Annotated in this window: 70 protein-coding genes and 1 other annotated feature (2 of these 71 only partly in view); of the genes, 9 read left to right on the plus strand and 61 right to left on the minus strand. The window is 40.0% G+C overall.

The genetic code is table 11. The features are described 5' to 3' along the window. On the minus strand, positions 1-800 hold the start of the coding sequence (locus NST02_RS01125; RefSeq protein WP_340947733.1) for a serine hydrolase. It extends 886 nt beyond the left edge of the window; the window shows 800 of its 1,686 coding nt (coding positions 1-800); it begins with the start codon at positions 798-800; its stop codon lies beyond the left edge, outside the window. A gap of 641 nt (positions 801-1,441) precedes the next feature. On the opposite strand from NST02_RS01125, the gene NST02_RS01130 reads away from it, so the two are divergent. The 8 genes from NST02_RS01130 to NST02_RS01165 all read left to right on the plus strand — a co-directional run bounded on the left by NST02_RS01130 (position 1,442) and on the right by NST02_RS01165 (position 11,705). Then, positions 1,442-1,639 (plus strand): heterocycloanthracin/sonorensin family bacteriocin, encoded by a 198-nt coding sequence (locus NST02_RS01130; RefSeq protein ID WP_373315157.1) that lies wholly within the window; start codon positions 1,442-1,444, stop codon positions 1,637-1,639. Positions 1,640-1,785: 146 nt separating this feature from the next. After that, the gene (locus tag NST02_RS01135) at positions 1,786-3,741 is read left to right on the plus strand and encodes a putative thiazole-containing bacteriocin maturation protein (protein ID WP_340947736.1); all 1,956 of its coding nucleotides are present in this window, start codon (positions 1,786-1,788) and stop codon (positions 3,739-3,741) included. Next, complete coding sequence (locus NST02_RS01140; RefSeq protein ID WP_340947737.1) at positions 3,741-5,681, plus strand: TOMM precursor leader peptide-binding protein; 1,941 nt, start codon at positions 3,741-3,743, stop codon at positions 5,679-5,681. Before NST02_RS01135 ends, NST02_RS01140 begins: the two co-directional genes overlap by 1 nt. Before the next feature lie 24 nt (positions 5,682-5,705). Beyond that, on the plus strand, positions 5,706-7,283 hold the full coding sequence (locus NST02_RS01145; RefSeq protein ID WP_340947739.1) for a SagB family peptide dehydrogenase: 1,578 nt from the start codon (positions 5,706-5,708) through the stop codon (positions 7,281-7,283). Between the two features lie 564 nt (positions 7,284-7,847). Next, positions 7,848-9,302, plus strand: a complete 1,455-nt coding sequence (gene hpaB, locus NST02_RS01150) for a 4-hydroxyphenylacetate 3-monooxygenase, oxygenase component (protein WP_095313791.1) — start codon at positions 7,848-7,850, stop codon at positions 9,300-9,302. 136 nt (positions 9,303-9,438) lie between these two features. Next, the gene (map, locus tag NST02_RS01155) at positions 9,439-10,179 is read left to right on the plus strand and encodes a type I methionyl aminopeptidase (RefSeq protein WP_095313789.1); all 741 of its coding nucleotides are present in this window, start codon (positions 9,439-9,441) and stop codon (positions 10,177-10,179) included. A 515-nt stretch (positions 10,180-10,694) separates the two neighbouring features. After that, entirely contained in the window at positions 10,695-11,153 is a 459-nt protein-coding gene (locus tag NST02_RS01160; RefSeq protein WP_235879537.1) for a DinB family protein, read from the plus strand. Between the two features lie 225 nt (positions 11,154-11,378). Then, positions 11,379-11,705, plus strand: coding sequence for an SH3 domain-containing protein (locus NST02_RS01165; protein ID WP_268951603.1), 327 nt, complete (start codon positions 11,379-11,381; stop codon positions 11,703-11,705). Positions 11,706-12,053: 348 nt separating this feature from the next. Here NST02_RS01165 and rpsI read toward each other — a convergent pair whose 3' ends face one another. The 38 genes from rpsI to NST02_RS01355 all read right to left on the minus strand — a co-directional run bounded on the left by rpsI (position 12,054) and on the right by NST02_RS01355 (position 33,510). Further along, positions 12,054-12,446 carry a 30S ribosomal protein S9 gene (gene rpsI, locus NST02_RS01170; RefSeq protein ID WP_019157118.1) on the minus strand — a complete coding sequence of 131 codons (393 nt, stop codon included), beginning with the start codon at positions 12,444-12,446 and terminating at the stop codon, positions 12,054-12,056. A gap of 18 nt (positions 12,447-12,464) precedes the next feature. Further along, entirely contained in the window at positions 12,465-12,902 is a 438-nt protein-coding gene (rplM, locus tag NST02_RS01175; RefSeq protein WP_137744323.1) for a 50S ribosomal protein L13, read from the minus strand. A 143-nt stretch (positions 12,903-13,045) separates the two neighbouring features. After that, positions 13,046-13,816: a tRNA pseudouridine(38-40) synthase TruA gene (gene truA / locus NST02_RS01180; RefSeq protein WP_340947744.1), complete on the minus strand. Its 771-nt coding sequence runs from the start codon at positions 13,814-13,816 to the stop codon at positions 13,046-13,048. 15 nt (positions 13,817-13,831) lie between these two features. Beyond that, positions 13,832-14,629, minus strand: a complete 798-nt coding sequence (locus NST02_RS01185; RefSeq protein ID WP_095313772.1) for an energy-coupling factor transporter transmembrane component T family protein — start codon at positions 14,627-14,629, stop codon at positions 13,832-13,834. Further along, positions 14,626-15,495 carry an energy-coupling factor ABC transporter ATP-binding protein gene (locus tag NST02_RS01190; RefSeq protein WP_137744324.1) on the minus strand — a complete coding sequence of 290 codons (870 nt, stop codon included), beginning with the start codon at positions 15,493-15,495 and terminating at the stop codon, positions 14,626-14,628. Before NST02_RS01190 ends, NST02_RS01185 begins: the two co-directional genes overlap by 4 nt. Beyond that, positions 15,471-16,310, minus strand: a complete 840-nt coding sequence (locus NST02_RS01195) for an energy-coupling factor ABC transporter ATP-binding protein (RefSeq protein ID WP_137744325.1) — start codon at positions 16,308-16,310, stop codon at positions 15,471-15,473. Before NST02_RS01195 ends, NST02_RS01190 begins: the two co-directional genes overlap by 25 nt. A gap of 826 nt (positions 16,311-17,136) precedes the next feature. Further along, positions 17,137-17,499: a 50S ribosomal protein L17 gene (gene rplQ / locus NST02_RS01200; RefSeq protein WP_019157112.1), complete on the minus strand. Its 363-nt coding sequence runs from the start codon at positions 17,497-17,499 to the stop codon at positions 17,137-17,139. A gap of 62 nt (positions 17,500-17,561) precedes the next feature. Beyond that, complete coding sequence (locus NST02_RS01205; protein ID WP_095313764.1) at positions 17,562-18,506, minus strand: DNA-directed RNA polymerase subunit alpha; 945 nt, start codon at positions 18,504-18,506, stop codon at positions 17,562-17,564. 205 nt (positions 18,507-18,711) lie between these two features. Next, entirely contained in the window at positions 18,712-19,101 is a 390-nt protein-coding gene (rpsK, locus tag NST02_RS01210; protein ID WP_019157110.1) for a 30S ribosomal protein S11, read from the minus strand. 21 nt (positions 19,102-19,122) lie between these two features. Further along, positions 19,123-19,488, minus strand: coding sequence for a 30S ribosomal protein S13 (rpsM, locus tag NST02_RS01215; protein WP_095313762.1), 366 nt, complete (start codon positions 19,486-19,488; stop codon positions 19,123-19,125). A 21-nt stretch (positions 19,489-19,509) separates the two neighbouring features. Then, positions 19,510-19,623 carry a 50S ribosomal protein L36 gene (rpmJ, locus tag NST02_RS01220; RefSeq protein WP_000868344.1) on the minus strand — a complete coding sequence of 38 codons (114 nt, stop codon included), beginning with the start codon at positions 19,621-19,623 and terminating at the stop codon, positions 19,510-19,512. 232 nt (positions 19,624-19,855) lie between these two features. Then, positions 19,856-20,074, minus strand: a complete 219-nt coding sequence (gene infA, locus NST02_RS01225; RefSeq protein WP_019157108.1) for a translation initiation factor IF-1 — start codon at positions 20,072-20,074, stop codon at positions 19,856-19,858. Positions 20,075-20,146: 72 nt separating this feature from the next. Beyond that, positions 20,147-20,431, minus strand: a complete 285-nt coding sequence (locus NST02_RS01230) for a KOW domain-containing RNA-binding protein (RefSeq protein WP_095313760.1) — start codon at positions 20,429-20,431, stop codon at positions 20,147-20,149. A 15-nt stretch (positions 20,432-20,446) separates the two neighbouring features. Further along, a complete protein-coding gene (gene map, locus NST02_RS01235; RefSeq protein ID WP_095313758.1) occupies positions 20,447-21,193 on the minus strand; it encodes a type I methionyl aminopeptidase in 747 nt (248 codons plus the stop codon). Then, a complete protein-coding gene (locus NST02_RS01240) occupies positions 21,190-21,843 on the minus strand; it encodes an adenylate kinase (RefSeq protein WP_095313756.1) in 654 nt (217 codons plus the stop codon). The genes map (NST02_RS01235) and NST02_RS01240 overlap by 4 nt, the downstream gene beginning before the upstream one ends. A 55-nt stretch (positions 21,844-21,898) precedes the next feature. Continuing rightward, positions 21,899-23,191 carry a preprotein translocase subunit SecY gene (gene secY, locus NST02_RS01245; protein WP_095313754.1) on the minus strand — a complete coding sequence of 431 codons (1,293 nt, stop codon included), beginning with the start codon at positions 23,189-23,191 and terminating at the stop codon, positions 21,899-21,901. Next, a complete protein-coding gene (gene rplO, locus NST02_RS01250; protein ID WP_095313752.1) occupies positions 23,191-23,631 on the minus strand; it encodes a 50S ribosomal protein L15 in 441 nt (146 codons plus the stop codon). The genes secY and rplO overlap by 1 nt, the downstream gene beginning before the upstream one ends. Before the next feature lie 32 nt (positions 23,632-23,663). Beyond that, the gene (rpmD, locus tag NST02_RS01255) at positions 23,664-23,846 is read right to left on the minus strand and encodes a 50S ribosomal protein L30 (protein ID WP_095313750.1); all 183 of its coding nucleotides are present in this window, start codon (positions 23,844-23,846) and stop codon (positions 23,664-23,666) included. 13 nt (positions 23,847-23,859) lie between these two features. Continuing rightward, positions 23,860-24,360 (minus strand): 30S ribosomal protein S5, encoded by a 501-nt coding sequence (rpsE, locus tag NST02_RS01260; RefSeq protein ID WP_095313748.1) that lies wholly within the window; start codon positions 24,358-24,360, stop codon positions 23,860-23,862. A gap of 23 nt (positions 24,361-24,383) precedes the next feature. Continuing rightward, positions 24,384-24,746, minus strand: coding sequence for a 50S ribosomal protein L18 (rplR, locus tag NST02_RS01265; RefSeq protein WP_095313746.1), 363 nt, complete (start codon positions 24,744-24,746; stop codon positions 24,384-24,386). Positions 24,747-24,778: 32 nt separating this feature from the next. Then, positions 24,779-25,315 carry a 50S ribosomal protein L6 gene (gene rplF, locus NST02_RS01270; protein WP_095313742.1) on the minus strand — a complete coding sequence of 179 codons (537 nt, stop codon included), beginning with the start codon at positions 25,313-25,315 and terminating at the stop codon, positions 24,779-24,781. Positions 25,316-25,346: 31 nt separating this feature from the next. Beyond that, positions 25,347-25,745: a 30S ribosomal protein S8 gene (rpsH, locus tag NST02_RS01275; RefSeq protein WP_095313741.1), complete on the minus strand. Its 399-nt coding sequence runs from the start codon at positions 25,743-25,745 to the stop codon at positions 25,347-25,349. Positions 25,746-25,775: 30 nt separating this feature from the next. Then, entirely contained in the window at positions 25,776-25,961 is a 186-nt protein-coding gene (rpsN, locus tag NST02_RS01280) for a 30S ribosomal protein S14 (RefSeq protein ID WP_001085700.1), read from the minus strand. 25 nt (positions 25,962-25,986) lie between these two features. Next, positions 25,987-26,526, minus strand: a complete 540-nt coding sequence (gene rplE, locus NST02_RS01285; protein WP_095313737.1) for a 50S ribosomal protein L5 — start codon at positions 26,524-26,526, stop codon at positions 25,987-25,989. A 27-nt stretch (positions 26,527-26,553) separates the two neighbouring features. Continuing rightward, positions 26,554-26,865: a 50S ribosomal protein L24 gene (gene rplX / locus NST02_RS01290; RefSeq protein WP_019157095.1), complete on the minus strand. Its 312-nt coding sequence runs from the start codon at positions 26,863-26,865 to the stop codon at positions 26,554-26,556. A 36-nt stretch (positions 26,866-26,901) separates the two neighbouring features. After that, entirely contained in the window at positions 26,902-27,270 is a 369-nt protein-coding gene (rplN, locus tag NST02_RS01295) for a 50S ribosomal protein L14 (protein WP_019157094.1), read from the minus strand. Between the two features lie 40 nt (positions 27,271-27,310). Continuing rightward, positions 27,311-27,574: a 30S ribosomal protein S17 gene (gene rpsQ / locus NST02_RS01300; RefSeq protein ID WP_019157093.1), complete on the minus strand. Its 264-nt coding sequence runs from the start codon at positions 27,572-27,574 to the stop codon at positions 27,311-27,313. A 22-nt stretch (positions 27,575-27,596) separates the two neighbouring features. Next, positions 27,597-27,800, minus strand: coding sequence for a 50S ribosomal protein L29 (gene rpmC / locus NST02_RS01305; RefSeq protein WP_003351417.1), 204 nt, complete (start codon positions 27,798-27,800; stop codon positions 27,597-27,599). Then, on the minus strand, positions 27,790-28,224 hold the full coding sequence (gene rplP, locus NST02_RS01310; protein ID WP_095313734.1) for a 50S ribosomal protein L16: 435 nt from the start codon (positions 28,222-28,224) through the stop codon (positions 27,790-27,792). Before rplP ends, rpmC begins: the two co-directional genes overlap by 11 nt. Before the next feature lies 1 nt (position 28,225). Further along, positions 28,226-28,882, minus strand: a complete 657-nt coding sequence (gene rpsC / locus NST02_RS01315; RefSeq protein ID WP_019157091.1) for a 30S ribosomal protein S3 — start codon at positions 28,880-28,882, stop codon at positions 28,226-28,228. 3 nt (positions 28,883-28,885) lie between these two features. Further along, a complete protein-coding gene (gene rplV / locus NST02_RS01320) occupies positions 28,886-29,227 on the minus strand; it encodes a 50S ribosomal protein L22 (RefSeq protein ID WP_095313732.1) in 342 nt (113 codons plus the stop codon). A gap of 17 nt (positions 29,228-29,244) precedes the next feature. Next, the gene (rpsS, locus tag NST02_RS01325) at positions 29,245-29,523 is read right to left on the minus strand and encodes a 30S ribosomal protein S19 (RefSeq protein ID WP_095313729.1); all 279 of its coding nucleotides are present in this window, start codon (positions 29,521-29,523) and stop codon (positions 29,245-29,247) included. Positions 29,524-29,583: 60 nt separating this feature from the next. After that, the gene (gene rplB, locus NST02_RS01330; protein ID WP_095313727.1) at positions 29,584-30,414 is read right to left on the minus strand and encodes a 50S ribosomal protein L2; all 831 of its coding nucleotides are present in this window, start codon (positions 30,412-30,414) and stop codon (positions 29,584-29,586) included. Between the two features lie 31 nt (positions 30,415-30,445). Then, on the minus strand, positions 30,446-30,730 hold the full coding sequence (gene rplW / locus NST02_RS01335) for a 50S ribosomal protein L23 (protein WP_095313724.1): 285 nt from the start codon (positions 30,728-30,730) through the stop codon (positions 30,446-30,448). Then, positions 30,730-31,353, minus strand: a complete 624-nt coding sequence (rplD, locus tag NST02_RS01340) for a 50S ribosomal protein L4 (RefSeq protein ID WP_095313723.1) — start codon at positions 31,351-31,353, stop codon at positions 30,730-30,732. Before rplD ends, rplW begins: the two co-directional genes overlap by 1 nt. Positions 31,354-31,381: 28 nt before the next feature. Then, on the minus strand, positions 31,382-32,008 hold the full coding sequence (gene rplC / locus NST02_RS01345) for a 50S ribosomal protein L3 (RefSeq protein ID WP_095313721.1): 627 nt from the start codon (positions 32,006-32,008) through the stop codon (positions 31,382-31,384). Positions 32,009-32,087: 79 nt separating this feature from the next. Further along, a complete protein-coding gene (gene rpsJ / locus NST02_RS01350) occupies positions 32,088-32,396 on the minus strand; it encodes a 30S ribosomal protein S10 (protein ID WP_003354783.1) in 309 nt (102 codons plus the stop codon). 496 nt (positions 32,397-32,892) lie between these two features. Further along, the gene (locus NST02_RS01355; RefSeq protein ID WP_095313719.1) at positions 32,893-33,510 is read right to left on the minus strand and encodes a nitroreductase family protein; all 618 of its coding nucleotides are present in this window, start codon (positions 33,508-33,510) and stop codon (positions 32,893-32,895) included. Between the two features lie 121 nt (positions 33,511-33,631). Here NST02_RS01355 and NST02_RS01360 point away from each other — a divergent pair, with 121 nt between their 5' ends. Beyond that, a complete protein-coding gene (locus tag NST02_RS01360) occupies positions 33,632-34,000 on the plus strand; it encodes a winged helix-turn-helix transcriptional regulator (RefSeq protein ID WP_095313717.1) in 369 nt (122 codons plus the stop codon). Between the two features lie 98 nt (positions 34,001-34,098). Here NST02_RS01360 and tuf read toward each other — a convergent pair whose 3' ends face one another. From tuf to gltX, 22 genes are all read right to left on the minus strand, one after another. Next, complete coding sequence (gene tuf / locus NST02_RS01365) at positions 34,099-35,286, minus strand: elongation factor Tu (RefSeq protein WP_095313715.1); 1,188 nt, start codon at positions 35,284-35,286, stop codon at positions 34,099-34,101. Positions 35,287-35,406: 120 nt separating this feature from the next. After that, positions 35,407-37,485 (minus strand): elongation factor G, encoded by a 2,079-nt coding sequence (gene fusA, locus NST02_RS01370; protein WP_095313712.1) that lies wholly within the window; start codon positions 37,483-37,485, stop codon positions 35,407-35,409. Positions 37,486-37,531: 46 nt separating this feature from the next. After that, positions 37,532-38,002: a 30S ribosomal protein S7 gene (gene rpsG, locus NST02_RS01375; protein ID WP_019157082.1), complete on the minus strand. Its 471-nt coding sequence runs from the start codon at positions 38,000-38,002 to the stop codon at positions 37,532-37,534. A 38-nt stretch (positions 38,003-38,040) separates the two neighbouring features. After that, positions 38,041-38,463, minus strand: coding sequence for a 30S ribosomal protein S12 (gene rpsL / locus NST02_RS01380; RefSeq protein WP_095313710.1), 423 nt, complete (start codon positions 38,461-38,463; stop codon positions 38,041-38,043). A 102-nt stretch (positions 38,464-38,565) separates the two neighbouring features. After that, the gene (locus NST02_RS01385; RefSeq protein WP_095313708.1) at positions 38,566-38,814 is read right to left on the minus strand and encodes a 50S ribosomal protein L7ae-like protein; all 249 of its coding nucleotides are present in this window, start codon (positions 38,812-38,814) and stop codon (positions 38,566-38,568) included. 220 nt (positions 38,815-39,034) lie between these two features. Further along, on the minus strand, positions 39,035-42,634 hold the full coding sequence (gene rpoC, locus NST02_RS01390; RefSeq protein ID WP_095313706.1) for a DNA-directed RNA polymerase subunit beta': 3,600 nt from the start codon (positions 42,632-42,634) through the stop codon (positions 39,035-39,037). Between the two features lie 129 nt (positions 42,635-42,763). After that, positions 42,764-46,321: a DNA-directed RNA polymerase subunit beta gene (gene rpoB / locus NST02_RS01395; protein WP_095313704.1), complete on the minus strand. Its 3,558-nt coding sequence runs from the start codon at positions 46,319-46,321 to the stop codon at positions 42,764-42,766. 273 nt (positions 46,322-46,594) lie between these two features. After that, positions 46,595-47,200 carry a class I SAM-dependent methyltransferase gene (locus tag NST02_RS01400; RefSeq protein WP_095313702.1) on the minus strand — a complete coding sequence of 202 codons (606 nt, stop codon included), beginning with the start codon at positions 47,198-47,200 and terminating at the stop codon, positions 46,595-46,597. Between the two features lie 93 nt (positions 47,201-47,293). Then, positions 47,294-47,659, minus strand: a complete 366-nt coding sequence (rplL, locus tag NST02_RS01405) for a 50S ribosomal protein L7/L12 (protein ID WP_095313699.1) — start codon at positions 47,657-47,659, stop codon at positions 47,294-47,296. Positions 47,660-47,720: 61 nt separating this feature from the next. Then, the gene (rplJ, locus tag NST02_RS01410) at positions 47,721-48,221 is read right to left on the minus strand and encodes a 50S ribosomal protein L10 (RefSeq protein ID WP_095313695.1); all 501 of its coding nucleotides are present in this window, start codon (positions 48,219-48,221) and stop codon (positions 47,721-47,723) included. A 126-nt stretch (positions 48,222-48,347) separates the two neighbouring features. Continuing rightward, positions 48,348-48,498, minus strand: a sequence feature (ribosomal protein L10 leader region). A 56-nt stretch (positions 48,499-48,554) separates the two neighbouring features. Next, on the minus strand, positions 48,555-49,295 hold the full coding sequence (gene rplA / locus NST02_RS01415) for a 50S ribosomal protein L1 (RefSeq protein WP_444544519.1): 741 nt from the start codon (positions 49,293-49,295) through the stop codon (positions 48,555-48,557). A gap of 375 nt (positions 49,296-49,670) precedes the next feature. Next, on the minus strand, positions 49,671-50,096 hold the full coding sequence (gene rplK / locus NST02_RS01420; protein ID WP_019157072.1) for a 50S ribosomal protein L11: 426 nt from the start codon (positions 50,094-50,096) through the stop codon (positions 49,671-49,673). A gap of 308 nt (positions 50,097-50,404) precedes the next feature. Continuing rightward, positions 50,405-50,938, minus strand: coding sequence for a transcription termination/antitermination protein NusG (nusG, locus tag NST02_RS01425; RefSeq protein WP_095313688.1), 534 nt, complete (start codon positions 50,936-50,938; stop codon positions 50,405-50,407). Between the two features lie 257 nt (positions 50,939-51,195). After that, entirely contained in the window at positions 51,196-51,375 is a 180-nt protein-coding gene (secE, locus tag NST02_RS01430; protein WP_095313686.1) for a preprotein translocase subunit SecE, read from the minus strand. Positions 51,376-51,487: 112 nt separating this feature from the next. After that, on the minus strand, positions 51,488-51,631 hold the full coding sequence (gene rpmG / locus NST02_RS01435) for a 50S ribosomal protein L33 (RefSeq protein WP_095313683.1): 144 nt from the start codon (positions 51,629-51,631) through the stop codon (positions 51,488-51,490). Between the two features lie 99 nt (positions 51,632-51,730). Further along, positions 51,731-52,390, minus strand: coding sequence for an RNA polymerase sporulation sigma factor SigH (gene sigH, locus NST02_RS01440; RefSeq protein ID WP_095313679.1), 660 nt, complete (start codon positions 52,388-52,390; stop codon positions 51,731-51,733). Between the two features lie 69 nt (positions 52,391-52,459). Beyond that, on the minus strand, positions 52,460-52,969 hold the full coding sequence (locus tag NST02_RS01445) for an NYN domain-containing protein (RefSeq protein WP_095313675.1): 510 nt from the start codon (positions 52,967-52,969) through the stop codon (positions 52,460-52,462). A gap of 5 nt (positions 52,970-52,974) precedes the next feature. Then, complete coding sequence (gene rlmB / locus NST02_RS01450; RefSeq protein ID WP_095313671.1) at positions 52,975-53,715, minus strand: 23S rRNA (guanosine(2251)-2'-O)-methyltransferase RlmB; 741 nt, start codon at positions 53,713-53,715, stop codon at positions 52,975-52,977. Continuing rightward, positions 53,716-54,135 carry a Mini-ribonuclease 3 gene (locus NST02_RS01455; RefSeq protein WP_095313668.1) on the minus strand — a complete coding sequence of 140 codons (420 nt, stop codon included), beginning with the start codon at positions 54,133-54,135 and terminating at the stop codon, positions 53,716-53,718. Between the two features lie 3 nt (positions 54,136-54,138). Beyond that, positions 54,139-55,536, minus strand: a complete 1,398-nt coding sequence (gene cysS, locus NST02_RS01460; protein WP_137744333.1) for a cysteine--tRNA ligase — start codon at positions 55,534-55,536, stop codon at positions 54,139-54,141. 1 nt (position 55,537) lies between these two features. Next, positions 55,538-56,185, minus strand: a complete 648-nt coding sequence (gene cysE / locus NST02_RS01465) for a serine O-acetyltransferase (RefSeq protein WP_095313663.1) — start codon at positions 56,183-56,185, stop codon at positions 55,538-55,540. Between the two features lie 498 nt (positions 56,186-56,683). Beyond that, on the minus strand, positions 56,684-57,125 hold the 3' end of the coding sequence (gene gltX / locus NST02_RS01470) for a glutamate--tRNA ligase (RefSeq protein WP_340947764.1). Its footprint extends 1,016 nt past the window's final position; the window shows 442 of its 1,458 coding nt (coding positions 1,017-1,458); the start codon falls outside the window, past its right edge — the gene reads right to left on this strand; it ends in the stop codon at positions 56,684-56,686.

Here is a 57,125-nt window from a genome sequence, read left to right on the forward strand (position 1 = left end):
GTATCTTTCATTCCTAAGGGTTCTGTAATATGCTCCCGGACAAAATCATCTTGACGTTGGCCGGACAGATGTTCAATTAAAATTCCCAACGTAATCATATTTAAATCACTGTATTCGTACATTGTTCCCGGCGGGTTTTTCAACGGTTGGTTTAATACCAGCTTCAGCCTATCTTCCCGGGAATTTCCTTCAGTATATATAGGAATCCATGAAACAAATCCTGATGTATGGGTCAACAGCTGACGAATCGTTACATTTTCCTTTCCGTTTGCAGCAAACTCCGGTATATGTGCCGCCACCGGATCATCAAGATGAAACAAACCTTCCTCAAAAAGAATCATCACAGCTGTCGCAGTAAAAATTTTACTAATTGAGGCTAAATCAAAAATAGTGTCTTTTTTCATAACGAGCGGTTTTTCCATTTCAGAAAAATGACCGTCAGTATATTGGGCAGAGTAGCCGAATGCGTCGTGTTTGACAATTTTTCCAGCTCGCGCCACAAAGGTGACCGCTCCAGGCATTAATTTTTGCGAAATCGCTTCATTCATTACATGATCAATTTGCTGAAGTGGGAATTCTACCATTCCGGCTCCCCGTATTGAGCTTGGATGAAGCTTGCTCGAAACAGGAATGATTTTTGAGTTCCAGGTAAAGACAGGGTGTGGCTTCTGAAATGGAAATGAGGATTTTTCGTGCTTTTCAATCGTTGGAGCATAAGGATGGCCAATGTCCGCAAAAGCTGTAGAGGTGCCTAGCAGCATTGTACAAACAACTGTGATCATAAACGTTTTTCTGTTCATATGTCCTCCTTCATCCTTTTAAATCATTGTAGGCAAGATCTCTCCTAATATACGACAAGGCCGACAGCGCTTACAGTCTATATATAAAAGCATATAGGCAATGATGTATAGTAGTCTATACCACATAGGTCCCATATCATATCGTTTTACAGGACAAAAGAATTGCGTCATCGGAATTATTTTTTAAAATTTCTGACAAATGCATAAAATTTTATTTCAATACTCCTCTAATCTGAAAAAAGAAAACCTTACTGATGTCTTCGCAAGTATTCCTTTCATTTTGAAACGAACAAACGCTCCAAGTAATACGTTTTTGCTCATTAATTTTGGAAATCGAATAGGATAGGCTTAGTTTCAACCTAAATTTTATTTTTTGTTTTATACTCTGTAACCTTTTATGTATGTAGTCCGAAAAAAAGCTTCCATATATTAGTCTGCTTTGTTTTTAGGCTTTGACATTAGTAACAACGGCCTAAATAGAATCATATTTTGTTGATGAGAGTATGAATTGTCTGATGAGCTTGATGCCCACTCAAATTGTAGTCTAATTCATCTCTCCATCGTATCAGTTTAAACCTGATAATAAATACAAAGGAGAAGAAAAAATGTATAATTTTCAAAACCAATTGCAAAACTTGGAAATGTCTCCATACCAGGTTAGTGAGCTAAATCATCTGGACCCTTATGGTGAGAATGCACGTCAATTTGAACAATTCGGAGGCTTTGGTCGGTGCGGAGGTTTTAGATGCTTTAGATGTTTTAGCTGCTTTAGCTGTTTTAGCTGTTTCAATTGCTTTAACTGCTTTAGATGTTCCAGTTGCTTCCGCTGTTGGGGTTAATGCTCTTGACAAAATTTTAGGGAATTAAATTGTGTCCTTGCATGAAATTGCGGGGACATTACTTTTTGGCTATTCATAAGGGACAAATAAAGTTACATAGAATGGTAATACATAGCTCGAATCGATTAGAAGCAAGGAGGAGTTGAATGACAAAATTAAACGGTTCCACACGTCTAAAGGTAAAAAGAGATACATTTTATCTTCCTGATTCAGAAGGTGGTGTGTATTTTAGAAATAACGAAAGCTCATTTCGTATGAAAGGCAGCACTATCTATCAGTGGATTGAAACACTGATGCCGATGTTTAATGGGGAACAAACATTGGAAGAATTAACGGACGGACTAACCGCCCCTTACAAAAAAAGAGTTTATGAAATTGGAGAAACGTTATACGAGAATGGATTTGTTCGATATGTAAGTAAGGCTCAACCACATCAATTAAATTCTACAGTTCTGGCAAAATATGCTTCGCAAATTGAATTTATTGAAAACTTTGTTGATTCTGGTGCGTACCACTTTCAAGAATTCCGTCAAACTAAAGTTCTGGTCGTCGGAGCTGGTCCCATCCTAGTTTCATTGGTAGGTGCATTAATGGAATCGGGATTACCAAAATTCAATTTTCTGGTAACAGAATCAATCCCGACAAATCGACCAAGGATTTATGAGATCGTGCAGAAAGCTCATGATGTAGACTCCGAGGTAGAGGTTAAGGAGGTTAAACTTGAAAAAGGAAACCACGAGCGTTTATGGAAGCAAGCTGTGGAGCCATATGAGTGGGTTCTTTATGTCTCGCAGGATGGGAATATAAATGAACTAAGAAATCTTAATGTTATCTGTAAGGAAATAGGAAATGGATTCCTTCCTGCCGTATGTTTAGGGCAAGTAGGGCTATCCGGTCCAGTTGTTCATCCTGAATCAGATGGGTGCTGGGAATCTGCTTGGCGCCGCCTTCATCAATCTGCCGTGCAGATAGACCAGAAGCCTAACAACTACTCTTCAGTATCAGGGGCCATCCTCGCAAATTGCCTTGTATTTGAATTTTTCAAGAAAGCAGCAGGAATTGGAGAGACTCAAAGTAATCAAATTTACCTGCTTGACCTTGAAACATTGGAAGGGAATTGGTTATCATTCATTGCACATCCATTAGTAACATCTATAAATTTAACCCCCAGACTGGTAGAAGACCTTGATGTAAAGATTGAACATGAATCTAACAGAAATGCTCCACCTAGCAAATTATTAGAATATTTTAGTCGGCTGACTTCTAAAGAAATAGGAATTTTTCATTCATGGGAGGAACGAAATTTGACACAGCTTCCTCTGTCACAATGCTATGTTCAGGCAGTAAACCCTTTGACTAACGGACCAGCACCACTTCTTTCAGAAGTGATTTGTGCCGGTTTCACACATGAGGAAGCCAAAAAAAATGCCGGGTTAACTGGCATTGAAATGTATGTTTCACATTTGATCGATTCACATGCTAAGGGATTCAAAAATCGGAATCATGATTCGGATATTCCGGAAGGGTTTATGGGGATAGGTGCAGGAGAAACAATCGAACAGGCCGTTTGTCGAGGGCTCCAAAAATATTTAGATCAAGAATTAACAGAACGGGAGGAAAAGCAACAAGACACAATTTTAGATTTGCAGCTCGGGTCCGTGGAAGATCAGTATTGCAAATATTACTTAAGTTCACTAACCACCTTAAATGGGCCACCGGTCATCGATTTAAAAGAGGATGTTCTGGGTTTCCCTGTCATTCGGGTAAGGTCGAATGATCGTTATTACACGAAAGCTGGTTTAAATATAACGCTTGCATTACGAAATGCGTTACAACTCGCACTTTTAAATACTCAAAACCAGGGAATTTCAGAAATTGAGGGACCTGAAACGGAAAGATCTAATTTGCTAGAAAAAAGGGAATTTAAACTCCACATTCCTTCTTGTGATGAAATGACTCAGTTGGAGCTACTACGATCTTCCATTCAGGTTTTAAAAGAACGCAGGGAACGGTTAGTGGTCTATGATCTTTCGTTCGAACCTTTTTTACAACAGGAACTATCAGGGGTATTTGGTGTACAGGTTCGAGGGGAGGATTCCTAATGACAGCCCAAATCACCATTGAAGGAAAGGGTTTATTATCGGATCTAGTCTATACTCAATTATCCGGAAGCTTTTCCATTAAGCGCTTAAGTTTAGTAGAAGATATTCCAATGGAAACAAAACTAGCGCTCGTACTTCACGATTCCTGGTACCCATCGGTTCATCAAAAAGCGGAAGAAAAATTTAGAAATGCAGGTATCCCGTGGCTTCGAGGCTTCGTTTTGTTTGGGGAAGGAATCATTGGACCGTTCGTACCTCCAGACACACCGGGATGTTCTTGCTGTGCTGATATCAGACGTATAACAGCAGCTCCCGATCGTCAAGAAATGTGGGAATTACAAGAGAGAATAACAGCAGAAGAAGATGTACGGCGAGATGCCTGGGGATCACGAACAGGTTTTTACCAAATGGCAAATTTACTAACGAATGAAGTGCGGAGGATTATTCAAGGAGAACCCAGCAACTTAAAAGAAAAAATGTTCATTCTGAACCTGAAAACATTATCAAGCTCTCACCATTTTTTCCTGCCTGACCCATCGTGCCCGATTTGCAGTAATTTGCCTAATGATTCACCAGAATTAGCTCAAATTCGGTTACAATCCAGTCCTAAAGTCAATAGTAGCAGTTATCGCAGTCGTTCGATGAATGAATTAAAAACCGTTTTAACCAAAGATTATCTTGATTCTCGCACCGGGCTTATGAATGGGAAAATGCAGGATTTCAGACTGCCGTTTGCTGATGTATTAGTGAATATGCCTTTATTTAGAGGAAATGAGGGAGTAGCGGGCAGATCTAATACTTATGAAATCAGTGAGATGACCGCCATTTTGGAAGGCTTGGAGCGATATTGCGGAATCGAGCCCCGTGGCAAAAGGACAGTCGTTCGTGAAAGTTATCACCGATTAAAAAATAACGCACTAAATCCACTAAGTGTAGGTGTCCATGAATCTGAAAAATATGAACTGCCTCATTTCCCATTCAAAAAGTTTCATCCTGATGACCCAATGGATTGGGTCTGGGGTTACTCATTTTTGCAAGAGAGACCTATTTTGGTTCCTAAGCTGCTTGCCTATTATAGTTTAAGCTGTGGGGATGGCTTTGTATATGAAACTTCAAACGGATGTGCTTTAGGCGGAAGTTTAGAGGAAGCCATTTTTCACGCCATAATGGAAGTCGTTGAAAGAGATTCATTTTTGTTAACCTGGTATGCCAAGCTCCCCCTTCCACGGCTTGATCTTCGTTCTGCAAACGATCAAGAATTACAGCTAATGGTAGACCGGATTCTTGAAATGGCCGGATACGACCTTTATTTTTACAACTCAACGATGGAACATGGAATTCCAAGTGTTTGGGCAGTGGCAAAAAACAGAAGAGCCCATGGCGTAAATATAATTTGTGCAGCTGGGGCAAACCCTGATCCTGTAAGAGCAGTGAAAAGCTCGATCTACGAACTGGCAGGAATGATGTTTAGGGATGATGAAAAATTGGAAATGAACAGACAGAAATACCAAAAGATGCTGCAAGACCCGTTCGAAGTCCGGACGATGGAGGACCATGGTATGCTATACGGTTTGAAAGAAGCAGAGGATCGACTGAATTTTTTATTAGATAATCATCGTCCTGTACGAACGTTTGCGGAAGAATTTATGGAGCCACCAGCCAATACTGATTTAAAAGATGATCTTCAGGATCTTCTACAGAGGTTCCGCGACTTAAATCTTGATGTTATCGTGGTTGACCAGACCACGGATATCACTAAACGGAATGGATTATTCTGTGTAAAAGTACTTATTCCCGGTATGTTACCGATGACATTTGGACATCACCTTACTCGCGTAAAAGGCTTGCAAAGGGTGCTCACGGTACCTAAGCAGCTAGGCTTTGCACCAACACCATTAACGTATGATCAGCTTAATCCATTTCCACATCCATTCCCATAGTGGAAGAGTAGGAGGACAAAAGGTTTGGATCTAGACACATTTATACATCAATTGCATTTTGACACGGATAAACTCTTTCATCCAGATTGGAAGATAGATTGGGAAGATGCCCCACTTCCATATAAATTGTACCGTGGCTTGCCAGAGATACCATTATCTGCGGAAGTGCCGTCAACTCTCAAGAAGAAAGAAAATAACCAAAGCCCTAGTCTAGATGAGCTTGGTCATTTTTTATGGTATGTATACGGTTTAACTCAATACTCCCAATCTTCGTTAATGGATGATACCAAAGATAAGCTTGTAAGTTATAAACAGTCGTTAAGGAGATTTGTTCCCTCAGGAGGAGCTTTGTATCCTAATGAACTATATGTATATATAAAACTGGATGAAATTCCAAATGGTATTTACCATTACGATGTGGCACATCATCGTCTTATTTTACTACGAGAAGGAACTTACGATTTCTATTTATCTAGAGGTCTTGAAAAGGGCCTTCCCATTTCGGACTGTTTTTGCACCATATTTGTCTCGACTGTTTTTTTAAAGAATTTTTATAAATACAATAATTTTTCTTACAGACTCCAAGGGTTAGATGCAGGAGGATTAATTGGGCAATGCTTAGAAATTGCCAATATGATGGGGTTCTCAACACGGGTCTGTTATCAATTTCTTGATCGATCTATTAATCATTTACTTGGATTATCCGAAATGGAGGAAAGTGTATATGCTGTTATTCCATTAAGCAAGAAATCATCAATACCTCGTGTTGATGACGAAAAAAGGGAAGAAATGGTTTCTGCTTCTGAATTGTGTCGGGAAATTCCAGAGTTGCACCATGCTTCCTATAATCGTTCAAATAAAGTCATTGACTATCCTGTACTGAGGGAATTTAATGAACAATCGATGTTTGAAACAAGACAGTCCTTCATAAAATTAACCAAAAACAATACTGAGGCTTCCTTAGGTACGCAGCTGATCCTATTGCCAATTACAGAGTGTTTTTCATACGATATCGCATCTGCCTGCAGAAAGCGATATTCACCTGATATCGATTTTACATTGGGACAAGTGAGCCTTACACAATTATCTATTCTATTAAAGGAGACATTTTCTTTTGTATACCAAAATGATCTTGACATTACACAGGGACAAATTGAAACACGGACTTCTTTATTTGGCTGTTTTTATAACGTAGAGGGAGTTCCAAATGGCGCCTATTCTTATGACAATAGCACTCATGCACTACAGAGAATAGCCAAAGGGGATTTCCGGGAAGCTTTACAGTCTGGATTAACCATGCCCAACGTAAATTTGTATCAAGTTCCACTCTGTATGCATATTGTTGGAGACAGAGAACACCTTAAGGGGGTATTGGGATATAGAGGTTACCGTATTCAACAAATGGAAGCGGGCATACTCATGCAACGGATGCTTCTGTTGTCGGGTGCATTAGGAATGGGTGGGCATCCATTGTTAGGATTTGATGCGAATCAATGTGATGATCTTTACAGGCTCCATTTGAAAGATAAAACCAGCTTGATTCAAATTCCGATCGGCCCATACCGTCCACGCGCTTGGTTAAAGGGAAGTTTGCATAGCTAGGGAAAAGATCAGATTTTAATTTAGAAGTACAATTCTAAGAACTGAGGCTCGCTTCAGTAGGGCTCAAATTCCTGTTGAACATATTGTTGATCCATAGACTGTATAGGATACAAGGACGGACACAATATAGGTGAGGATTTACAATAATTATTTATACTTTCCATTGTTGATATAATGATCATACTTCCTTTAATTGTTAAAAAAGTGTCGTACCTCTATCAAAGAGAAGCGTGTTTTTAACGCTTCTCCTCTAATTTTCGTCTCTATTTATCTTCTTAAACATTCCCTTATTAAATATTTCTCCATATACAGAAAAAATAGTAACAATTGGGCAACATTTAAAAAACGGCGAACCATCATCTATGATCTCCAACCCCGCAAATAACCACCTCACTTAGAATAACTGTTTAATGTTTTGGCATTGCCCCTCCTATATATGGGGTCCTTATAAATACCGGAATTCTTAAAATATACCCTCCTATTCCTATTAAATTATGATACAAGGTTATGCCAATAACCATAACTAAGCAATTTATCCCCCAAAATAACAAAGGAAGTGAAAAAATGGGTATTATTAGCGGAAAAGAATATATTGATCGTTTAAATAAGCTAGAAAGCGAAATTTGGTTTGATGGTGAAAAAATTAAAGGGAGAATTTCTGAGCATTTTGCCTTCAAAGGAGTTCTTAAGACAAAAGCTTCTCTATATGATTTACAGAATGATCCCATTCTAAAAGATGAAATGACTTTCTGTTTACCTGGTCAAAGGGAACGTATCGGACTTTCTTATATGCAGCCAAAAACAAAAGATGATTTAAAAAGGAAAAGAAAAATGATGGAGCACTGGGCAAGAGCTACCCATGGTTTAATGGGAAGAAGCCCTGATTATATGAACACAGCAGTTATGAGCTTTGCATCCTCATCAGCAATTTTAAACAACAGGGAGAATTGTTTTCCTGAGAACATTCAGTCCTTATATAAAAAGGCGATGGAGGAAGACCTCTCCTTTACACATACATTTATTACTCCCCAGGTGAATCGTTCCCAGTTTTATTTGGGGATGTCTGAGAAGCCTATCTCCGCAAAGGTCATTAAACATAATCAAAACGGGCTGATTATTAATGGTGCCCGCCTCCTCGCTACTCAGGGCGGTTTAACTGATGAATTATTGGTAATTTCTGCGCCAAAATTATATTTTAATAAAGATGAAGCGTTTGCCTTTTCCATCCCTTCTAATACAAAAGGATTAAGATTTATTTGCAGAGAGTCCTTTACAGGAGGAGAATCTTCTTTTAATCATCCCCTAAGCTCAAGATATGAAGAGATGGATTCGATTGTTGTCTTTGACAATACGCTAGTTCCATGGGACCGTGTATTTTTTTATAATAATGTCGAAGTAGCTACAGATTTTATGACCCAAAGCTCTTTTTACATTTTTGCGTACCATCAAGTAGTAAGCAGGCAAATTGTAAAAGCAGAATTTATACTTGGGGTGGCACAACTCCTCGTTGAGGCGATTAATGTTGTCGAGTATCAGCATATACAAGAAAAACTTTCAGAAATCATAATAGGCCTTGAAACCATGAAATCGCTATTAGAAAGGGCAGAAAATGATGCCATATTAGATGAATGGGGATGTATGTGCCCCAGCATGATACCACTGCAAGTTGCCAGTAACATTTTCCCTAGAATATATCCCCGTTTCTGTGAAATTATTCAATTAATCGGTGCTAGCGGAATGATTTCAATTCCCACCGAAAAAGACTTTGGATCAGAAATTAGAGCAGATCTGGATCAATATCTTCAAGCATATAGCATGGATGCTGAGGATCGAGTTAAACTATTCCGTTTAGCATGGGATCTTACGATGAGTCCTTTTGGTACAAGACAAACCCAATATGAAAGATATTTTTTTGGTGATCCCATACGACTGAGCAGCGATTTATACAGAAGCTATTTAAAAGAACCACATGTTGAGAAGATTACTAAATTTTTAAATCTAAAAAGGAAAACTAACTGATAAAGAATATCGATTTAAATAGAAAGCTGTTCATGCTAATATGGGAATATAAAGTAGGCAGTGTTAAATAAACGGGTTAGACTTTGTGCAAGAAACAAGTTGAATTATATATGACATTAAAAGGGGAGGAGATAAATTGGTTGCAAAAACGAAAAAGGATTTTGATGGGTTAAGAGAAATTGGGAAAATTTGTGGAGAAATTCGGGATCAATTAGTCTATAGTACAAAGCCTGGAACTTCCACAGAAGAACTTGATGAAATTGCGAAAGAAATGTTTGAAAAAGCTGGGGCCCAATCTGCTCCAAAAAGTGCTTACGATTTTCCTGGATATACTTGCATAAGCATAAATGAAGAAGTAGCACACGGAATTCCGGGGAAACGAACCATTCAAGAAGGGGACATAGTAAATATTGATGTTTCCGGTTCAAAAAACGGCTATTTCGCAGATACCGGCATTTCCTTTGTAGTAGGAGAAGGAGATACAACTTTACAGAAAATATGTGACGTTGCGAAAGAAGCATTCTATGCTGGACTTAAGAAGGCTAAGCCAGGTTCGAGAAAAAGCGCTCTCGGTAAAGCTGCACACAATGTAGCGAAACAACATGGCCTAACAGTCATAAAAAATCTTACTGGGCACGGTGTTGGCCGTTCAATTCATGAAGAACCAAATCATATTTTCAATTACTTTACTCCCTGGGATGACGAAATTTTAAAAGATGGTATAGTAATTGCCTTTGAGCCTATGATCTCTACATTTGAAGAGGAAGTTTTCCAATCCGAAGATGGCTGGACTTTCCTAACCGATGAAAGCTTTGTGGCTCAATACGAACATACGGTTATCCTTACCAAAGAAGGACCGATTATTACTACATTATAAAAGCGTTACACCACAATAGGATACAATGTAGCTATTTAACAGGGCTCTTGCCCATCAGGAGATTGGACAATGCTAAATGAGCAACCGAGCACCTAATAGGGTTTTGTCAAAAAAGAGGGACATTCTGTTCCTCTTTTTTAATGTCTTTTTGGGAAAATCAAAAAGAAAAATCCTTTCACCAATTTATATTCACTTATACTTTAAAAATAGCACAAAGGGAAACTTATTAAAGGCGCTGGATCCCGTTGCAAATCAATCTGTTATTATGGTGCAATTCATCGAATTAAACCAAATTGACAAATTATTTAAGGGAGAAATACAGGTTTATTAATGGATTTCATGTGGATAAAAAAGCACCGACAAGAACTGATGCTTTAAAGCTGTTAAGTTCTTTATAAGATTACAGTTAATTTAAACCAACTTAAACCCATAAATTTTTATTTTTTTTATTTTAATTCCTACATGTAAGCCTAGTAAGTTTATAATTAACTAGAACATAAATATAAACAGAAAGGATGTTTTTCTTGCTTTTTCCATTTCGAAACGATCCTAGAAAAACTTTAATCCCCTACCTAACCAATCTTGATGAAGAATATTGGTATATGAAATCAGATGTTTATCCAAATAACATTGCTTGGATAATATCTCATATAAGTAGCAGTGAAGACTATTGGATTAATGAAGTTGCTCTAAAAAAAGATTGTATTTTAAATGTTAATGAATTCAGTTCCACTAAAGAAATCTTGGAAAGCTATATTCAGATTAGAAAATATACAGATGATATCCTGCACAAATTAGACAATTCGCAACTAAATAAGTTAGTTGAAGTCCCTAAGTTTTCGGACGGATGGACGCCACCTTCAGTGCCTACCCTAAACTGGCTGTTTGATCATGTTTATTCACATGAAAAGTACCATATTGGACAAATTGCAGTTATTGCAAGTCTTAACAGTTTTCAAAAACCTTTATTTTAATATTGTTACAGGAGGGGAGCGTTTCGTCCATCAATAAAGCTCTGTAATATTCATCTCTAGAAAGTGGGGGGAATTTGTACTCTTCTAGCAAGCTTCTTAGGATTATCCCTAATAAGCTCAAATAACCTAGTAAACTTAATACAAAATAAGTAGTTGTTTAATCTCACTTTCGATTTATTATAAGGATTAAAAAGGAGATGTATTGTTCTGAGAAAATATACTGTAATAAAAAAACATGTATCAAACTATCCTGATCCCATTGTCTTAAAGAAAGATCAAAAAGTATTATTTGGAAAAGAAGATACACAATTTCCAAACTGGATTTTTTGCACATCTCTAGACACTCAAAAAGAAGGCTGGGTTCCAAAACAAATTTTAACTCCTCCTAATAACGCGGGAATATCAAGAATTACTCAGGACTATTCTGCTCATGAGTTAACCGCATATCCAGAAGAAGTATTGTTTGGAATAAAGCATTTAAATGATTGGACATACTGTAAAACAGAAAAAGGTGAGTTTGGTTGGATACCTACCTCATGTTTATCTGAATAGAAGAAAAAGCTAACTATAAATCAGGTGAAATGCCTGATTTTTTATTTAAATACAATAACGGTAACAGAAATACGAATATCTTGGCTACTTCTCATCCTGACAAGAAGCAATGATTCAGCCCAGAATAATGTGAATAATGCGTTATGATTCTAAAGATATTTCGGATAAAGTATATACACATAAGGGCATAGAGCAGCTACTCATAGCAATTGAACACTATGAGAAAGGCTGCTTTCTCTATAAAAAATGTGTATATTACATGTGCGATTTTCAACGATTTTAAAGCAACGCATATAAAGTAAAAACCCCCAACCATGCGTGGTTGAGGGTTTAATAATTCCCAATATCTTAACGCTTTGAGAACTGAGGTGCACGACGAGCACCTTTAAGGCCGTATTTTTTACGTTCCTTCATACGAGCGTCACGAGTTAATAGTCCAGCACGCTTAAGAGTTGGACGGAATTCTGGGTCAGCTTGAAGCAACGCACGTGCGATACCATGGCGGATTGCGCCAGCTTGACCAGTATAGCCGCCACCTTTAACGTTAACTAGAACATCATAGCTACCAAGTGTTTCAGTAGCATTTAACGGTTGCTTCACTACTTCACGTAGTGCTTCGAATGGAATGTAATCTGTAATATCACGATCGTTCACCGTAATTTTACCATTGCCTGGAACTAAACGAACTCTTGCAACGGAACTCTTACGACGACCAGTACCAATGTATTGAACCTGTGCCATTTATAAATCCTCCCTTAATTATCCGCGAAGTTCCCAAACTTCAGGTTTTTGTGCTTCATGTGGATGCTCTGCTCCAGCATAAACGTGTAATTTCTTGAACATTTGACGACCTAAAGAATTCTTTGGAAGCATACCTTTAATAGCAAGCTCAAGCATTCTTTCAGGGTAGTTTGTACGCATTTCAAGCGCCGTTCTAGTCTTTAATCCGCCTGGGTGCATGGAATGACGGTAGTAGATTTTGTCAGTAAGCTTCTTACCAGTCAATTCGATTTGAGAAGCATTGATAATGATTACATGATCACCAGTGTCAACATGTGGTGTGAAAGTTGGTTTATGTTTACCACGTAGAATAGACGCTACTTCAGAAGTAAGACGACCTAAAGTCTTGCCTGCAGCATCTACTACGTACCATTTACGTTCGATATTGTTAGCGTTAGCCATAAACGTTGTACGCATGAGTTACCCTCCTAAAATTGTTCATTTTCAAAAATTCATTTTCATGTTCGTATATTCTTTATCACAATAAGTTCCGGGGCTTATCGTGGGATTAAAATACATACCATATTATGATAAAACACTGTACTCCATATGTCAAGAAGTTATTTGACACCAGGACAAGTTGTTATACATGATTCATAAAACACTTTCCACAAGTACAGCCCCTGCGGCGGTGCGGTCTTGCCTGCATAAATCCGATTTTTCTTTGCGAGGATAGCTGGAATATCCGCCACTGCAATTTTCCCAGCTCCAATCTGTAGCAATGTCCCTACCAATATTCTAACCATATTGTAAAGGAAACCATTCCCAACAAAGCGGAAAACAAGGAATCCTCCATCCTCCATTACCTCAATCTCATACATTTCCCTAACCTTATCCTCAACCTCTGTTTTAGCTGAGCAAAAGCTCGAAAAATCATGAACGCCGAGCAAGTGGCGACTAGCAGCCTTAATGGCCGCAATATCAATGGAATAGGGATAATGATAAGCAAAGTTGCGACGAAAAGGATCATGCGCTTGCTCTCTATAGACAAGATAACGATATTCTTTCGCCGTCACATCAAAACGGGCATGGAAAGTAGGCGCAACCTTTGTCACAGCAAGGATTGAGATATCGTCCGGAAGGAGAGTCTGCAGAGCGACACTCCACCTTTCCCCTGGGATCTGCAGCGGAGTGTCAAAATGAATGACTTGACCTCTGGCATGGACACCGGCATCAGTGCGTCCTGAAGCATACACCTTTACTACCTGTCCTTTATGAAGCTTTAGTAATGCCTGTTCTAGCTCACCCTGCACGGTACGTTTATTCGGTTGGATTTGATAACCTGAAAAGGCTGAACCATCATAAGCCAGCTCACATTTTAACCTCTGCATATTTTCTCCTTCTCCTTATGATCTGAAAAAGAATAGCGCTACCGCTATTACAACAAGCAATAACAGCATCAATGTATCGACCAGTCCCCAACGAAGCTGACGGTACCTGGTGCGTCCCTCGCCTCCACGATAGCCTCTTGCTTCCATCGCAATCGCCAGTTCCTCTGCCCGTTTAAAGGAACCGATAAACAACGGGATTAACAATGGGATAATCGCTTTAATTCGTTCCTTCACCGGCCCTCCTGAAAACTCTACTCCGCGAGCTGTCTGAGCCTTCATAATCTTATCCGTTTCCTGCATCAAAGTGGGAATAAAACGCAAGGAAATGGACATCATAAGCGCTAATTCATGAACAGGAAATTTTATCCTCTTCAGCGGGTCAAGTAAAATTTCGATCCCGTCTGTAATCTCAATTGGGGTCGTCGTTAATGTTAATAATGAAGTCATTAAAATTAAAAGGAAAAATCTTAGCGAAATAAAGATTCCCTTCTTTAAGCCTTCTTCATAAATCGTAACCCAGCCCCATTGAAAAATGATCTCCCCTTCCTTCGTGAAAAAAAGATGTAGGATCAAGGTGAATAAGACGAGCCAAAATACTAGTTTTAATCCTCCGAACAAAAAGTGGAGCGGCACTTTTGAAGATAGAACCATAAATAATGTGTAGACTACTAATATGCCATACGTAATGGCATTATTAGCGATAAACACAACACAAACGAATGCAAACACGAGAATCAGTTTTGATCTTGGATCCATTCGGTGCAAGGGAGATTCCGCCGGGATATAACGACCAAAAATCATTTTATCCATCATAATGGTTGTCCCCCTTTAAAAAGCTTTTCAATTTCTCCCGTCAGCTCTTCAATCGTCAAGCAAGTTTTGCCCAGCTTTGTCTGAAAAGCTTTCTCCACCTTCTGTTGGAATCGAACGACTTCAGGGACGTCTAACCCAAGCTCAAGCAGCCCTTCAGGAGAATGAAAGATTTCTTGCGGTGTGCCTTTCTTATATACTTGACCTCGATGCATAATTACAATTTGATCCGCATACAAAGAGGCGTCCTCCATACTATGGGTCACAAGAACAGTAGATAGGTTTCGTTTTTTATGGAGCTGATAAAACATCTCCATAATTTCCTTTCGTCCGCGTGGATCTAGACCTGCAGTAGGCTCGTCTAGGACGATGACATCCGGCTCCATCGCCAGTACCCCAGCAATTGCGACACGCCTCATTTGTCCACCTGAAAGATCGAATGGTGACTTTTGGAGAATTTCTTCTGATAGTCCAACCTGTCTAATTGCTTCTCTGGCCCGTCTCTTTGCTGCTTCCTCAGTAACGCCGAAATTCATCGGTCCAAAACAAATATCCTTTTCTACTGTTTCTTCAAAGAGCTGATGCTCTGGAAATTGAAAGACAATCCCGACTCTTTTACGAATTTCTTTCAAATTCTTTTGCTTTTTCGCATTGGTCACTTCTCGCTCACCAATGACGACCTTTCCTTTTGTAGGCTTCAAAATCGCATTTAAATGCTGAAGAATGGTCGATTTCCCTGAGCCCGTATGGCCAATAATCGCGAGGTAAGTTCCCGATGGAATGTCAATGGAGACATTTTCAATGGCCAAACGTTCAAAGGGTGAATTTGCTTGATAACGATATTCTACTTGCCGGAGTGAGATGTCCATAACTGTGCCACCAACGCTTCCTCTGATAGATAACTTTTGCTAACAGGAATGCCTTTTTCCCTCAGCATTTTGCTTATTTTCACTGGAAATGGAATGTCTAAGCCAAGCTTGACCAATTCCTCATCCAATTGAAAAATTTCCTCAGGCGTACCCTCACGGTATAGTTGTCCGCGATTTAAGACAATCATCCGATCTGCCTTTGCCGCCTCTTCTAAATCATGGGTAATGGAGATCACTGTCATATCATGATCTTCCTTCAGCTCTCGAATAACATTAAGGACTTCTTCTCTTCCCCGTGGGTCCAGCATCGAAGTTGCTTCATCCAACACAATAATTTGCGGACGGAGCGCAATAACACTTGCAATGGCTACACGCTGTTTTTGACCGCCTGACAACTGATGGGGTTCCTGTTGCAAAAATGCTTCCATTTGCACCTGTTTTAAAGAGTTTTCCACCCTCTCTACCATTTCTTCCCGGAGAATACCGTTATTCTCTAAACCAAAGGCGACGTCATCCTGAACAGTAGTACCCACAAATTGATTATCTGGATTTTGAAAAACCATTCCGATCAATTTTCGTGTTTCCCAAACCGTGTCTTCCGTCAATTCCAATTCTCCTATTTGAATCCTTCCTTTTTCAGGATATTGGAGGCCATTTAAAAGCTTAGCTAGTGTTGATTTTCCTGAACCATTATGTCCAACGATCGCTAGCCATTCACCGTCATATATTTGTAAGGATACGTCCTTAAGGGCATATTCCTCTTGTCCTTCATATTTAAAATGTACATGCTCGATTGACACTAGTGGTTTATTCATAATATCCTCCTCTCAACTCCGCTTCACTTTACTATTCTTTTCTAAACTCTTAACGAAATCTACTATACCATTTTTTAAATAAGGATTGGGTACTGAGGAGAAAAAAAGAGGGGCGAAATGATGTTTCCTAGTTAAAGGACAAAAGCGCATGGCGCCTTCAAAGCAATTAAAGCTCGTATCGTTCCTTAGTGTTCTTCGCCATACAAACAATAAAGGGAACCTGCTGTTGACTTATCGTAAGTTGTAAAACCGAAATACTGATTTTTACTGGGACCTGTATTTGTTAGTCTTTGGCGACCTTGTGCTAGGAGGAAATACACTCTTAAAGAGTTCGAAATAATTCCCTTAAAAAAGAAAACTCGCCATTTTGGCGAGCCTTTAGTATGCGAAGACAATTTAAAAATATAAATAAGTTCACTATTTTTCAAAACAAATGTCTTCCATTGGCTCTAGTGTATTACATAAAGCCTGCACCTCTTTAAAAACCCTTTCAAAGAGGTGCGTGAGCTAGACGTGACATGTAAAGCATAATTCCCGCTCATAAGTAAGGAGGAATTAGCGTAAAATAAAGATCCAAAAGATACATGCCCATCGTAACACTCTAGTAATGGCTTAGTTCAATCTTCTCTTACAGAAAAAGGGCAATGAACAAGTTTGTTCAAACTGTCCTATGCCCTTGTTTGGTAGAAAAGCGTCAGCGCCTTTCCACACCCAACAAGCACAAGATCAGCCCACCCTTAAATGATGGATTGATTTATGGCAAAGGAACGATCAAGTTCTTCCTTTTCGAGGGTGTAGACGCTGCTGCTAAACATGAAAAAGGATATTACACTAATTCGATAATGACCATTGGAGCACCGTCTCCACGACGTGGCCCAAGCTTCATGATACGAGTATATCCACCTTGACGCTCTTGGTAACGAGTAGCGATATCAGAGAATAACTTTTGTAGTGCATCTTGGTTTTCTTCAGCATTTGCAATCTCATTGCGAACGAAAGCAGCAGCTTGACGGCGAGCATGAAGATCTCCACGTTTTCCAAGTGTAATCATTTTTTCCACAACTGAACGAAGTTCTTTCGCACGAGCTTCAGTTGTTTCAATACGCTCATTGATGATTAAATCTGTAGCTAAGTCACGTAACATTGCTTTACGCTGAGCGCTTGTGCGTCCTAACTTTCTGTATCCCATGAAAGTTTCCCTCCTTTGTTGAAGTCCTAAAGCATTGGCATATCTCACCTTTAAGGGACTAATTAGTCATCCTTACGTAAGCCTAAACCAAGCTCCTCTAATTTATGTTTTACTTCTTCAAGAGATTTACGTCCTAAATTTCGTACCTTCATCATATCTTCTTCAGTCTTATTCGCTAATTCCTGAACAGTGTTGATGCCTGCACGCTTTAAGCAGTTATATGAACGAACTGATAAATCAAGTTCCTCAATCGTCATCTCAAGAACTTTTTCTTTTTGATCTTCTTCTTTTTCAACCATGATTTCAGCATTTTGCGCTTCATCCGTTAACCCAACGAAGATATTCAAATGTTCTGTAAAGATCTTAGCTCCTAATGCAACCGCATCTTGAGGACCAGTACTTCCATCTGTCCACACATCTAAAGTTAACTTATCATAGTTGGTTAATTGGCCGACACGCGTATTTTCAACTTGGAAAGCCACACGTGAAACTGGAGTATAGATTGAATCGATTGGAATGACACCGATCGGTTGATCTTCTCTCTTGTTTTGATCAGCAGGCGTATAACCTCGACCCCTTTTGGCCGTTAATCGCATACGCAAATTACCGTTTTTACCTAGGGTCGCAATGTGAAGATCCGGGTTTAAAATCTCAACATCACTATCATGAGTGATATCGGCTGCTGTTACTACACCTTCACCTTGGACATCAATCTCAAGCGTCTTCTCTTCATCAGAGTAGATTTTAAGTGCAAGCTTTTTAATGTTTAAAATGATAGATGTAACATCTTCAACGACGCCTTCAATTGTTTGAAACTCATGAAGTACTCCATCAGCTTGAATCGATGTGACAGCGGCACCTGGGAGTGACGATAATAGGATACGACGTAAGGAGTTACCCAAAGTAGTACCATATCCACGCTCAAGTGGTTCTACGACGAACTTCCCGTACTTTGCATCATCGCTGATCTCAACCGTTTCGATTTTTGGTTTTTCTATTTCGATCATCAAATTACCCTCCTTCAAAACGTCGAAATCTCAGTTAAGAGTCCTAACTGAAATTCCCCCTGTATACGTTCCCGATTGTGCACAACAACTGGATGAATGATTCTGTATTTATTTAACAAAAATTTTGTATCGCAGATTTTTCACGGTAGTGAAAATATCTTACTTTTCCCATTATAGACAGGGATTTAAAATCTATACAGAAAAATTACACACGACGACGCTTAGGTGGACGGCAACCGTTATGTGGAACTGGAGTTACGTCTCTAATTGCCGTAACCTCAAGACCAGCAGCTTGAAGAGCACGAATAGCTGCTTCACGACCTGCACCAGGACCTTTAACTGTTACCTCAAGAGTTTTCATTCCGTGTTCCATAGAAGACTTCGCTGCTGTTTCAGCTGCCATTTGAGCTGCAAAAGGAGTAGATTTACGAGAACCTTTAAATCCTAATGCACCAGCACTGGACCATGCAATTGCATTTCCATGAACGTCTGTAATAGTTACGATTGTGTTATTGAAAGTAGAACGAATGTGTGCAACACCTTGTTCAATATTCTTTTTAACACGACGTTTACGTGTATTTGTTTTACGAGCCATTTAAAGTACCTCCTTTACCGATTATTTCTTCTTGTTAGCTACAGTTTTACGTGGGCCTTTACGAGTACGAGCATTGTTCTTCGTATTTTGACCGCGAACAGGTAAACCACGACGATGACGAAGACCACGGTAGCTTCCGATTTCCATTAGACGCTTAATGTTTAAAGATACTTCACGACGAAGATCCCCTTCAACCTTTAGCTTGTCAATGATGTCACGGATTTTATTTAATTCATCTTCAGTTAAATCGCGAACGCGAGTGTTTTCAGAAACACCAGCTTCAGCTAAAACCTTTTGTGCTGTACTTTTACCAATACCATAAATGTATGTTAGAGAAATCACTACACGCTTTTCACGTGGGACGTCTACACCAGCAATACGTGCCATTATATGCGCACCTCCTTAATATTAACCTTGTTTTTGTTTATGCTTAGGGTTTTCACATATAACCATAACCTTACCGCGTCTGCGGATAACTTTACATTTTTCGCAGATCGGCTTAACAGATGGTCTAACTTTCATTATCCTAACCTCCTTGATAGTACGGAGTGCAATAGATTTATAAAGTTCTTACACTCAATCTTGTTTGTAAAAATCCAAAGGCCGATTTTTACGTTAAAGTTGTTTGTATCCGCAACTAATATAGTACGCAGGCACTTTTCTCAGCCCTTACATACAATTTCATTCCTATTAATCATGAATACAATACTAACATGTCTTGGATTAGGAACAAAGATTGAGAAAAGAGCTTCACTTATTTAAAGCGGTAAGTAATTCTTCCGCGTGTTAAATCATATGGGGATAGCTCAACAGTTACTTTGTCACCTGGTAAAATACGAATAAAATGCATGCGAATCTTACCAGAAACATGAGCTAACACTGTATGACCATTTTCTAATTCTACCTTAAACATTGCATTCGGCAAAGTTTCAAGTACTGTACCTTCAATTTCAATTACATCATCTTTCGCCATCGAACTTATTCTCCCTTCAAAGATTTATCATAGAGTGGTAAAACCTTCAACTCTCACGCTAATGAACAAATCTTATTGATTATTGAATTCAAACTTTTTCAATGCATATCGCAGTTTTCCATTCGTTACGCGACCGGTTTCTAATAAACTTCTTTGAACTTCCAGAGATACATAATCAATTAGCTCAAGGTGTAATAGATTCTTCTTTTTCGGCCGGTCAAACTTCTTTTTATCGCCGTCCGCTACAAAAACAAAGCGTTCATCTAACAACCTTACTATTATAGCATATTGTCCTGCATCTCGCCCGTGTGAAATTAAGACTATTTGACCTAATTTTGATCGAGAAGGATAGTCCACCCTTGGATCACCTTCTTAGACTATCGTTAGAATGTCATATCCGGTTTCCGTAATCGCAATCGTATGCTCAAAATGGGCACATCTCTTGCCATCTGTTGTTACTACCGTCCAATCATCAGCCAAAGTTTTAACAAAACGACTTCCCACATTCACCATCGGTTCTACGCAAAGTACCATTCCCGGTTTTAACAATGGACCTTTATTAGGTGGACCATAATGAGGAATTTGTGGGTCCTCATGTAAGTCTTGCCCTATTCCATGCCCAACATACTCACGCACGATAGAAAAACCATTCGATTCTACATACGTCTGAACGCTATTGGAGATGTTCGATAGACGCGCACCTGGACCAGCTTCCTTAAGACCATTGTACAAAGATTGTTCTGTTACGTCTAAAAGACGTGCAGATACTTCGTCAATTTTACCAACAGGGTAAGTCCACGCCGAATCACCGTGATAGCCTTCATATCTCGCACCAATATCAATGCTGATAATATCGCCCTCTTGTAAGACACGCTTACCAGGAATACCGTGAACAAGCTCTTCATTCACAGACGCACAAATGCTTCCAGAGAAACCATTATACCCTTTAAAAGAAGGATATGCATGATGAGAACGGATAAATGTTTCGGCAATTTCATCCAACTCTTTTGTGGTTATCCCGGGAGCTATATGCTTTTTTAATTCCTGATGGGTTAATGCTACAATCCGCCCAGCTTCACGCATGATTTCAATTTCCCTAGGGGTTTTACAGATAATCATGCAGTTATGCCCCCGAGAAGATAATCGATATCAACAAATACTTTATTAATATCCTGTCTGCCATCAATATTTCTCAAGTACCCTTTTGTTTCGTAGAAATCGAGTAATGGTTTCGCCTGTTCGATGTTCACCTGAAGTCGATTATTTACCGTTTCAGCATTATCATCTGCACGTTGGTACAGCTCTCCGCCACAACGATTACATACACCCGCTACAGCAGGAGGATTGAATACTAAGTGATAAGTGGCGCCACAGCTTTTACAAATGCGGCGTCCTGTTAATCGCTCCATTAAAACACTTTGATCAACATCAATATTCAAAACGAAATCAATCTTTTTCCCCAATTCAACAAGAATGGATTCCAGAGCTTCTGCTTGAGGAACTGTTCTTGGAAAACCATCTAACAAGAATCCATTTTGACAATCTTCTTTGCTTAACCGTTCTTTCACAATTCCGATTGTTACTTCGTCTGGAACAAGCGCTCCTTGATCCATAAAAGATTTTGCTTTTAAGCCTAATTCCGTACCTTCTTTCATTGCTGCACGAAACATGTCGCCTGTTGAAATATGAGGAATGCCGTATTTTTCGACGATTTTCTCGGCTTGTGTACCTTTACCGGCACCCGGAAGACCCATTAAAACTAAATTCACGTGAATTCCTCCTTAGGCTAAAACGGTATGGGAACCAGTTGTCCCCACGACCGAATTATTTAATAAAACCTTTATAGTGACGTTTAACAAGCTGAGCTTCAAGTTGTTTCATCGTTTCAAGGGCAACCCCAATCACGATAAGCAAACTTGTTCCACCGATTTGCGCAGACTGAGGCAAACCAGCAAAATTCACGAAAAACACCGGCAATATTGCAATAGCCGCTAAGAAAATCGCACCAACAAATGTTAAACGATATAAGACACGAGTTAAATATTCCTGTGTACTCTTCCCTGGACGAATACCTGGAATATAACCACCTTGCTTCTTCAAGTTGTCAGCTACCTGTTCAGGATTAACTTGAATAAAGGCATAGAAATAAGTAAACGCAATAATTAGTGCGCTGTAGATTACCATTCCGATTGGCTGTGAATAATCAAAAACTCTTTGAATCCACATTGTAACATTGTTTTGTTCAAAGAATTGCGCAATCGTGGTCGGTGTTACAATAAATGAAATAGCAAAGATAACTGGAATAACCCCAGCGGCATTTACTTTTAACGGTAAATGCGTAGATTGACCAGTAGGCATACGCCCCGCCACCATACGTTTTGCATATTGGATTGGAATTTTACGTAACGCTTGGTTAACAAAAATAACTCCAACAATAATCGCAATGGCAGCAGCCAAAATAAGAAGCATGGTCACAATACGAATGAATAGCGCATCTCCAGCGTTTTCGAATTGTTGAGCATAAATCTGATTTAATGTTGAAGGGATTCCAGATACGATACCCGCAAAGATGATAATCGAGATTCCGTTACCAACACCCTTGGACGTAATTTGCTCGCCAAGCCACATTAAAAACGCCGTACCTGCCGTTAAAACAGTAGCAATTAGCAGATAGCTAGCGATACCAGGGTTGTTAATTAACAATCCGCCAGCCATATTGTTAAAACCATACGACATCCCAAAAGCCTGGATGAACCCTAGAACAATGGTGAAATAACGTGTAAATTGAGCTAATTTACGACGTCCAACTTCTCCTTGCTTAGACCACTCCGTAAACTTCGGTACAACATCCATTTGTAACAATTGAATGATGATCGACGCTGTAATGTACGGCATGATTCCCATTGCCAAAATGGAGAAATTCAATAATGCACCACCGCCAAATGTATTTAGTACGCCAAATACATTTAGTTGATCCTGAGCTTTTAAAACTTCAGCATCCACTCCCGGTACGGGGATGAATGTACCGATTCGGAAAACAATCAACATTAAAAGGGTGAATATGATCTTTCGTCTTATATCACCCACGCGCATAAAATTGGAGATTGTCTGAAACATTAAATCACCTCTAAGTTACCGCCGGCAGCTTCAATTGCTTCCTTAGCAGCAGAGGAGAATTTATGAGCTTTAATTGTAAGCTTTTTCTCTAACTTACCGTTAGCAAGAACCTTGATTCCTGCTTTTTCTTTGCTTACAATCCCTGTTTCGATAAGAAGTTCTGGAGAAACGACTGTACCGTCTTCGAAACGATTTAAAGCATCAAGGTTAACGATCGCATACTCTTTACGGTTGATATTCGTAAATCCACGCTTTGGTAAACGACGGAATAGAGGTGTTTGACCACCCTCAAATCCTGGACGTACGCCACCGCCCGAACGAGCATTTTGACCTTTATGACCTTTACCAGCAGTCTTACCATTACCAGACCCAATACCGCGTCCCTTACGTTTACGTTCGTGACGAGATCCTTCTGCAGGTTTTAATTCATGAAGTTTCATGTTGGCACCTCCTTATTTTAAGAAGAATTAAATTATATTTCTTTCACTGTTACTAAGTGAGCAACTTTGTTAATCATTCCACGGATAGCAGGATTATCATTTTTCTCCACTGTTTGATGCATTTTGCGAAGACCTAATGCTTTAACAGTTTCCTTTTGATCCTGTGGGCGACCAATAACACTGCGAGTGAGGGTAATTTCTAATTTGTTAGCCATTTGATTTCCCTCCTTATCCTAACAGTTCTTCTACTGACTTACCACGTAATTTCGCTACGTCTTCAGCACGTTTTAATTGTTTTAATCCGTCCACAGTGGCACGAACCATATTAATTGGTGTATTTGTTCCTAATGATTTAGAAAGGATATCACCAACACCAGCCAATTCCAGAACCGCACGAACTGGTCCTCCAGCGATAACTCCTGTACCTTCAGAAGCTGGCTTAAGAAGAATTTCACCAGCGCCAAAGTGTCCGATAACTTGGTGAGGAAGAGTAGATCCTACCATAGGCACTTCGATTAAGTTTTTCTTCGCATCTTCAATTGCTTTACGGATAGCATCTGGTACCTCTTGAGCTTTCCCAGTACCAAATCCAACGTGACCGTTTTTGTCTCCTACTACTACAAGAGCAGAGAAACGAAAACGACGTCCACCTTTTACAACCTTCGCTACACGATTAACTGTAACTACGCGTTCTTCAAGTTCAAGTTTGTTTGGATCAATACGACGCATCTATTGTGTCCCTCCTTTGTCTCTTAAAATTCTAACCCATTTTCACGAGCTGCATCAGCCAAAGCTTTCACACGTCCGTGATATAAATAACCTCCACGGTCAAAAACAACAGCTTTTAAACCTTTTTCTACTGCGCGCTTTGCAACCAATTCTCCGACCTTAACTGCTGCATCAACGTTTCCAGTAGATTCAAGACTAACTTCTTTATCTAAAGTTGAAGCACTTACTAAAGTAACTCCATTCACATCGTCAATGAGTTGCGCATAAATGTGTTTGCTAGAACGGAACACATTTAAACGAGGACGAGCTGCAGTACCAGAAAGTTTAGAACGCACACGTGCGTGTCTTTTCTTACGGGTTGCATTTTTATCAGCCTTCGTAATCATTTAGGTCACTCCTTTCGTTTACCTACGCGGCATTACTTACCTGTTTTACCTTCTTTACGACGAACATATTCGCCTTCGTAACGAATTCCTTTACCTTTATAAGGCTCTGGCGGACGAACATCACGGATGTTAGCTGCTAATGCACCAACACGCTCTTTGTTAATTCCTTTTACAGTTACCTTAGTATTTGAAGGAACTTCGATTTCAAGGCCTTCTTCAGGCTCGATTTCAACAGGATGAGAGTAACCAACGTTCAATACAAGTTTCTTTCCTTGCTTTTGAGCACGGTAACCGACACCGATAAGTTCTAAATTTCTTTCAAAACCTTTAGAAACACCTTCTACCATGTTTGCAAGTAGTGCACGAGTTGTACCGTGAATAGTACGGTGTTCTTTAGATTCAGAAGGACGAACTACGTTAATTACGTTCTCTTCCATTTTAATTTCCATATCAGGGCTGAATGAACGACTTAATTCACCTTTAGGACCTTTTACAGTTACGACGCTGCCGTTAATAGTAACGGTAACACCTGCTGGAATTTCAATTGGTTTTTTTCCTACACGAGACATTTATTGCACCTCCATTCTTTAAGAAACTCTATTACCAAACGTAAGCTAATACTTCTCCGCCAACTTGTTTAGCGCGAGCTTCTTTATCTGTAAGAACGCCTTGAGAAGTAGATACTAATGCGATACCAAGTCCGTTTAGTACACGTGGTACTTCGTTCGTTTTAGCATAAACACGAAGACCAGGCTTGCTGATACGTTTTAAACCTGTGATAACACGTTCGTTGTTAGCACCGTATTTTAAGAAAATACGAATGATGCCTTGCTTGTTATCCTCGATATATTCAACATCACGAATGAAACCTTCACGCTTTAAAATTTCAGCGATCTCTTTCTTAATATTAGAAGCAGGAACCTCTAATTTTTCGTGACGAACCATATTCGCATTACGGATGCGAGTTAGCAAATCTGCAATTGGATCTGTCATGACCATTGTTTTTTACCTCCTTCCCAGAAATGGGGTTTACCAGCTAGCTTTTTTCACACCAGGAATTTGTCCTTTGTATGCTAATTCACGGAAACAAATACGGCAGAGCTTAAATTTACGGTATACAGAATGTGGACGCCCACAACGTTCGCAGCGTGTATATTCTTGTACCTTAAATTTCGGCGTGCGTTTTTGCTTCGCAATCATTGACTTTTTAGCCACGTTTTCGCCTCCCTTATTTTAGCGATTACTTTTGGAATGGCATTCCAAATTGAGTTAAAAGTTCACGAGCTTCTTCATCAGTATTAGCTGTAGTAACGATAACGATATCCATACCACGAACCTTGCTTACTTTATCATAATCAATTTCAGGGAAGATTAACTGTTCTTTTACACCTAAAGTGTAGTTACCACGACCATCAAATGATTTCTTAGAGATACCGCGGAAGTCACGTACACGTGGTAAAGATACAGAAACTAATTTATCGAAGAATTCGTACATACGCTCACCACGAAGGGTAACTTTTGCACCGATTGGCATCCCTTCACGAAGACGGAAACCAGCGATTGATTTTTTAGCGCGAGTTACAACCGGTTTTTGACCAGTAATTGTCGCTAATTCTTCAACTGCGTTATCTAATGCTTTTGCGTTTTGTACTGCATCACCAACACCCATGTTGATAACGATTTTTTCTAACTTAGGTACTTGCATAACTGATTTATAGTTAAACTTGCTCATTAGAGCAGGAGTGATTTCTTTTTGATACTTTTCTTTTAGGCGGTTCATTCATTGTACCTCCCTTCTTCATTTGAACTATTTATCTAGAACTTCACCGGATTTTTTTGCAACACGTACTTTTTTGCCATCTTCCACTTTGTAGCCTACGCGAGTTGGCTCACCAGACTTCGGATCGATTGGCATTACGTTTGATACATGAATAGGTGCCTCCTGGCTGATGATTCCACCGTTAGGATTCACTTGGCTAGGCTTAGAGTGTTTTTTAACGATATTTACACCTTCAACTAAGACACGGCTTTGTTTTGGGTAAGCTGCTAAAATCACACCTGATTTGCCTTTATCCTTACCAGAGATGACCATTACTTTATCACCTTTTTTTACATGCATCTGTTCGCACCTCCTTAAAGGCAATTAGTTTTGAAATTATAGTACTTCTGGAGCTAATGATACAATTTTCATAAAGTTATTATCACGGAGTTCGCGAGCAACTGGTCCGAAAATACGTGTTCCACGTGGGCTCTTGTCGTCACGGATAATTACACATGCGTTTTCATCGAAACGAATGTATGAACCATCAGTACGACGTGCTCCGCTCTTTGTACGAACAATAACAGCCTTTACAACGTCGCCTTTTTTAACAACGCCTCCTGGTGTTGCTTGTTTCACTGTACAAACGATAACATCACCAATATTAGCAGTTTTGCGGCCTGAACCACCAAGAACTTTAATGGTAAGTACTTCACGAGCACCTGAGTTATCAGCAACTTTTAAACGTGTTTCTTGTTGAATCATTTGTGTAACCTCCCTTCGGGATGAAAACTAATTCCGAGCATTATATAATGACAGCTTTTTCTACTACTTCTACTAAACGGAAACGTTTAGTTGCGGAAAGTGGGCGAGTTTCCATAATACGTACAACATCGCCGATTTTTGCTTGGTTCTGCTCATCATGAGCTTTGTACTTTTTAGAGTACTTAACGCGTTTACCGTATAATGGATGCTTCTTGTATGTTTCAACAAGTACAGTAACTGTCTTATCCATTTTGTCTGAAACGACACGTCCAGTGTAAACTTTGCGTTGGTTGCGTTCACTCATTGTGCGAACCTCCTCTCAAAGATTATCGATTATTGACGCCGATCTCTCTTTCACGAATAACAGTTTTCATGCGAGCAATCGCTTTGCGTACTTCACGGATGCGAGCTGTATTTTCAAGTTGTCCAGTCGCCAATTGAAAGCGCAGGTTGAAAAGCTCTTCTTTTAATGATTTTACTTTTTGTTCTATTTCGGCAGTGGTAAGGTCACGAATTTCATTAGCTTTCATTTGATTCACCACCAATTTCTTCTCGTTTTACAAACTTACATTTTACAGGAAGTTTGTGTGATGCAAGTCGTAATGCTTCACGTGCGATTTCTTCAGAAACACCTGCGATTTCAAACATTACTTTCCCAGGTTTAACAACTGCAACCCATCCTTCCGGAGCACCTTTACCGGAACCCATGCGGACTTCAAGAGGCTTAGCTGTGTAAGGCTTATGCGGGAAAATTTTAATCCAAACTTTACCGCCACGTTTCATATAACGAGTCATCGCAATACGTGCAGCTTCAATTTGACGGTTTGTAATCCAAGATGCCTCAGTTGCTTGTAAACCGAATTCACCGAAATTAACTTCAGTACCGCCCTTCGCTTGACCGCGCATTTTTCCACGGTGTTGACGACGATATTTAACGCGTTTAGGCACTAACATATTATTTGCCTCCTTCCTCAGTTTTCTTCTTAGTTGGAAGGACTTCTCCCTTATAGATCCATACTTTTACGCCAAGCTTTCCGTAAGTTGTATCTGCTTCAGCAGTAGCGTAATCGATATCAGCACGAAGAGTATGAAGTGGAACAGTTCCTTCGCTATAGCTTTCAGAACGAGCGATGTCAGCTCCGCCAAGACGACCAGATACCATAGTTTTGATACCTTGAGCTCCAGCGCGCATTGCACGTTGAATAACTTGTTTTTGAGCACGACGGAAAGATACGCGGTTTTCTAATTGGCGAGCAATGTTTTCCGCAACTAATTTCGCATCGATATCAGCTTTTTTGATTTCAAGAATGTTGATGTGTACACGTTTGCCAGTAAGTGAGTTAAGAGCTTTACGTAACGCTTCAACCTCAGTACCACCTTTACCAATAACCATTCCTGGTTTAGCAGTATGAATAGTGATGTTAACGCGGTTAGCAGCACGCTCGATTTCTACTTTAGAAACAGAAGCATCACTTAAACGCTTAGTGATATACTCACGAACCTTTAGGTCTTCGTGTAAAAGATCAGCATAGTCTTTACCTGCGTACCACTTAGACTCCCAATCACGGATGACACCGATACGCAAACCGACTGGATTTACTTTTTGACCCACTGATTATCCCTCCTTCTTTTCTGTTAATACGATTGTAATGTGGCTAGTGCGCTTGTTGATTGCACTTGCACGACCCATTGCACGTGGACGGAAACGTTTTAGAGTTGGTCCCTCGTCAACGAAAACTTCCGAAACTACAAGGCTATTAACGTCCATTTCGTAGTTATGCTCGGCATTTGCCATAGCAGAATTTAATAATTTTTCAACGATTGGAGAAGCAGCTTTTGGCGTATGTTTTAATATCGCTACTGCTTCACCTACTTGCTTTCCTCGAATTAGATCTACAACTAAACGAGCTTTACGAGGCGCAATACGGACTGTTCTTGCAACAGCTTTTGCTTGCATCTGAATGCCTCCTCTCATTAACGTCTTGTTTTCTTGTCATCACTTGCATGACCTTTGTAAGTACGAGTTGGAGCAAATTCTCCAAGCTTGTGACCGACCATGTCTTCAGTGACGTATACAGGTACATGTTTACGACCATCATAAACAGCGATTGTGTGTCCGATGAATTGTGGGAAGATCGTAGAACGGCGTGACCAAGTTTTTACCACTTGTTTGCCTTCTGTTTCATTTAGCTTTTCGATCTTGTTCATTAAATGTTCATCAACAAAAGGTCCTTTTTTTAAGCTGCGACCCATGATTGAACCTCCCTTCGCGATTGCCCTACGGCTCTTAGTTGGAACCGTAGCCCAATCCCGTTATTTTTTACGACGACGTACGATAAATTTATCTGATTTATTGTTTTTCTTACGAGTTTTCGCACCAAGTGTTGGTTTACCCCATGGTGACATTGGTGACTTACGTCCGATTGGCGCACGTCCTTCACCACCACCGTGTGGGTGATCGTTAGGGTTCATAACAGATCCACGTACAGTTGGGCGTTTGCCTAACCAGCGTGAACGACCTGCTTTACCAATGTTGATAAGTTCATGTTGCTCGTTACCAACTTGACCTACAGTTGCACGACAAGTAGCAAGAATCATACGAACCTCACCAGAGTTTAAACGAACTAGTACGTATTTGCCCTCTTTACCAAGAACTTGTGCAGACGTACCTGCAGAACGTACTAATTGTCCACCCTTACCTGGCTTTAATTCGATGTTGTGTACGACTGTACCAACAGGAATATTTGCTAAAGGTAGAGCATTTCCTACTTTAATATCTGCTTCTGGTCCAGACATTACTTCCATACCTACTTCTAAATTCTTAGGAGCTAGGATGTAACGCTTTTCTCCATCAACATAATGAATTAATGCAATGTTTGCTGAACGGTTTGGATCGTATTCGATTGTAGCAACGCGGCCTGGAATGCCATCTTTGTTACGTTTAAAATCGATGATACGATATTGACGCTTATGACCGCCACCTTGATGACGAACTGTTAACTTACCTTGGTTGTTACGGCCACCCTTACTTTTTAAAGGAGCAAGTAATGATTTTTCCGGCTTATCTGTTGTGATCTCTGCGAAATCAGATACCGTCATACCGCGACGACCATTAGAGGTAGGTTTATACTTTTTAATCGCCATTTGTTTTCCCTCCTCTTCTTCTTTTAATCAATTAAACCTCAAAGAATTCGATTTCTTTGCTGTCTGCAGTTAATTTAACGATGGCTTTACGACGTTTATTTGTGTAACCGCCAAATTTACCCATACGCTTAAATTTACCTTTATAGTTTTGAACGTTTACTTTCTCAACTTTAACGCCGAAGATTTCTTCAACAGCATCTTTAACTTGAGTTTTATTCGCTCTAACGTCAACTTCGAAAGTGTACTTTTTCTCAGTCATTAAATCAGTTGAACGTTCAGTGATAACGGGGCGCTTAATGATTTCGCGTGCATCCATTATGCAAGCACCTCCTCTACTTTTTCAACCGCTGCTTTTGTCATGATTAACTTGTCATGACCTAAAACATCCAATACGTTGATTCCACTAGCAGTTACAACTGTTACACCAGGGATGTTACGAGCAGATAATGCTACGTTTTCATCTAAATCAGCTGTAACAATAAGTGCTTTTGAATCAACAGAAAGACCTTTTAGGAAACCTTTGAAGTCTTTAGTTTTTGGAGTTTCGAAAGCAAGGCTTTCTAATACTAAAATGTTTTCTTCTACTACTTTAGAAGATAATGCCGATTTAATCGCTAAGCGACGAACTTTTTTCGGTAATTTATAGCTATAGCTGCGAGGTACAGGACCGAATACAGTACCACCTCCGCGCCATTGTGGAGAACGGATCGAACCTTGACGTGCGCGACCAGTTCCTTTTTGACGCCATGGCTTACGACCACCGCCAGCTACTTCAGAACGGATTTTTGTTTTATGAGTTCCTTGACGTAAAGAAGCTCTTTGAGCTACAACAGCTTCAAATAACACATGGTTATTAGGCTCAATACCAAAGATGGAATCATTAAGCTCGATTTCACCAACTTGAGATCCAGCTTGGCTAAACAATGTTACTTTTGGCATTCTTGTTTCCTCCTTTCTGCCTTAATGATTATGCTTTAACCGCACTTTTGATTTTTAATAGAGCTTTTTTAGCTCCCGGTACGTTACCTTTGATTAATAATAAGTTACGTTCAACGTCAACCTTTACAATTTCAAGGTTTTGTACAGTAATTTGCTCGCCACCCATACGACCTGGTAATGCTTTACCTTTAAATACGCGGTTTGGAGCTACAGGACCCATAGAACCTGGGCGACGGTGATAACGAGAACCGTGTGCCATTGGTCCGCGAGATTGCCCGTGGCGCTTGATAGAGCCTTGGAAACCTTTACCCTTTGAGATTCCTGTTACATCTACGATATCGCCTTCAGCGAATACATCTACTTTGACTTCCTGACCAATCTCTAACTCAGCTAAACCTTCCCCGCGGAATTCACGTACGAAGCGCTTAGGAGCAGTACTTGCCTTTGCGACATGTCCCTTTTCAGGTTTGTTTGATAGCTTTTCACGCTTGTCATCAAAACCTAATTGCACAGATACATATCCGTCAGTTTCAACAGTTTTCTTTTGAAGAACTACGTTTGGAGCTGCTTCAACAACTGTTACCGGGATAAGATCACCATTTTCAGCAAATACTTGAGTCATACCGATTTTTCTTCCTAAGATTCCTTTGGTCATTACAGTCACACCTCCTATTAATTATCATCTTTTATTTCATTGTTTGAAGTTTCAATGTTACATCTTTTATAGTTCAAAATTAAAGTTTAATTTCGATATCTACGCCAGATGGTAAGTCTAAACGCATTAATGAATCAACAGTTTGTGGTGTTGGGTTCACAATGTCGATTAGACGCTTATGAGTACGCATCTCAAATTGCTCACGAGAGTCCTTGTACTTATGCACCGCACGAAGAATTGTATAAACAGATTTTTCGGTTGGTAATGGTATCGGACCTGATACAGCAGCACCAGAACGCTTTGCTGTTTCCACAATTTTTTCTGCAGATTGATCAAGAATCCTGTGATCATATGCTTTCAAACGGATACGAATCTTTTGTTTTGCCATTATTTTCCCTCCTTTTCGCCTATTTTAAAATAGACATTCTCCGTGAAAATTTCCCACACACTCGCCATGGCAAAGCGGCCGGGTGTGTCAGCAACCTTCCACATCATCGCAGTCAAAGACCAACATTGTCTATTATACAATGAATCATAAAGGAAATGCAATATTAAATTTCATTTCTTTATCAATCACACTTGTTCTATTATATAGACTACCGCTGACGTTTTCAAGTACACGGGAAATAGACGAACTATTAAATGAAAAGGACATCGAAATTAATTTAAGTTAAGAAAATATTAATGCTCTCCCAGCATTGATGAAATGGAAGATTGCTCTGGATCAGATTGATGGGGTTTTAGTTTCATTACGGGGACTTTGAACACCGCTGTTGTGGGTATGGTGGTTTTCTACGACTATAATCTTAAAAATTATTTGCTCTTGAAAAAAACAACACGTTTTTTCCAAGAGCAGTATTTTAACTTGCTCCTATGTCATAAAATTACTCATAGAATGTAGTAAAAGACTCCACCGGTACCCTTGATGTCCCGAAAGCTGGAGCTTGGGCTTTTCCAATAGCAATTAGCGTTATCGGAAATACATTTGCAGGTAAGTCAAAACGCTTAGCAAACTTTTCCTTATCAAAACCACCCATTGTCACTGTATCGTATCCACGATCTTTTGCAAGTAGCATGAACTGCATAGCAAACGCACCAGCATCATAGGCAGCAATTAGCTTTCTTGTTTCTTCAGGAACGTTTGGATAAAAGTTTAACGTATTTTTAATGGTGTTATTGGCAATTTCTTGAGAAACATGACCTTCTGCTACATTTTGATTGAAAATCTCCTCTGCATTTTTGTATGCTTCTGAATCACCAAGAATAGCAACAACTGCAGAAGATTCTTCAATTTGAGCTTGGTTGTTTCCAATAGCACGCAGTTCTTTTTGCAATTCCTTATTTTTGATTACGATAACACGCCATGGCTGTAAATTACTTGAAGATGGAGCCTCTGAAGCAAGACGCAACAGCTTTTCAATCTCCTCTTTAGCAATGGTATAATTCGGATCGTAAGAGCGGACCGACTTACGTTGTTGTACAATTTCGTCAAGTTGTGACATTATGATTTCCTCCTAAACTTACTATTCATTAGCTTTATTAACTTACCATTTGTAAGTTAATGAGTCAAGGAGGAACTCTCATGTTATAATGCAAGTATTAATAAAACTAGGAGGAACATAAATGGAATCATCTCCAAACAACAACAGAACCCAACTGGATCAAAACGGACATCCTAGCAGTATTTGCGTTAACTATCAAAAAACTATTGAATTTATCGGTCAAAAATGGGTAGGGATGATCATTTATACTTTACTTGACGGACCTAAAAGATATTATGAATTAATGGAAATGATTGAAGGGATTTCGGACAGACTTCTCACCGAAAGATTAAATGAATTAGTAAAAGAAGGACTTGTCAGAAAGAGTTATTTGGAGGGATCTTTAAAAAAGGTTCAATACGAGTTAACACCAAATGGGAAAGGATTGCAGGATATCATTTCCGCCATTCATAAATGGGTCGAACAAAAAGACATATTGAATAAACGATGAAGCGTTAACTCTAGCCACAAATAATACTATTAAGAATAGAAGATAAATAAAAAAAGCAGATAGGTCGTCACCTATCTGCTTTTAATATTGTCTAGCTATTACTCAACAATCGCAGTAACAACACCAGAACCTACAGTACGTCCGCCTTCACGGATTGAGAATCTAGTACCATCTTCAATTGCGATTGGAGAAATAAGCTCAACGTTCATTTCAATGTTATCTCCAGGCATAACCATTTCTACACCTTCTGGTAAATTAACAACACCAGTTACATCAGTTGTACGGAAGTAGAACTGAGGACGATAGTTTGAGAAGAATGGAGTATGACGTCCACCTTCGTCTTTAGATAATACGTAAACTTCAGCTTTAAATTTTGTGTGTGGTGTAATTGAACCTGGTTTAGCAAGTACTTGACCACGTTGGATTTCTTCACGAGCAACCCCACGAAGAAGTGCTCCAATGTTGTCTCCAGCTTCAGCATAATCAAGAAGTTTACGGAACATTTCTACTCCAGTTACTGTAGTAGATTTTGGCTCTTCAGCAAGACCAATGATCTCAACCACGTCACCAACTTTAACTTGACCACGTTCAACACGGCCAGTAGCAACTGTTCCACGACCAGTGATAGAGAATACGTCCTCAACAGGCATCATGAATGGCTTATCAGTCTCACGAGTTGGATTTGGAACATATTCGTCAACAGCATTCATTAATTCAATGATTTTTTCTTCCCAAGCTGCATCTCCTTCAAGAGCTTTAAGAGCAGAACCCTTGATTACAGGAATATCATCACCAGGGAATTCATATTCTGATAATAGGTCACGAACTTCCATTTCTACTAATTCAAGAAGTTCTTCGTCGTCTACCATATCACACTTGTTCATGAATACAACCAAGTGTGCAAGACCTACGTTACGAGAAAGTAGGATATGTTCACGAGTTTGTGGCATTGGACCATCAGCAGCAGATACTACTAAGATACCGCCGTCCATTTGAGCAGCACCAGTGATCATGTTCTTAACATAGTCAGCATGCCCTGGGCAGTCAACGTGTGCATAGTGACGGTTAGCTGTTTCATACTCAACGTGAGAAGTGTTGATTGTGATTCCACGCTCTTTTTCTTCTGGAGCGTTGTCGATTTGATCATAGCCGCGTGCTTCACCGCCACCTGCTTTTGCAAGTACAGTTGTGATAGCAGCTGTTAAAGTTGTTTTACCATGGTCAACGTGACCAATAGTTCCGATATTAACGTGTGGTTTTGAACGGTCAAATTTTTCTTTAGCCATTAGGAAAATCCTCCTTTAAATATAGAAAAGTTTAAGTATATGGATGCCGTAGGAAAAAGTTATTCCTTTCCTACAGCTTCGTACATAAGTAGTTATACTTTAAAGACAGGCGAAAATCAATTATTCACCTTTATTTTTCTTGATGATTTCTTCTGAAATTGATTTTGGCACTTCTTCGTAGTGGTCAAAGTGCATAGAGAATACTCCACGACCTTGAGTGCTTGAACGTAAAGTTGTTGCATAACCAAACATTTCAGAAAGTGGAACCATAGCACGGACAACTTGCGCATTACCACGAGCATCCATACCTTCAACACGTCCGCGACGGGAAGTGATGTTACCCATAATATCTCCCATGTATTCTTCAGGGATGATTACTTCAACTCTCATCACCGGCTCTAAAATAACAGGGTTACATTTTGATGCTGCATTTTTAAGGGCCATAGAAGCAGCGATTTTAAACGCCATTTCTGAAGAGTCAACATCATGGTATGAACCATCAAAAAGTCTTGCTTTAATATCTACTACTGGGTAGCCTGCAAGAAGTCCTCTTTCAAGAGCATCTTCAAGTCCAGCTTGAACAGCAGGGATGTATTCACGAGGAACGACACCACCGACGATACCATTTTCGAATTCGAAGCCTTTTCCTTCTTCGTTTGGTGAGAATTCAATCCAAACGTGTCCGTATTGTCCACGTCCACCTGATTGACGTGCGAACTTTCCTTCAACTTGAGCAGATGTACGGATTGTTTCGCGGTAAGCAACCTGTGGCGCACCAACATTAGCTTCAACTTTGAATTCACGCTTCATACGGTCTACAAGGATATCTAAGTGAAGCTCACCCATTCCAGCGATGATAACCTGACCAGTCTCCTGGTTCGTATGCGCACGGAATGTAGGGTCTTCCTCTTGTAGTTTTTGAAGTGCCGTTGTCATCTTATCTTGGTCAGCTTTTGACTTAGGCTCGATTGACAATTCAATAACCGGTTCTGGGAATTCCATTGATTCAAGGATAACCGTTGCTTTTTCATCACATAAAGTGTCGCCTGTTGTTGTATCCTTTAAACCAACTGCAGCTGCGATATCTCCAGCGTATACCATTGAAATCTCTTCACGGCTATTCGCATGCATTTGTAGAATACGTCCTACGCGCTCACGCTTACCTTTTGTAGAGTTTTGTACATATGAGCCAGAGCTTAATGTACCAGAATATACGCGGAAGAATGTTAATTTACCAACATAAGGATCAGTCATAACTTTAAATGCAAGTGCAGAGAACGGCTCGTTGTCGTCTGAATGACGTTCAACTACCTCATCACTATCAGGAAGTGTACCTTTAATAGAAGGAACATCTAATGGTGATGGAAGATAATCAATGACTGCATCTAGCATCTTTTGAACACCTTTGTTTTTGAAAGCAGAACCGCAAATAACTGGGTATAATTCAACATTAACGGTACCTTTACGGATAGCAGCTTTTAACTCATCCGTAGTGATTTCCTCACCACCAAGGTATTTTTCCATTAAGTCTTCGTCAAGTTCTGACACTGCTTCAATTAACTTTTCACGGTATTCTTCAGCTTGATCCATATATTCAGCTGGGATTTCACGCTCTTCAATATCCGTTCCAAGGTCATTTCCGTAGAAAGTAGCTTTCATTTCTACAAGGTCAATGATTCCTTCGAACGCATCTTCTGCTCCAATTGGTAATTGGATTGCTACAGCGTTAGCTTGCAAGCGATCATGAAGAGTTTTTAAAGAATAAAGGAAGTCCGCACCTAGCTTATCCATTTTATTAACGAATACAACACGTGGAACTCCATAAGTTGTTGCTTGACGCCAAACTGTTTCTGTTTGTGGTTCAACACCAGACTGTGCATCAAGAACAGCTACCGCACCATCTAATACACGAAGAGAACGCTCAACTTCAACTGTGAAGTCTACGTGTCCCGGTGTGTCGATGATGTTAACGCGGTGACCTTTCCATTGTGCAGTTGTTGCTGCAGATGTAATTGTAATCCCACGTTCTTGCTCTTGCTCCATCCAGTCCATTTGAGACGCACCTTCATGTGTTTCACCGATCTTATGAATACGACCAGTATAATAGAGTACGCGCTCAGTTGTTGTTGTTTTACCAGCATCAATGTGAGCCATGATACCGATATTGCGAGTATTTTCTAAGGAGAACTCTCTTGCCATTCAGTTTTTCTCCTTCCATATGAGTGTATTTTTTATTAAAAAGAGATTACCAACGATAATGTGCAAATGCTTTGTTTGCTTCAGCCATTTTATGTGTATCTTCACGTTTCTTCACTGATGCACCAGTGTTGTTAGCTGCATCAAGAATTTCGTTAGCAAGACGCTCTTCCATTGTCTTTTCACCACGAAGACGTGAATAATTTACTAACCAGCGAAGACCTAAAGTAGTACGGCGCTCTGGACGCACCTCTACTGGTACTTGGTAGTTAGATCCACCTACACGGCGTGCTCTTACTTCAAGAACAGGCATAATGTTCTTAAGGGCTTGATCAAATACTTCCATTGGGTCTTTGCCAGTACGTTCACGAATAATATCAAATGATGAGTAAAGGATAGATTGTGACTTACCTCTTTTACCATCAACCATCATTTTGTTGATTAAACGAGTAATTAACTTTGAATTGTAAATTGGATCTGGTAATACATCTCTTTTTGCTACAGGACCTTTACGTGGCATATTTCTTCCTCCTTTCAAAGAAGCTTATTTTTAAGTTTTTATTTCTTTGATTCTTTTGGTTTCTTCGTACCGTATTTAGAACGACCTTGCATACGGTTGTTTACTCCAGCTGTATCTAAAGCTCCACGAACGATGTGATAACGTACCCCCGGTAAGTCTTTTACACGTCCGCCGCGGATTAATACTACACTGTGCTCTTGAAGATTGTGTCCGATACCAGGAATATATGCAGTTACCTCAATGCCGTTTGTTAAACGCACACGAGCATATTTACGTAACGCTGAGTTCGGTTTCTTCGGAGTCATTGTACCAACACGAGTACAAACACCGCGTTTTTGTGGAGATGATACATCAGTTTGTGCTTTTTTGAAGCTGTTATAACCTTTGTTAAGTGCTGGTGATTTTGACTTTTCCTCTTTTGATTTACGAGGCTTGCGCACTAATTGGTTAATAGTAGGCATTTATGTTTCCTCCCTTCACTTTTTCATTTAAGCCCACACATCCAGGTGGTTCATTTTGAAACAAAAAACAAAGTCCTTGCAGTTAATCTGCAAAAACAGTTTTTAATGGGTTATCGCAACGGTAGATGCGGCAACTTCTATGCCACAAGCTTTCCCTAGTGATTTCATAGAATCAACATAGATTACCGGGGTGTTTGTTTCTTTAGCTGTACTTACAACTGAAGCTGTCACATGGGGATCAGCATCAGACGCCACTAGTACTTCTTTTACGTTTCCATTCCTCAGCGCTTTTACCGTCTGCTTTGTTCCTACTATAATTTTTTTCGCCTGCAATACTTTTTCATAAGACATCGATCATATCCTCCAAAGTAACAGGTAATAGGAGCACCTTTGCTATATTAGCATTTTCTAAAACCAATGTCAATAAAAGTTTAAAAATTTTATTAGAAGTGGTTTGTCATTGTTAGTTTTTGCTCCGCTTCAACTCTTCCACTCACACAGCTATTTCAAAACCCATTCTAAAAATGCGGTACTCACCATTTGGTAAGCACCGCATTGTTCATTGTTAACTTTACTCAACTGTTACAACATCTTCAGATTCTTCGATTGCGGCAACTGGTTCCGCTTTACGGTAGCGTTGCATACCCGTACCGGCTGGAACAAGTTTACCAATAATGACATTTTCCTTTAATCCTAGTAACTCATCACGTTTTCCTTTAATCGCAGCATCTGTAAGAACTCTTGTCGTTTCTTGGAAAGACGCAGCGGATAAGAAGGAATCTGTTTCAAGGGAAGCTTTCGTGATACCAAGCAATACTGGACGACCGGTTGCTGGTAATTTTCCTTCAAGCAAGGCTTTTTCGTTTGCATCTGTAAATTGGTGAATATCGAGTAAGGAACCTGGTAAAACATCTGTTTCCCCTGCATCGACGACACGGATTTTGCGAAGCATTTGACGAACCATTACTTCCACGTGCTTATCGCCAATTTCAACCCCCTGCATTCGATATACCTTCTGTACTTCTTTAAGCAAGTACTCTTGAACAGCTGTTACATCCTTTACTTTAATAAGTTCTTTCGGATCGATTGAACCTTCTGTGAGTTCCTGACCTCGTTCTACACGATCATTAACAACAACCTTTAAGCGAGCAGTATAAGGAGCCGTGTACGTACGTGATTCAATTTCCCCTTGAACAACGATCTCATGTTGGCGATCACGGCCTTCATTAATGCCGACGACAACACCTTCAATTTCAGATATAACCGCTTGACCTTTTGGATTACGTGCTTCAAAGATTTCTTGAATACGCGGTAGACCTTGTGTAATATCGTCTCCAGCAACCCCACCTGTGTGGAATGTACGCATTGTTAACTGTGTACCTGGCTCACCAATGGATTGAGCAGCGATAATACCAACCGCTTCACCCACTTCAACTTCTTGACCAGTTGCAAGGTTACGACCGTAGCATTTTTTACATACGCCGTGGCGAGTATTACATGTAAAGGCTGAGCGAATCCATACCTCTTCAATATTCGCTTCCGTAATCTCAGCAGCTAAATCTTCTGTGATTAATTCATTTTCTGGAACAATTACTTCATTCGTTTCAGGGTGTTTAATCGCTCTTCTAGCATAACGACCGATTAGGCGCTCATCTAGAGATTCGATAATTTCTGTTCCATCACGTAATGCACTTACCAACAAGCCTCTATCTGTGCCACAATCATCTTCACGAACGATGACATCTTGAGCTACATCGACAAGACGGCGTGTTAAGTAACCAGAGTCAGCCGTTTTAAGTGCAGTATCTGCAAGACCTTTACGGGCACCGTGCGTAGAGATAAAGTACTCTAATACGGTCAAACCTTCACGGAAACTTGAGATAATCGGCAACTCAATGATACGTCCAGCCGGGTTCGCCATCAATCCACGCATACCAGCAAGCTGGGTGAAGTTTGATGCGTTACCACGGGCACCTGAGTCACTCATCATAAAGATTGGATTTGTCTTCTCTAATGATTTCATCAGTTTTGCTTGTATATTATCTTTCGCTGCACTCCAAATAGAGATTACCCGATCGTAGCGCTCATCTTCCGTGATTAATCCACGTCTGAATTGCTTCATCACGTTATCTACTTTGCTTTGTGCTTCTTCGATAATTTCTTGCTTTTCTTTCAATACAACGATATCTGCTACACCAACTGTGATACCAGCTTTTGTAGAATATTTGAAACCAAGATTCTTCATGCGGTCAAGCATTTTAGAGGTTTCAGTAATTTTGAATCGCTTAAATACTTCAGCAATGATATTCCCAAGAATTTTCTTCTTGAATGGGTCTACCAACGGTAAGCTTTTAATGATTTCTTTTACATCCGCACCCTTTTCTACAAAGTATTTCTTCGGAGTTTCCTCTTCTAAATTACTTTTTGTAGGTTCATTAATGTAAGGGAATGATTCTGGTAAAATCTCATTAAAAATCAGTTTACCTACTGTTGTAATAAGAAGCATATTATTTTGTTCTTCTGTAAATGTTTCGTTATTTAAAGATCCTGCATGAACAGCTACACGAGTATGCAGATGAACATAACCGTTTTGGTAAGCAATTAATGCTTCATTTGTATCCTTAAAGACCATTCCTTCGCCAACAGCATTCTCACGTTCTAGTGTAAGGTAATAGTTACCAAGGACCATATCCTGCGATGGAGTAACAACCGGCTTCCCATCCTTAGGGTTGAGAATGTTTTGTGCTGCAAGCATAAGAAGTCTTGCTTCTGCTTGTGCTTCAGCAGATAACGGAACGTGTACTGCCATTTGGTCACCATCAAAGTCCGCATTGTATGCTGTACATACAAGTGGGTGAAGGCGAATAGCACGACCTTCTACAAGAGTTGGTTCAAAGGCCTGAATCCCAAGTCTGTGTAGAGTAGGGGCGCGGTTTAAAAGAACCGGATGCTCCTTAATGACATCTTCAAGCACATCCCAAATCTCAGGAGATAAACGCTCGATTTTACGCTTTGCCGATTTGATATTATGAGCTAATCCTTTTTCAACAAGCTCCTTCATTACGAAAGGCTTAAATAGTTCAATCGCCATTTCCTTCGGTAATCCGCATTGATACATCTTTAGGTTCGGTCCAACTACGATAACGGAACGTCCTGAATAGTCAACACGCTTACCAAGAAGGTTTTGACGGAAGCGTCCTTGTTTCCCTTTAAGCATATGTGAAAGAGATTTTAACGGACGATTACCAGGTCCAGTAACTGGGCGCCCACGACGACCGTTATCAATTAATGCATCGACAGCTTCTTGAAGCATACGTTTTTCGTTTTGTACGATGATGCTTGGTGCTCCTAAATCTAATAGCCGCTTTAGGCGGTTATTGCGGTTAATCACTCGACGATATAGATCATTTAAATCGGATGTCGCAAAACGTCCCCCATCCAATTGAACCATCGGGCGAAGCTCCGGTGGAATAACTGGAAGCACATCTAAAATCATCCAAGATGGCTCATTTCCTGAATTACGGAATGCTTCTAACACTTCAAGTCGTTTAATCGCTCTTGTACGACGTTGACCTTGAGCTGTTTTTAATTCTTCTTTTAAGAAATCAACTTCTTTATCGAGATCGATATCAGTCAAAAGCTTTTTAATCGATTCTGCACCCATAGAAGCTTGAAATTTATTACCGTATTTATCACGATATGCACGGTATTCTTTCTCAGATAAAAGTTGTTTCTTTTCTAGCGGTGTGTCACCTGGTTCAGTAACCACATACGAAGCAAAATAAATGACTTCTTCTAAAGCACGTGGAGACATATCTAAAATTAATCCCATTCTGCTTGGGATTCCTTTGAAATACCAAATATGTGAGACAGGAGCAGCTAATTCAATATGTCCCATACGCTCACGACGAACCTTAGCTCTGGTAACTTCAACACCACAGCGGTCACAAACAACGCCTTTATAACGAACACGTTTGTATTTTCCGCAATGGCATTCCCAGTCCTTTTGTGGTCCAAAAATACGTTCGCAGAAAAGACCATCTTTTTCTGGTTTTAATGTACGATAGTTAATTGTTTCTGGTTTTTTCACTTCACCAAATGACCAAGAGCGAATTTTGTCGGGTGAAGCTAGACCGATCTTCATATACTCAAAATTATTGACATCCAGCAAGGGGCCTACCTCCCTTTTGATCTACAGGTTTTACCCTTTTTGCTAATCTATGATTACAATTTTCCGCAGTTTCCCCCCGTAACAACAGAGAGAAACTGCGCATGATTTCATGAACTCGTACAGTGTAAGTTATTCTTGTATCCCAACTTTTTCGGATTCTATTTCCTCACTGACAGGAGCGACGGTTAATGATTCTACTTGCCCCTCTTCATCATCCTCTAAATCGCGCATTTCAATTTCCTTTTCATCGCCAGAAAGGATTTTAACATCCATCCCTAAGCTTTGAAGTTCTTTCATCAATACGCGGAATGATTCAGGGACACCTGGTTCAGGGACATTTTCACCTTTGACGATCGCTTCGTATGTTTTCACACGACCAACGACGTCATCGGATTTTACGGTTAAAATTTCTTGTAGGGTATAAGCCGCACCATAGGCCTCTAATGCCCAAACTTCCATTTCTCCAAATCTTTGTCCACCGAACTGAGCTTTACCACCAAGTGGCTGCTGAGTAACAAGTGAATAAGGACCTGTTGAACGAGCATGGAGCTTATCGTCAACCATGTGAGCAAGCTTAATCATGTACATAACCCCGACAGAAACGCGATTATCGAACGGCTCACCAGACCGGCCATCATAAAGGATTGTTTTTGCGTCGCGATCCATTCCTGCTTCTTCTATCGTGGACCACACATCTTCCTCAGTTGCACCGTCGAATACCGGTGAAGCTACATGAATGCCTAGCTGTCTCGCAGCCATACCTAAATGAAGCTCTAACACCTGACCGATGTTCATTCGAGAAGGAACCCCTAGTGGGTTTAACATAATATCAACTGGCGTTCCATCCGGTAAATACGGCATATCCTCTTCTGGTAAAATACGAGAGATAACCCCTTTGTTACCGTGACGTCCGGCCATTTTATCTCCTTCGTGAATTTTCCGTTTTTGAACGATATAAACACGAACTAACTGGTTCACACCTGGAGGAAGTTCATCACCATCTTCACGGTTGAAGACTTTTACGTCATGAACAATCCCTCCGCCACCATGTGGTACACGAAGCGATGTATCACGAACTTCACGAGCCTTCTCACCGAAAATCGCATGTAATAAACGTTCTTCCGCAGTAAGCTCTGTTACTCCTTTAGGGGTTACTTTACCGACTAGCAAATCCCCGTCCTTTACTTCCGCACCGATGCGAATAATCCCACGCTCATCAAGATTTCTTAGCGCATCTTCCCCAACGTTTGGAATATCACGAGTGATTTCCTCTGGTCCTAATTTTGTATCGCGGGATTCTGATTCATACTCTTCAATATGAATTGAAGTATAAACATCATCTTTAACAAGACGTTCACTCATGATAATGGCATCCTCATAGTTATAACCATCCCATGTCATGAATGCAACTAATACATTTCGTCCAAGCGCAAGTTCTCCAAGTTCCATCGAAGGTCCATCTGCAAGAATTTCTCCTTTTGTCACACGATCGCCAACAGCGACGATTGGACGCTGGTTGTAACAAGTACCTTGGTTAGAACGGACAAACTTCAACATCCGGTATTTATCAAGGTTCCCTTTCACTTCTTGACCATCTACGACAGTCATGCGACGAACCCATACTTCTCTTGCTTCCACATGCTCAACAATACCTTCGTGCTTACAGATAACAGCAGCTCCAGAATCTTTACCGGAGACATACTCCATCCCTGTACCTACACGCGGTGCCTCTGGTTGCATAAGTGGTACCGCTTGTCGCTGCATGTTCGCACCCATCAAGGCACGGTTCGAATCATCGTTTTCCAAGAACGGGATACATGCAGTTGCAGCAGATACTACCTGTTTAGGAGAAACATCCATATAATCAATACGTTCTCTTTTTACAACTGTATTTTCTCCGCGAAAACGTGAAATAATATCTTCATCTAAGAAAGAGCCATCTTCAGCTAAACGCGCATTCGCTTGGGCTACAACGTAGTTATCTTCTTCATCAGCAGTTAAGTAATCAATTTGATTCGTTACTTTTCCTGTTTCAGGATCAACGCGACGGTAAGGAGTTTCAATGAAACCAAAGCGGTTCACCTTTGCATAGGAAGATAAAGAGTTGATCAAGCCGATGTTTGGCCCTTCAGGTGTTTCAATCGGACACATACGGCCATAGTGGGAATAGTGAACGTCACGCACTTCCATCCCTGCCCGTTCGCGCGTTAAACCACCTGGTCCTAATGCAGATAGACGACGCTTATGCGTAAGCTCCGCTAATGGATTCGTCTGATCCATAAATTGAGACAACTGTGAGCTTCCAAAGAATTCTTTAATAGAAGCGATCACTGGACGAATATTGATCAATTGTTGTGGAGTAATCGTATTCGTATCTTGAATCGACATTCTTTCACGAACCACACGTTCCATACGAGACAACCCGATGCGGAACTGGTTTTGTAAAAGCTCGCCAACTGAACGAAGACGACGATTTCCTAAATGATCGATATCATCTGTGTCCCCTACTCCATAGAGCAAGTTAAAGAAATAACTAATAGAAGCAATGATATCTGCCGGAGAAATGTTCTTGACAGCTTCTTCTACATAGGCATTTCCAATAACATTAATAACTTTCTCTCCATCTTCATTTGGAGCATATATTTTAATTGATTGAAGTAAAACATCGTTCTCAACGACACCACCAACAGGAGTGATCGTTTTGAATCCAATATTTTTCTCTAAATGTGGAATAATACGATCTAACGTACGTCGATCAAGCAGCGCTCCTTTTTCAGCAATGATTTCGCCTGTTTCAGGATCGACAAGTGTTTCTGCTAAACGCTGATTAAATAAACGATTCTTTATGTGAAGTTTCTTATTAATCTTATAACGCCCTACATTCGCTAAATCGTAGCGCTTCGGATCAAAAAATCGAGAAACCAATAAGCTTTTCGCGTTCTCTACGGTCGGTGGTTCACCTGGACGTAGACGCTCATAAATTTCCAATAACGCTTTATCTGTGCCTTCTGTGTTGTCTTTTTCGAGAGTATTACGAATGTATTCGTTCTCTCCGATTAAATCAAGAATCTCTTGATCAGAACCAAACCCAAGTGCACGCAAAAGAACCGTAACAGGTAATTTCCTCGTACGATCTATCCTTACGTAAACCACATCTTTGGCATCAGTTTCATACTCTAACCAAGCACCACGGTTCGGAATTACAGTGGCAGCGAAACCTCTTTTACCATTTTTATCAACTTTTCCGCTATAGTACACACTTGGAGAGCGTACTAATTGCGAAACGATAACCCGTTCCGCCCCGTTAATAACAAAGGTTCCGGTTTCTGTCATCAAAGGAAAATCTCCCATGAAGACATCCTGATCCTTCACCTCGCCCGTCTCTTTATTGACAAGACGAACTTTTACTCGCAATGGCGCTGAATATGTAACATCTCGTTCCTTCGATTCCTCAACGGAATACTTTGGTTCGCCAAGGCTGTAATCAATAAACTCAAGAGACAGATTACCAGTGAAGTCCTCGATCGGTGAAATATCCTGAAACATCTCACGCAATCCTTCATCCAAAAACCATTGATAAGAAGAGGTTTGGATTTCAATAAGATTTGGTAATTCTAATACTTCACTGATTCGTGCGTAACTTCTCCGCCTACGGTGTCGTCCATACTGAACTAGTTGACCTGTCAACTGATTCACCCCTCAAATCAAGCGTTATAGTGCATCTATTGCTGTCTTATAGAATAAAGGCGCCTTGATTGGCTAAAACAATCCAAAAGGCCTTATCTTATAAGACAAAAAAGAAAAAGGGTTTTATTCTCAAAAACCACATTTTTCACATTACGAACTATTATTTTGTTAGTTTTTCCTTACTAAACCAACTTTATACAATTTTCGTTGAAATTAGTAATTACACCAGTTTATATTATGTTGGCATTGTATAATATTATCATAGTGAAAATGTCAAGTCAAATATTTTTTTGCACGTAAAATAAAATAACCTTTTTTCTTTTCAACCGTTTCTACATCACCAAAAAGCGCGCTTATTTTTTCAATTGCAGAAGGAGCTCCTTGCTTTTTTTGAATGACAACCCAAAGTTCTCCCCCATCCTTCAAATAAGAAAAGCTTTGTTCAAAAATTTGATGAACGATTTTTTTACCAGCGCGAATAGGCGGATTCGTTAAGATCGCAGCAAATTGTTGCTGCTTGACATTTGTGAGACAGTCACTTTCATAGATCGATACCTTCGATATGCCATTTATTTCAGCATTCTCCTTCGCCAAGGATAAAGCTCTTTCGTTGACATCGACCATATGGACATGACGTCCTGTATCTTTCGCCAAAGCCAATCCGATCGGACCATAGCCGCAGCCAACATCCAAAAGATCGCCCGCTATTTCCGGCAAACGAAACGATTCCACCAATAGCCTTGACCCAAAATCGACCTCTCCTTTTGAAAAAACACCATTATCCGTCTTAAATTTCAGATCGCACCCTCGTAAAGTAAAGTTCCAATGCTTCGGATTACTCTCAACCCTCTGTTCCCGTGAATAATAATGTTCAGACATCGTTCCACCTCTTTCTACATGCATTATAAAAAACTTTATACTGAAACACAAAAAAGCCCGCTGTATTAGCGAGCTTTTTATTCATGAACGAAATTACTTAACCTCTACGCCAGCTCCAACTTCTTCAAGCTTAGCTTTGATTTCTTCAGCTTCCTCTTTAGAAGCTCCTTCTTTAAGTGGTTTTGGAGTGTTATCAACAAGTTCTTTTGCTTCTTTAAGTCCAAGACCTGTGATTTCACGAACAACCTTGATAACTTTGATTTTTTGATCTCCTGCAGAAGCAAGAACAACATCAAATTCAGTTTTTTCTTCAGCAGCACCGCCAGCAGCAGCTCCACCCATAACGGCTACAGGAGCAGCAGCAGTTACGCCAAATTCTTCTTCAATAGCTTTTACTAGGTCATTTAATTCTAAAACAGTCATGTTTTTAACTGCTTCAATGATTTGTTCTTTAGTCATGATTTAATTTCCTCCTTGGAATGTTTTCGTTTATTTTTAAAACCCAATCAAAATTTCTGATTTATGCGCCTTGTTCTTCTTTTTGATCTGCCACAGCTTTTGTAGCAAGAGCAAGGTTGCGGATAGGTGCTTGAAGCACGCTGAGTAACATAGAAAGTAAGCCTTCGCGGGATGGTAGATCTGCAAGAGCTTTAATGTCATCAACTGTTGCTACATTTCCTTCGATAACACCTGCTTTAATTTCAAGAGCCTCGTGCTTTTTCGCAAATTCATTAAGAATTTTCGCTGGTGCAACTACATCTTCTGTACTGAACGCAATTGCGTTTGGTCCTGTAAGAACCTCATTCAATCCAGTAAGTTCAGTAGCTTCTGCAGCACGGCGAGTTAAAGTGTTTTTGTACACTTTGAATTCGATTCCAGCTTCACGAAGCTGTTTACGAAGTTCAGTTACTTCTGCAACGTTTAAACCACGGTAATCAACAACAACTGTTGAAACACTTGATTTTAATTTACCAGCAATTTCGTCAACGATTGTTTGCTTTTGTTCGATAGCGTTGCCCATCTTTACACCTCCTGTAGATTTCTACACTTATACCGATTCAAATGCGCCTTGGCGGTTTTGCGCCCACTCAGGTAAGAAGGCATCCGCCGGAGACTTTATTTTATTCAGCCCGAGGTCAAATCCGGCTAAATAAAATAAAAACCTCCACATCAAACAGACATGGAGGAAGTATACAATAGTCGCAGTACAACTAATTCATTCATCTATCGTATGACCTCGGTAGGGAAAATTTAAGCCGAAAGGCCCCTACTGTCTGCGGTACAAATGTTATTTATTTTTCACAACAGAATTTATTATATAAAATACAATCCTGATTGTCAATTTATATTTTAATTATTTTGCAACAGAAGAAGGATCAACCTTAACTCCCGGTCCCATTGTTGTCGTAACTGTTACATTTTTCATGTACGTTCCTTTTGCTGCCGCTGGCTTCGCCTTCATCAATGTATCGAAAATTGTGTTGAAGTTTTCAACTAATTTTTCATTTTCAAATGAAGCTTTTCCAATTGGCACATGAACGTTACCAGATTTATCAACACGGTATTCTACTTTACCAGCTTTGATTTCATTAACTGCTTTCGTTACATCAAAAGTAACGGTACCAGTTTTAGGATTTGGCATTAAACCTTTAGGTCCTAATACACGACCAAGCTTACCAACTTCACCCATCATATCTGGAGTAGCCACGATAACATCAAACTCGAACCAACCTTGGTTGATTTTGTTGATATACTCTGCATCTCCTACATAATCTGCACCAGCAGCTTCTGCTTCTTTCATTTTTTCGCCTTTAGCAAAAACTAATACACGTTGAGTTTTACCGGTTCCGTTTGGAAGAACAACAGCTCCACGGATTTGCTGGTCGGCTTTCTTAGGATCAACCCCTAAACGAAAAGCCGCTTCAACAGTTGCATCAAATTTAGCAAAATTTGTTTTCTTTGCAAGATCAATTGCTTCTTCTACAGGATAAGCTTTTAGACGATCTACAAGCTTTGTAGCTTCTAAATACTTCTTACCTTTTTTAGTCATTTTATTTCCTCCTTGAAATGTGGTTTTAGCGGAATAACCTCCCACTGCGAAAAGCGAGGCGCCTTGACCAGCCCCGACAAGCACAAGACGAGCCGGAAAGAAGGTTGTTCTTTAACCTTCATTACGGATTGACTTGTGACCAAGGGAAAATGCTTTTCAATTTTCCACTCGAGGGGCTAGGCGCCACAGCTAGACAAAACGAAAAGCGCAAGAGCCTTGTTCATGGGCGACAAGTATAAGACGAGCCGACATGGAGGTTGTTCTTTAACCTCCTTGACGGATTGGCTTATAACCTCGAACCCATAGGATCTGGAGCTAGTCATCAAAAAAGCGCAAAGCACTTTTGACAGAACAAAGGTTGCGAGTGAAACCAAATTCAACGTCGCAACCCCATTTAATCAACCTTAAACTAAGCATGAATTAGTCTTCGATAACGATACCCATGCTGCGTGCAGTACCTTCAACCATGCGCATAGCTGCTTCAACGCTAGCTGCATTTAAATCAGGCATTTTTGATTCAGCAATCTCGCGTACTTTATCACGCTTAACTGTTGCTACCTTATTACGGTTCGGTTCACCAGAACCAGACTCGATTCCAGCTGCTTTCTTAAGAAGAACGGCAGCAGGCGGAGTTTTCGTAATAAATGTAAATGAACGGTCTTCAAACACCGTAATTTCAACAGGTATGATTAAACCAGCTTGTTCAGCTGTACGAGCGTTAAACTCTTTACAGAATCCCATGATATTAACACCTGCTTGACCTAGTGCCGGTCCAACTGGTGGTGCTGGATTCGCTTTAGCTGCAGGGATTTGCAATTTTACTACCTTAATTACTTTTTTAGCCACGAGACACACCTCCTTAAAGTCCGTGATGTGGTAATAGGGTGATTTTACGAATAAAATAAACCCTCCCACTCAACTAGTTGTCTTTATATTCACAAATAAAGAACTCGGCAATATTCCGTCTCTTTCTCGAGACATACTGACCTATGAAATATTAACACTTTTCAAACTCGATTTCAAGTTTTTTCGAAAAAGAAATAAAAGGGGAGGTCATGTTCCCCTTTCAAACATAAGCAGGTCAACCGCCTGTCCAAAATCTGCTTACTTAGTCTATTTACAGGCGAACATGTAGCTAGTTTTACATTGACAACTTATAATTTGTCAATTTGTGTGAATTCCAGTTCAACTGGTGTATCACGACCAAACATATTTACAAGAACTCTCAACTTCGCTTTATCTTTATCAATCTCTTCAATTGAGCCTGTAAAGTTAGCAAATGGACCCTCTTTAACACGGACTGTTTCCCCAATTTCGAAATCAATATCGATTCTTTTCTCTTCCACACCTAACGTCTTCAAGATAGAATTAATTTCCTCTTGCAAAAGCGGTGTCGGCTTGGATCCAGAGCCAGCAGAACCAACAAATCCGGTTACTCCTGGTGTGTTGCGAACAACATACCAAGAATCATCCGTCATGATCAATTCCACTAATACATAACCGGGAAACACTTTGCGCTTTACTGTTTTTTTCTTGCCATTTTTAATATCCGTTTCTTCTTCCTCCGGCACAATCACACGGAAAATCTTATCTTGCATTCCCATCGTTTCAACACGCTTCTCAAGGTTTGTTTTAACCTTGTTCTCATAGCCTGAGTAAGTATGAACCACATACCAATTCTTTTCCATTTGTCAGGACACTACGTCCTTCCCTCCCTACACAAATCAAATTCTCCTCGACGAGCCTGTACCGCTACAAGCACATTCTCCAAAGGCACTAACCCCTGTTAAATCTAGTAAGCCTAAATACAAGCACTGCAAAAACTAGCATTTTTAAATCTCAAAACTTCACATCTGTCATTTTTTTGCAAATTAAAAAACCCGTCACCGGGCTTTAAAAAAATTCCTATCACCTTTCCATTATACCATTAAGTCATGGGGGTTATTCAAGGAATTAAACGAATCAATTCAGAAATCCCCAAATCGACTACTGCAAAGAAAATGGTAAAGAAAATAACCGTAACTAAAACCGTAATAGTATAGCTCGTTAGCTCTTTCCTTTTAGGCCAACTAACTTTTCCCATTTCACGGCCGACATCTTTGAAAAAATTTACGATGCGTTGCATGAGTAGACCTCCAACTTTTTAAGGAATTGCTGTTCTAAGAAGAATAAATAATGACCAATGCTCCATGATAAACCATACGTACCATTAGAAAAAAATCTATATTAAATTTCAGTTATTTCGTTTCACGATGAAGTGTATGAGCATTGCACGTATTGCAAAATTTCTTTAATTCTAGACGCTCTGCTTCTTTTTTACTTGCAGTTGAATAATTTCTAGTACCACAATGAGAACAGGCAAGAGCAACCTTCTTTGTCATTTTGCCACCTACTTTTATATCTCTAAAACTGTATCACGGACAAGATACACTGTCAATATGTAATAAAAGCAAACACCGAGGAGCTTCACGGACACGATTTCACAAAGTAAGCTCCCGCACCTCTAGATATCTTTCTAGCTTTCTTTTGACACGTTGAAGAGCATTATCAATTGATTTCACATGCCGATTTAATTCTTCTGAAATCTCCTGATAGGATTGTCCATCTAAATATAACGCTAATACTTTACGCTCTAAATCACTTAGGAGCTCAGACATTTTAATCTCGATATGGTCAAATTCTTCCTGATTGATAATAAGTTCTTCAGGGTCCATGACTTTCGCACCAGAAATCACGTCCATTAACGTACGATCCGATTCTTCATCATAGATCGGCTTGTCCAATGAGACATAAGAGTTTAGCGGAATATGCTTTTGCCTTGTTGCCGTTTTGATCGCCGTTATAATCTGTCTCGTAATGCAGAGCTCTGCAAACGCTTTAAAAGAAGTAAGCTTGTCCTCTTTGAAATCACGTATAGCTTTATACAAACCAATCATGCCTTCTTGAACAATATCTTCCTTGTCTGCACCAATTAAAAAATAGGACCTAGCTTTTGCCCGTACAAAATTACGATACTTGTGAATGAGGAAATCCAAGGCCTCTCCTGCACCTTGATGAACCAACTCCACCAGCTCTTCGTCTTCAAGCTGAACATAATTAATAAAGCTTTCGTTTTCTTTTGTTCCGTAGTCAGTACTCACTAGGATCCCCCCGACCGTACAAGCTAGTTAGCAATATTATACAGTAGCTTTTTTTACCCCGTCAACCTGTCATCTCTCGCCTCTCCGCCATTTTTCGAAAATTTCTGCCACTTCCTTCGTAAGCGGTATCTTGGAATTCGGGCCCTTTTCTTGGATTTTTTTAACTTTTTTTTCAATTTTTCGCTCAATCGATTCCATTTCAATCAAAAGTTCTCTTGCAGATTTACGTAGAGCACCTTGCCCAAAAATAGCCCATTGTTCCGTATAATCCGAAGTCGCTACATGTATTTGCGTCTTGCGATTATTCAAAGAAATAGCTAACTTTTCAATCCTCTCATCTGCCGTCTCGTTAGTCCGTGTAAAAATCACATCCACTTTAAAATTGCGGTATTTTCTTTCTGTTCCTTTGACATACTGGGCATCAAATACAACAATTACTCGAAACCCAGAATACGCTTGATATTCTGCCATTTTTTCGACTAAGCGATCGCGAGCTGCAGCCAAATCTTTATTTTTTAACTCTTTTAGTTCAGGCCAATCACCGATTATGTTATAGCCATCTACAATCAGGATGTCCATGTTTTTCACCCAAGCGGGTAACGTTTTCGATATACTTCATACATAAGAAGCGCAGCCGCTACGGAAGCATTTAATGATGTTACCTTCCCTTTCATCGGCAAACGGATGAGAAAATCACATTTATCCCTAATTAAACGACCCATGCCTTTTCCTTCGCTTCCAATTACTAGACCGAGCGGTAGCGTGCCGTCAAACTCGCGGAAATCCTCCTTACCCTTTGCATCCGTACCCGCAATCCAAACTCCGCGTTCTTTCAGTTCATCAATCGTTCTTGACATATTCGTCACTCTTACGACTGGAATATATTCAATCGCTCCAGTCGACGCCTTTGCTACCGTCGCCGTCAATCCAACTGCTCTTCTTTTTGGAATGATAATGCCATGGGCGCCCACCGCATCGGCTGTTCTCATAATTGAACCTAAATTATGCGGATCTTCAATTTCATCAAGGAGGAGAAAGAATGGAACTTCACTCCTTTTCTCAGCACGGGAAAACAAATCATCCAGCTCTGCATACTGATAGGCAGCAACCTGAGCAATGACGCCTTGATGATTCCCTTCAACCAAGCCATCAATTTTTTTCTTCGGTACAAACTGCACCATCACATTCCGTTCCTTAGCCAAGCCGATCACTTGTTGCATTTGCCCTTTTTGAGAACCCTCTGCAATTAATACTTTATTCACATCCCGCTCCGATTTTAACGCCTCAATAACAGGGTTTTTTCCAATAATATAATCTTGACTCACCTAGGCTCCTCCTTTCTGGCCATCAACAACGGCAAATGACTGCAGAACAACTTCATCTAACCGCTCTTCTTTTTTTAATAAATACAAGTAGCCGATCAACGCCTCAAAGGCAGTACCGTACCGATACGTTTGCACATCCGTATTTTTCGGCACGGTTCCTGACTTTGCATTTCTCCCTCTCATCACTACAGCAGTCTCTTCTTCCGTTAAAAGCTTTTGCTCAAGAAAATAGCGAATTATTTTTGCCTGCGCTTTTGCTGACACGTATTTTGTCGCCTCTTTATGAAGGTGATGCGGCTTAACCCGTCCATTTTGGATAAGATGTTCACGTACATAAACCTCAAATACAGCATCACCCATGTACGCTAATGCTAAACTATTTAATTGTTTCACTTCTAAGTTGCTTTCATATGGGAGCATCTGTTAGCCTCTTTTCCAACGAGTACCTTGTGGAGTATCTTCTAGAATAATTTTCATATCTTTAAGCTGATCGCGAATCTCATCTGCTAATTGAAAATCCCGATCCTTCCGAGCTTGAATCCGTTTCTCAATCAATGCTTCAATTTCTTCGTCCAACAGGACATCATCTTCAAGCTTTAGCCCTAATACGTCGAACAACTCTTTAAATTCATTCATAAGAGCAGCGATTACTTCAGCAGACGTATTCTTTTCCATAAGGTATAAATTTGCCAGCTTAGCTAATTCAAACAAAACAGAAATGGCATTTGCCGTGTTAAAATCATCATCCATCGCCCCAATAAATTGGGAGTGCAATTCTTGTATTTGCTTAAGCCAACTTTGATTTTGATCCGTTAATTCAGCACTCACCGCTTGGCGATGCTTCAAATTCTGATAAGATGTTTTAATTCGCTCTAACGCTGACTCAGTATTAACGAGCAGTTCCTCTGAATAATTGATCGGATTCCGATAATGAACAGAAAGCATAAAGAAGCGCAGAACCTGCGGGTCATGTCTCTTAATAATGTCATGAACAAGGACAAAATTCCCTAATGATTTAGACATCTTTTCATTATCAATATTAATATAGCCATTATGCATCCAGTATCGGGCAAATGCTTTTTCTGTTAGCGCCTCAGATTGCGCTATTTCATTTTCATGGTGCGGAAAAGCCAAGTCCTGTCCCCCAGCATGAATATCAATGGTATCTCCTAAATATTTTCTTGCCATTGCCGAGCATTCAATATGCCATCCAGGTCTTCCTTTTCCCCAAGGACTTTCCCAAGAAATTTCCCCCGGCTTCGCTGCTTTCCAAAGAACAAAGTCAAGCGCATCTTGCTTTTTTTCTCCAACCGCTATACGCGCACCCACTCGAAGCTCATCAATTGATTGGTGGGAAAGCTTCCCATATTCCTTGAACTTTCGTGTATGATAATAAACATCTCCATCTGATTCATAAGCATAACCTTTTGCCATTAACATGCTTATAAAATCAATAATGATATCCATATTTTCTGTCACACGTGGATGAACATCTGCCTCTTTGCATCCTAAAGCATGGACATCTTCATGGTAAGCCGCAATAAAGCGATTAGCGATATCAGGAACCTCTTCTCCTAATTCATTAGCTACTCGAATGAGCTTATCATCAACATCTGTAAAATTGGAAATGAATTTCACGTCAAAACCGCGAAATTGAAAATACCTTCTAACAGTATCGAATACGATTGCCGGACGCGCATTTCCAATATGAATATAATTGTATACAGTCGGTCCGCACACATACATTTTCACCTTTCCCTCTTCTAAAGGAATAAAATCTTCTTTTTTCCTTGTGAGGGTATTATAAACTTTAATTGTCATTCTACATGCTCCTTTCTCGCTGTAACTCATCTATTTCCTTCTGCAATTGCTTCATTTTTTCTTCTAACATTTTAAATCGATCTGCAACAGGGTCGGGAAGATCCGAATGATTTAAATCTTTGTTGAGCTTTACCCCATCTTGGATCACGACTTTACCCGGAATCCCCACTACCGTAGAATTCGGGGGAACCTCCTTCAACACGACAGAGCCAGCACCTATTTTAGAATTTTCCCCCACTGTAATCGAACCTAGTACTTTAGCTCCTGTGGCGATTAAAGCATTATCTTTAATAGTAGGGTGACGCTTTCCCTTTTCCTTCCCTGTACCGCCTAGCGTGACACCTTGAAACACGGTAACGTTGTCGCCAATCTCACATGTCTCTCCTATAACGACCCCCATGCCGTGATCAATGAAAAAGCGGCGGCCTATTTTTGCACCAGGGTGAATTTCAATTCCCGTAAAAAAACGGCTAATTTGCGAAATGACGCGTGCAATAAAATAAAGTTTTCTTTTATAAAAGGCGTGCGCTATGCGATGACTCCAAATCGCATGCAACCCGGAGTAAGTTAAAATAACTTCAAGATAAGTCCTTGCAGCTGGATCTTGATCAAAGACAACCTCAATATCCTCCTTCAACATCTTAAACATTCTCTCTTCCCCCTTTCAAGTCTAACAGCATTTAGATTAACGCGATATTAAACCATATTGTGCATAAACCAAAAATTTGTTTTGTGCGCTTTTCATCGTCAAAAAAATCGCAGACAATAAAAAATGCGCCCCTGTCTATAAGACAGAGACGCATTTTCGCGCGGTTCCACTCTGTTTAGGCCGAAAGCTCAACCTCAACTTTTAAGCATTTAACGGTCGCAACCCGCTCAAAGTCTACTAAGGACAAACCCTTTCGAAATGAGACTCAGAGGCGCATTTCAGAAAAAGAGGGGCTTTAAACCAATCTCAGCTGAAAAAATCATTACACCGATTTTTCCTTGGTTCTCTCTTGAAAGCTTCAATTTCCTACTTTTCCTCATCTACATTTTCCCTGTATTTAAACATTGATTCTGTAATTTTACTTATACTATATTACATTTTCCCAAAACTGTTAACTAGTAGATTCCCACTAGCGAAAGAAATTAATCAATTATCGAATTATAAAAGCTGCTTTAATCGACTTATAACTTTCTTTTGTCCTAATAAAGCTATCGCTTTTGGTAAGTCCGGTCCATGAGTTTGCCCTGTTGTAGCAACACGGATAGGCATAAATAATTTCTTTCCTTTTTGACCTGTGCTTTTCTGAACGGCTTTAATAGAAGCTTTAATCCCCTCTGCAGTCAATTCATCTGCCTGCTCGATTTCTTGTAAAAAGGCAGCCAATACAGCCGGAACATCTTCATCAGCCAATACAGCTTCGGCTTCATCGTCTCTAATTACTTCATCCTTAAAGAATAACTCAGAGAGCTCGACAATCTCTGCACCATAGCTCATTTGTTCCTGATAAAGAGCAATTAAATCATAAGCCCATTGCCTGTCTGCTTCGGTCATATTTTCACTCACTCGACCCGCTTTAATCAGATGAGGCAATGAAATCTCT

This window comes from Robertmurraya sp. FSL W8-0741, from assembly GCF_038004005.1.
GTDB classification, from domain to species: Bacteria; Bacillota; Bacilli; order Bacillales; family Cytobacillaceae; genus Robertmurraya; species Robertmurraya siralis.

Excerpts from the sequence above, each read along its gene's own strand:
- rpsG (WP_019157082.1), bottom strand. The coding sequence starts at position 38,002 with ATGCCACGTAAAGGTCCTGTAGCAAAAAGAGATGTATTACCAGATCCA.
- rplF (WP_095313742.1), bottom strand. The coding sequence starts at position 25,315 with ATGTCTCGTGTAGGAAAAAAACCAATTGAAATTCCAGCAGGTGTTACC.
- rplP (WP_095313734.1), bottom strand. The coding sequence starts at position 28,224 with ATGTTAGTGCCTAAACGCGTTAAATATCGTCGTCAACACCGTGGAAAA.
- rpsK (WP_019157110.1), bottom strand. The coding sequence starts at position 19,101 with ATGGCTCGTAAAACAAATACACGTAAACGTCGTGTTAAAAAGAATATT.
- truA (WP_340947744.1), bottom strand. The coding sequence starts at position 13,816 with ATGCAGAGGTTAAAATGTGAGCTGGCTTATGATGGTTCAGCCTTTTCA.
- rplV (WP_095313732.1), bottom strand. The coding sequence starts at position 29,227 with ATGCAAGCAAAAGCTGTTGCAAGAACAGTCCGTATTGCGCCTCGTAAA.
- secY (WP_095313754.1), bottom strand. The coding sequence starts at position 23,191 with ATGTTTCAGACAATCTCCAATTTTATGCGCGTGGGTGATATAAGACGA.
- rplQ (WP_019157112.1), bottom strand. The coding sequence starts at position 17,499 with ATGGGATACAGAAAGTTAGGACGCACAAGCGCTCAGCGTAAAGCAATG.
- rplX (WP_019157095.1), bottom strand. The coding sequence starts at position 26,865 with ATGCATGTAAAAAAAGGTGATAAAGTAATGGTCATCTCTGGTAAGGAT.
- rpsS (WP_095313729.1), bottom strand. The coding sequence starts at position 29,523 with ATGGGTCGCAGCTTAAAAAAAGGACCTTTTGTTGATGAACATTTAATG.
- NST02_RS01385 (WP_095313708.1), bottom strand. The coding sequence starts at position 38,814 with ATGTCTTATGAAAAAGTATTGCAGGCGAAAAAAATTATAGTAGGAACA.
- rplO (WP_095313752.1), bottom strand. The coding sequence starts at position 23,631 with ATGAAACTTCATGAATTAAAACCTGCAGAAGGATCTCGTCACGAACGT.
- NST02_RS01140 (WP_340947737.1), top strand. The coding sequence starts at position 3,741 with ATGACAGCCCAAATCACCATTGAAGGAAAGGGTTTATTATCGGATCTA.
- NST02_RS01135 (WP_340947736.1), top strand. The coding sequence starts at position 1,786 with ATGACAAAATTAAACGGTTCCACACGTCTAAAGGTAAAAAGAGATACA.
- rpsQ (WP_019157093.1), bottom strand. The coding sequence starts at position 27,574 with ATGAGTGAACGCAACCAACGCAAAGTTTACACTGGACGTGTCGTTTCA.
- NST02_RS01195 (WP_137744325.1), bottom strand. The coding sequence starts at position 16,310 with ATGAATAAACCACTAGTGTCAATCGAGCATGTACATTTTAAATATGAA.
- rplB (WP_095313727.1), bottom strand. The coding sequence starts at position 30,414 with ATGGCGATTAAAAAGTATAAACCTACCTCTAATGGTCGTCGCGGTATG.
- rpmC (WP_003351417.1), bottom strand. The coding sequence starts at position 27,800 with ATGAAAGCTAATGAAATTCGTGACCTTACCACTGCCGAAATAGAACAA.
- NST02_RS01205 (WP_095313764.1), bottom strand. The coding sequence starts at position 18,506 with ATGATCGAAATAGAAAAACCAAAAATCGAAACGGTTGAGATCAGCGAT.
- rplJ (WP_095313695.1), bottom strand. The coding sequence starts at position 48,221 with ATGGGCAACGCTATCGAACAAAAGCAAACAATCGTTGACGAAATTGCT.
- rpsH (WP_095313741.1), bottom strand. The coding sequence starts at position 25,745 with ATGGTCATGACAGATCCAATTGCAGATTTGCTAACTCGCATCCGTAAT.
- NST02_RS01130 (WP_373315157.1), top strand. The coding sequence starts at position 1,442 with ATGTCTCCATACCAGGTTAGTGAGCTAAATCATCTGGACCCTTATGGT.
- NST02_RS01355 (WP_095313719.1), bottom strand. The coding sequence starts at position 33,510 with ATGTCACAACTTGACGAAATTGTACAACAACGTAAGTCGGTCCGCTCT.
- rplR (WP_095313746.1), bottom strand. The coding sequence starts at position 24,746 with ATGATTACGAAGGCTGATAAAAATGCAACCCGTAAGAAAAGACACGCA.
- rplD (WP_095313723.1), bottom strand. The coding sequence starts at position 31,353 with ATGCCAAAAGTAACATTGTTTAGCCAAGCTGGATCTCAAGTTGGTGAA.
- tuf (WP_095313715.1), bottom strand. The coding sequence starts at position 35,286 with ATGGCTAAAGAAAAATTTGACCGTTCAAAACCACACGTTAATATCGGA.
- cysS (WP_137744333.1), bottom strand. The coding sequence starts at position 55,536 with ATGACAATTAAAGTTTATAATACCCTCACAAGGAAAAAAGAAGATTTT.
- rplE (WP_095313737.1), bottom strand. The coding sequence starts at position 26,526 with ATGAACCGCCTAAAAGAAAAGTATCAAAAAGAAATCACTCCTGCTCTA.
- rpsJ (WP_003354783.1), bottom strand. The coding sequence starts at position 32,396 with ATGGCAAAACAAAAGATTCGTATCCGTTTGAAAGCATATGATCACAGG.
- rpmJ (WP_000868344.1), bottom strand. The coding sequence starts at position 19,623 with ATGAAAGTTAGACCATCTGTTAAGCCGATCTGCGAAAAATGTAAAGTT.
- NST02_RS01455 (WP_095313668.1), bottom strand. The coding sequence starts at position 54,135 with ATGCTCCCATATGAAAGCAACTTAGAAGTGAAACAATTAAATAGTTTA.
- cysE (WP_095313663.1), bottom strand. The coding sequence starts at position 56,185 with ATGTTTAAGATGTTGAAGGAGGATATTGAGGTTGTCTTTGATCAAGAT.
- NST02_RS01445 (WP_095313675.1), bottom strand. The coding sequence starts at position 52,969 with ATGGACATCCTGATTGTAGATGGCTATAACATAATCGGTGATTGGCCT.
- NST02_RS01360 (WP_095313717.1), top strand. The coding sequence starts at position 33,632 with ATGGAATCATCTCCAAACAACAACAGAACCCAACTGGATCAAAACGGA.
- rplN (WP_019157094.1), bottom strand. The coding sequence starts at position 27,270 with ATGATTCAACAAGAAACACGTTTAAAAGTTGCTGATAACTCAGGTGCT.
- map (WP_095313758.1), bottom strand. The coding sequence starts at position 21,193 with ATGATTATCTGTAAAACCCCTAGGGAAATTGAAATCATGCGTGAAGCT.
- NST02_RS01190 (WP_137744324.1), bottom strand. The coding sequence starts at position 15,495 with ATGGACATCTCACTCCGGCAAGTAGAATATCGTTATCAAGCAAATTCA.
- rpsL (WP_095313710.1), bottom strand. The coding sequence starts at position 38,463 with ATGCCTACTATTAACCAATTAGTGCGCAAGCCTCGTAAATCAAAAGAG.
- rplL (WP_095313699.1), bottom strand. The coding sequence starts at position 47,659 with ATGACTAAAGAACAAATCATTGAAGCAGTTAAAAACATGACTGTTTTA.
- rpmG (WP_095313683.1), bottom strand. The coding sequence starts at position 51,631 with ATGACAAAGAAGGTTGCTCTTGCCTGTTCTCATTGTGGTACTAGAAAT.
- rpsM (WP_095313762.1), bottom strand. The coding sequence starts at position 19,488 with ATGGCACGTATTGCTGGTGTAGACGTCCCACGTGAAAAGCGTGTAGTG.
- rpsI (WP_019157118.1), bottom strand. The coding sequence starts at position 12,446 with ATGGCACAGGTTCAATACATTGGTACTGGTCGTCGTAAGAGTTCCGTT.
- rplW (WP_095313724.1), bottom strand. The coding sequence starts at position 30,730 with ATGGATGCACGCGAAATCATTAAGCGCCCCGTTATCACTGAACGTTCA.
- NST02_RS01160 (WP_235879537.1), top strand. The coding sequence starts at position 10,695 with ATGTTTTTCTTGCTTTTTCCATTTCGAAACGATCCTAGAAAAACTTTA.
- NST02_RS01400 (WP_095313702.1), bottom strand. The coding sequence starts at position 47,200 with ATGTCTGAACATTATTATTCACGGGAACAGAGGGTTGAGAGTAATCCG.
- rpmD (WP_095313750.1), bottom strand. The coding sequence starts at position 23,846 with ATGGCTAACAAATTAGAAATTACCCTCACTCGCAGTGTTATTGGTCGC.
- rpsE (WP_095313748.1), bottom strand. The coding sequence starts at position 24,360 with ATGCGTCGTATTGATCCAAACAAACTTGAACTTGAAGAACGCGTAGTT.
- hpaB (WP_095313791.1), top strand. The coding sequence starts at position 7,848 with ATGGGTATTATTAGCGGAAAAGAATATATTGATCGTTTAAATAAGCTA.
- secE (WP_095313686.1), bottom strand. The coding sequence starts at position 51,375 with ATGCAACGCATCGTAAATTTTTTCAAAGATGTCGGCCGTGAAATGGGA.
- rplM (WP_137744323.1), bottom strand. The coding sequence starts at position 12,902 with ATGCGTACAACGTTTATGGCTAACGCTAACAATATCGAACGTAAATGG.
- nusG (WP_095313688.1), bottom strand. The coding sequence starts at position 50,938 with ATGGAAAAGAATTGGTATGTGGTTCATACTTACTCAGGCTATGAGAAC.
- fusA (WP_095313712.1), bottom strand. The coding sequence starts at position 37,485 with ATGGCAAGAGAGTTCTCCTTAGAAAATACTCGCAATATCGGTATCATG.
- rplC (WP_095313721.1), bottom strand. The coding sequence starts at position 32,008 with ATGACCAAAGGAATCTTAGGAAGAAAAATCGGTATGACTCAAGTATTT.
- infA (WP_019157108.1), bottom strand. The coding sequence starts at position 20,074 with ATGGCGAAAGATGATGTAATTGAAATTGAAGGTACAGTACTTGAAACT.
- NST02_RS01185 (WP_095313772.1), bottom strand. The coding sequence starts at position 14,629 with ATGATGGATAAAATGATTTTTGGTCGTTATATCCCGGCGGAATCTCCC.